This is a genomic window from Stenotrophomonas sp. NLF4-10, assembly GCF_022359915.1.
GTDB classification, from domain to species: Bacteria; Pseudomonadota; Gammaproteobacteria; order Xanthomonadales; family Xanthomonadaceae; genus Stenotrophomonas; species Stenotrophomonas daejeonensis.
In genome coordinates this window covers 2,812,557-2,868,295 of record NZ_JAKSEE010000003.1, presented here as the reverse complement: position 1 = coordinate 2,868,295, position 55,739 = coordinate 2,812,557, and the positions used below count along the sequence as shown (strand labels likewise).

At 67.9% G+C, this 55,739-nt stretch carries 51 protein-coding genes (2 of these 51 cut by a window edge); 23 read left to right on the top strand and 28 right to left on the bottom strand.

Going from position 1 to position 55,739, the window contains the following annotated elements; genetic code table 11:
* The 13 genes from MIC98_RS13520 to MIC98_RS13460 all read right to left on the bottom strand — a co-directional run.
* A protein-coding gene (locus tag MIC98_RS13520; protein WP_239737480.1) for a TonB-dependent receptor crosses the window boundary here: on the bottom strand, positions 1-1,506 show its 5' portion. 900 nt of this gene lie to the left of the window's left edge; only the first 1,506 of its 2,406 coding nucleotides appear in the window; the start codon lies at positions 1,504-1,506; its stop codon lies beyond the left edge, outside the window.
* Between the two features lie 136 nt (positions 1,507-1,642).
* The gene (locus MIC98_RS13515) at positions 1,643-2,056 is read right to left on the bottom strand and encodes a hypothetical protein (RefSeq protein WP_239737479.1); all 414 of its coding nucleotides are present in this window, start codon (positions 2,054-2,056) and stop codon (positions 1,643-1,645) included.
* A gap of 153 nt (positions 2,057-2,209) precedes the next feature.
* On the bottom strand, positions 2,210-2,887 hold the full coding sequence (locus MIC98_RS13510) for a Fe2+-dependent dioxygenase (protein WP_057639872.1): 678 nt from the start codon (positions 2,885-2,887) through the stop codon (positions 2,210-2,212).
* Between the two features lie 75 nt (positions 2,888-2,962).
* Positions 2,963-5,278 (bottom strand): catecholate siderophore receptor Fiu, encoded by a 2,316-nt coding sequence (locus MIC98_RS13505; RefSeq protein ID WP_239737478.1) that lies wholly within the window; start codon positions 5,276-5,278, stop codon positions 2,963-2,965.
* A 158-nt stretch (positions 5,279-5,436) separates the two neighbouring features.
* Positions 5,437-5,847, bottom strand: coding sequence for a hypothetical protein (locus MIC98_RS13500; protein ID WP_239737477.1), 411 nt, complete (start codon positions 5,845-5,847; stop codon positions 5,437-5,439).
* Between the two features lie 114 nt (positions 5,848-5,961).
* Positions 5,962-6,294, bottom strand: a complete 333-nt coding sequence (locus MIC98_RS13495; protein ID WP_239737476.1) for a non-heme iron oxygenase ferredoxin subunit — start codon at positions 6,292-6,294, stop codon at positions 5,962-5,964.
* Complete coding sequence (locus tag MIC98_RS13490) at positions 6,291-6,827, bottom strand: GNAT family N-acetyltransferase (protein WP_239737475.1); 537 nt, start codon at positions 6,825-6,827, stop codon at positions 6,291-6,293. The genes MIC98_RS13495 and MIC98_RS13490 overlap by 4 nt, the downstream gene beginning before the upstream one ends.
* Positions 6,828-6,928: 101 nt before the next feature.
* Entirely contained in the window at positions 6,929-8,185 is a 1,257-nt protein-coding gene (locus MIC98_RS13485) for a cysteine desulfurase (protein WP_239737474.1), read from the bottom strand.
* Positions 8,182-9,441, bottom strand: coding sequence for a Fe-S cluster assembly protein SufD (sufD, locus tag MIC98_RS13480; protein WP_239737473.1), 1,260 nt, complete (start codon positions 9,439-9,441; stop codon positions 8,182-8,184). Before sufD ends, MIC98_RS13485 begins: the two co-directional genes overlap by 4 nt.
* Complete coding sequence (gene sufC / locus MIC98_RS13475) at positions 9,441-10,205, bottom strand: Fe-S cluster assembly ATPase SufC (RefSeq protein ID WP_057639949.1); 765 nt, start codon at positions 10,203-10,205, stop codon at positions 9,441-9,443. Before sufC ends, sufD begins: the two co-directional genes overlap by 1 nt.
* A 40-nt stretch (positions 10,206-10,245) precedes the next feature.
* Positions 10,246-10,653, bottom strand: a complete 408-nt coding sequence (locus MIC98_RS13470; protein ID WP_239737472.1) for a lysozyme inhibitor LprI family protein — start codon at positions 10,651-10,653, stop codon at positions 10,246-10,248.
* Complete coding sequence (gene sufB / locus MIC98_RS13465) at positions 10,650-12,125, bottom strand: Fe-S cluster assembly protein SufB (protein ID WP_057639865.1); 1,476 nt, start codon at positions 12,123-12,125, stop codon at positions 10,650-10,652. Before sufB ends, MIC98_RS13470 begins: the two co-directional genes overlap by 4 nt.
* A 23-nt stretch (positions 12,126-12,148) precedes the next feature.
* On the bottom strand, positions 12,149-12,595 hold the full coding sequence (locus MIC98_RS13460; protein WP_057639864.1) for an SUF system Fe-S cluster assembly regulator: 447 nt from the start codon (positions 12,593-12,595) through the stop codon (positions 12,149-12,151).
* A gap of 176 nt (positions 12,596-12,771) precedes the next feature.
* On the opposite strand from MIC98_RS13460, the gene MIC98_RS13455 reads away from it, so the two are divergent.
* Positions 12,772-13,239 (top strand): SET domain-containing protein-lysine N-methyltransferase, encoded by a 468-nt coding sequence (locus MIC98_RS13455; protein ID WP_057639863.1) that lies wholly within the window; start codon positions 12,772-12,774, stop codon positions 13,237-13,239.
* Positions 13,240-13,343: 104 nt separating this feature from the next.
* On the opposite strand, the gene MIC98_RS13450 is transcribed toward MIC98_RS13455, so the two are convergent.
* The 3 genes from MIC98_RS13450 to MIC98_RS13440 all read right to left on the bottom strand — a co-directional run bounded on the left by MIC98_RS13450 (position 13,344) and on the right by MIC98_RS13440 (position 14,931).
* The gene (locus tag MIC98_RS13450) at positions 13,344-13,931 is read right to left on the bottom strand and encodes a DUF1439 domain-containing protein (protein WP_239737471.1); all 588 of its coding nucleotides are present in this window, start codon (positions 13,929-13,931) and stop codon (positions 13,344-13,346) included.
* A gap of 84 nt (positions 13,932-14,015) precedes the next feature.
* Positions 14,016-14,315: a DUF3861 family protein gene (locus MIC98_RS13445; protein WP_057639861.1), complete on the bottom strand. Its 300-nt coding sequence runs from the start codon at positions 14,313-14,315 to the stop codon at positions 14,016-14,018.
* 217 nt (positions 14,316-14,532) lie between these two features.
* Positions 14,533-14,931, bottom strand: a complete 399-nt coding sequence (locus MIC98_RS13440) for an HU family DNA-binding protein (protein WP_057639948.1) — start codon at positions 14,929-14,931, stop codon at positions 14,533-14,535.
* Positions 14,932-15,293: 362 nt separating this feature from the next.
* On the opposite strand from MIC98_RS13440, the gene MIC98_RS13435 reads away from it, so the two are divergent.
* A complete protein-coding gene (locus MIC98_RS13435) occupies positions 15,294-16,979 on the top strand; it encodes an amidohydrolase (RefSeq protein ID WP_239737470.1) in 1,686 nt (561 codons plus the stop codon).
* Positions 16,980-17,143: 164 nt separating this feature from the next.
* Here the strand turns inward: MIC98_RS13435 and MIC98_RS13430 are convergent, their stop codons facing one another.
* On the bottom strand, positions 17,144-18,034 hold the full coding sequence (locus tag MIC98_RS13430; protein WP_239737469.1) for an energy transducer TonB: 891 nt from the start codon (positions 18,032-18,034) through the stop codon (positions 17,144-17,146).
* The gene (gene gshB, locus MIC98_RS13425; RefSeq protein ID WP_239737468.1) at positions 18,031-18,978 is read right to left on the bottom strand and encodes a glutathione synthase; all 948 of its coding nucleotides are present in this window, start codon (positions 18,976-18,978) and stop codon (positions 18,031-18,033) included. Before gshB ends, MIC98_RS13430 begins: the two co-directional genes overlap by 4 nt.
* Positions 18,979-19,231: 253 nt before the next feature.
* On the opposite strand from gshB, the gene pilG reads away from it, so the two are divergent.
* The 7 genes from pilG to MIC98_RS13390 all read left to right on the top strand — a co-directional run bounded on the left by pilG (position 19,232) and on the right by MIC98_RS13390 (position 30,776).
* Complete coding sequence (gene pilG, locus MIC98_RS13420; RefSeq protein ID WP_057639857.1) at positions 19,232-19,633, top strand: twitching motility response regulator PilG; 402 nt, start codon at positions 19,232-19,234, stop codon at positions 19,631-19,633.
* A gap of 19 nt (positions 19,634-19,652) precedes the next feature.
* Positions 19,653-20,015 carry a response regulator gene (locus tag MIC98_RS13415; RefSeq protein WP_057639856.1) on the top strand — a complete coding sequence of 121 codons (363 nt, stop codon included), beginning with the start codon at positions 19,653-19,655 and terminating at the stop codon, positions 20,013-20,015.
* Positions 20,015-20,545 (top strand): chemotaxis protein CheW, encoded by a 531-nt coding sequence (locus tag MIC98_RS13410; protein ID WP_057639855.1) that lies wholly within the window; start codon positions 20,015-20,017, stop codon positions 20,543-20,545. The genes MIC98_RS13415 and MIC98_RS13410 overlap by 1 nt, the downstream gene beginning before the upstream one ends.
* Positions 20,546-20,583: 38 nt before the next feature.
* Positions 20,584-22,620 (top strand): methyl-accepting chemotaxis protein, encoded by a 2,037-nt coding sequence (locus MIC98_RS13405; protein ID WP_239737467.1) that lies wholly within the window; start codon positions 20,584-20,586, stop codon positions 22,618-22,620.
* A 111-nt stretch (positions 22,621-22,731) separates the two neighbouring features.
* Positions 22,732-28,935: an Hpt domain-containing protein gene (locus MIC98_RS13400; RefSeq protein ID WP_239737466.1), complete on the top strand. Its 6,204-nt coding sequence runs from the start codon at positions 22,732-22,734 to the stop codon at positions 28,933-28,935.
* Positions 28,922-30,274, top strand: coding sequence for a chemotaxis protein CheB (locus MIC98_RS13395; RefSeq protein ID WP_239737465.1), 1,353 nt, complete (start codon positions 28,922-28,924; stop codon positions 30,272-30,274). The genes MIC98_RS13400 and MIC98_RS13395 overlap by 14 nt, the downstream gene beginning before the upstream one ends.
* 28 nt (positions 30,275-30,302) lie before the next feature.
* On the top strand, positions 30,303-30,776 hold the full coding sequence (locus tag MIC98_RS13390) for a chemotaxis protein CheW (RefSeq protein WP_057642089.1): 474 nt from the start codon (positions 30,303-30,305) through the stop codon (positions 30,774-30,776).
* Between the two features lie 86 nt (positions 30,777-30,862).
* Here MIC98_RS13390 and MIC98_RS13385 read toward each other — a convergent pair whose 3' ends face one another.
* Positions 30,863-31,597: a 16S rRNA (uracil(1498)-N(3))-methyltransferase gene (locus tag MIC98_RS13385; RefSeq protein WP_239737464.1), complete on the bottom strand. Its 735-nt coding sequence runs from the start codon at positions 31,595-31,597 to the stop codon at positions 30,863-30,865.
* Positions 31,598-31,715: 118 nt separating this feature from the next.
* On the opposite strand from MIC98_RS13385, the gene nudE reads away from it, so the two are divergent.
* The 8 genes from nudE to gcvH all read left to right on the top strand — a co-directional run bounded on the left by nudE (position 31,716) and on the right by gcvH (position 37,512).
* Positions 31,716-32,264: an ADP compounds hydrolase NudE gene (gene nudE / locus MIC98_RS13380; protein ID WP_239737463.1), complete on the top strand. Its 549-nt coding sequence runs from the start codon at positions 31,716-31,718 to the stop codon at positions 32,262-32,264.
* Positions 32,261-33,067, top strand: coding sequence for a 3'(2'),5'-bisphosphate nucleotidase CysQ (gene cysQ / locus MIC98_RS13375; protein ID WP_239737462.1), 807 nt, complete (start codon positions 32,261-32,263; stop codon positions 33,065-33,067). The genes nudE and cysQ overlap by 4 nt, the downstream gene beginning before the upstream one ends.
* Positions 33,068-33,072: 5 nt before the next feature.
* Positions 33,073-33,882 carry a nucleoside triphosphate pyrophosphohydrolase gene (gene mazG, locus MIC98_RS13370; RefSeq protein WP_239738181.1) on the top strand — a complete coding sequence of 270 codons (810 nt, stop codon included), beginning with the start codon at positions 33,073-33,075 and terminating at the stop codon, positions 33,880-33,882.
* Positions 33,879-34,205, top strand: a complete 327-nt coding sequence (locus tag MIC98_RS13365; RefSeq protein WP_057642094.1) for a YnfA family protein — start codon at positions 33,879-33,881, stop codon at positions 34,203-34,205. Before mazG ends, MIC98_RS13365 begins: the two co-directional genes overlap by 4 nt.
* 216 nt (positions 34,206-34,421) lie before the next feature.
* On the top strand, positions 34,422-35,393 hold the full coding sequence (locus tag MIC98_RS13360) for an SPFH domain-containing protein (RefSeq protein WP_057642095.1): 972 nt from the start codon (positions 34,422-34,424) through the stop codon (positions 35,391-35,393).
* A gap of 2 nt (positions 35,394-35,395) precedes the next feature.
* On the top strand, positions 35,396-35,827 hold the full coding sequence (locus tag MIC98_RS13355) for an NfeD family protein (RefSeq protein ID WP_239737461.1): 432 nt from the start codon (positions 35,396-35,398) through the stop codon (positions 35,825-35,827).
* Positions 35,828-35,911: 84 nt separating this feature from the next.
* Positions 35,912-37,033, top strand: coding sequence for a glycine cleavage system aminomethyltransferase GcvT (gene gcvT, locus MIC98_RS13350; RefSeq protein WP_239737460.1), 1,122 nt, complete (start codon positions 35,912-35,914; stop codon positions 37,031-37,033).
* 83 nt (positions 37,034-37,116) lie between these two features.
* Positions 37,117-37,512 carry a glycine cleavage system protein GcvH gene (gene gcvH / locus MIC98_RS13345; protein ID WP_057642098.1) on the top strand — a complete coding sequence of 132 codons (396 nt, stop codon included), beginning with the start codon at positions 37,117-37,119 and terminating at the stop codon, positions 37,510-37,512.
* A 9-nt stretch (positions 37,513-37,521) separates the two neighbouring features.
* On the opposite strand, the gene MIC98_RS13340 is transcribed toward gcvH, so the two are convergent.
* Entirely contained in the window at positions 37,522-37,719 is a 198-nt protein-coding gene (locus MIC98_RS13340; protein WP_152979651.1) for a hypothetical protein, read from the bottom strand.
* Positions 37,720-38,320: 601 nt separating this feature from the next.
* Here MIC98_RS13340 and MIC98_RS13335 point away from each other — a divergent pair.
* On the top strand, positions 38,321-38,818 hold the full coding sequence (locus MIC98_RS13335) for a hypothetical protein (protein WP_239737459.1): 498 nt from the start codon (positions 38,321-38,323) through the stop codon (positions 38,816-38,818).
* Positions 38,819-39,057: 239 nt separating this feature from the next.
* Here MIC98_RS13335 and MIC98_RS13330 read toward each other — a convergent pair whose 3' ends face one another.
* Together MIC98_RS13330 and MIC98_RS13325 are read right to left on the bottom strand one after the other, a co-directional pair.
* Positions 39,058-40,473 carry a serine hydrolase domain-containing protein gene (locus tag MIC98_RS13330; protein ID WP_239737458.1) on the bottom strand — a complete coding sequence of 472 codons (1,416 nt, stop codon included), beginning with the start codon at positions 40,471-40,473 and terminating at the stop codon, positions 39,058-39,060.
* Positions 40,474-40,706: 233 nt separating this feature from the next.
* Positions 40,707-42,293 carry a choline dehydrogenase gene (locus tag MIC98_RS13325; protein ID WP_239737457.1) on the bottom strand — a complete coding sequence of 529 codons (1,587 nt, stop codon included), beginning with the start codon at positions 42,291-42,293 and terminating at the stop codon, positions 40,707-40,709.
* A gap of 110 nt (positions 42,294-42,403) precedes the next feature.
* Between MIC98_RS13325 and MIC98_RS13320 the strand changes: the two genes are divergently transcribed.
* Positions 42,404-43,711: an MFS transporter gene (locus MIC98_RS13320; protein ID WP_239737456.1), complete on the top strand. Its 1,308-nt coding sequence runs from the start codon at positions 42,404-42,406 to the stop codon at positions 43,709-43,711.
* A gap of 46 nt (positions 43,712-43,757) precedes the next feature.
* Here the strand turns inward: MIC98_RS13320 and MIC98_RS13315 are convergent, their stop codons facing one another.
* The 3 genes from MIC98_RS13315 to MIC98_RS13305 all read right to left on the bottom strand — a co-directional run bounded on the left by MIC98_RS13315 (position 43,758) and on the right by MIC98_RS13305 (position 47,661).
* Positions 43,758-44,237: a hotdog fold domain-containing protein gene (locus MIC98_RS13315; RefSeq protein WP_057640284.1), complete on the bottom strand. Its 480-nt coding sequence runs from the start codon at positions 44,235-44,237 to the stop codon at positions 43,758-43,760.
* Between the two features lie 68 nt (positions 44,238-44,305).
* Positions 44,306-46,777 carry an acyl-CoA dehydrogenase gene (locus MIC98_RS13310; RefSeq protein WP_239737455.1) on the bottom strand — a complete coding sequence of 824 codons (2,472 nt, stop codon included), beginning with the start codon at positions 46,775-46,777 and terminating at the stop codon, positions 44,306-44,308.
* Positions 46,774-47,661, bottom strand: coding sequence for an alpha/beta hydrolase (locus MIC98_RS13305; protein ID WP_239737454.1), 888 nt, complete (start codon positions 47,659-47,661; stop codon positions 46,774-46,776). The genes MIC98_RS13310 and MIC98_RS13305 overlap by 4 nt, the downstream gene beginning before the upstream one ends.
* A 189-nt stretch (positions 47,662-47,850) precedes the next feature.
* On the opposite strand from MIC98_RS13305, the gene MIC98_RS13300 reads away from it, so the two are divergent.
* Together MIC98_RS13300 and MIC98_RS13295 are read left to right on the top strand one after the other, a co-directional pair.
* Positions 47,851-48,450 carry a TetR/AcrR family transcriptional regulator gene (locus tag MIC98_RS13300; protein ID WP_239737453.1) on the top strand — a complete coding sequence of 200 codons (600 nt, stop codon included), beginning with the start codon at positions 47,851-47,853 and terminating at the stop codon, positions 48,448-48,450.
* A gap of 27 nt (positions 48,451-48,477) precedes the next feature.
* Entirely contained in the window at positions 48,478-50,241 is a 1,764-nt protein-coding gene (locus tag MIC98_RS13295) for a tetratricopeptide repeat-containing sulfotransferase family protein (protein ID WP_239737452.1), read from the top strand.
* A 72-nt stretch (positions 50,242-50,313) separates the two neighbouring features.
* Here MIC98_RS13295 and MIC98_RS13290 read toward each other — a convergent pair whose 3' ends face one another.
* Positions 50,314-53,112 carry a TonB-dependent receptor gene (locus MIC98_RS13290; RefSeq protein ID WP_239737451.1) on the bottom strand — a complete coding sequence of 933 codons (2,799 nt, stop codon included), beginning with the start codon at positions 53,110-53,112 and terminating at the stop codon, positions 50,314-50,316.
* 152 nt (positions 53,113-53,264) lie between these two features.
* Here MIC98_RS13290 and MIC98_RS13285 point away from each other — a divergent pair, with 152 nt between their 5' ends.
* Positions 53,265-53,453, top strand: a complete 189-nt coding sequence (locus MIC98_RS13285; RefSeq protein ID WP_239737450.1) for a hypothetical protein — start codon at positions 53,265-53,267, stop codon at positions 53,451-53,453.
* Between the two features lie 310 nt (positions 53,454-53,763).
* Here MIC98_RS13285 and MIC98_RS13280 read toward each other — a convergent pair whose 3' ends face one another.
* Positions 53,764-54,624, bottom strand: a complete 861-nt coding sequence (locus MIC98_RS13280; protein WP_239737449.1) for a hypothetical protein — start codon at positions 54,622-54,624, stop codon at positions 53,764-53,766.
* 122 nt (positions 54,625-54,746) lie between these two features.
* Positions 54,747-55,640: an Hsp33 family molecular chaperone HslO gene (locus MIC98_RS13275; RefSeq protein WP_239737448.1), complete on the bottom strand. Its 894-nt coding sequence runs from the start codon at positions 55,638-55,640 to the stop codon at positions 54,747-54,749.
* Positions 55,641-55,711: 71 nt separating this feature from the next.
* Between MIC98_RS13275 and mtgA the strand changes: the two genes are divergently transcribed.
* Positions 55,712-55,739 carry the start of a monofunctional biosynthetic peptidoglycan transglycosylase gene (gene mtgA, locus MIC98_RS13270; protein ID WP_239737447.1) on the top strand. It continues 704 nt past the right edge of the window, so 28 of the gene's 732 nt are visible here — the first part of the coding sequence; its start codon is at positions 55,712-55,714; the stop codon falls past the right edge of the window.

Genomic DNA, 55,739 nt, shown 5'->3' with positions numbered 1-55,739 from the left:
CAGCGGTTCGGTCACCTTCCAGTTGTCCTCGACGAACAGCGAGTACATGTTGTGGTCCTGCTTCAGCCCCGGGGTGCCGCTCTCGGTGCCGAACACGCCGTCGGTCAGTTCGCCGCGGATGACCTGGGTGCCGGCCACCAGGGTGTGCTCGCCAGCGGCGGTGAACGGGATGTCGAGCTTGGCGTCCAGCGTGTACTGCGCGCTTTCCAGGACGCGCTTGGGGCGCGGCAGGAAGGTGGATTCGGCCAGTGCGCGGCGCTCGTCCAGGCTCATGCCGGCATAGGCGCCGGTGGCGTCGATCATCTGCAGCAGGTGCTCGCGCTCGGCCACGGTGAACGGCATGGTGCGGCCGTCGTTGTTGGTGGCCACGTGTGCCAGCGAGATGAAGCTGTTGCCGAAGTCCCATTGGCCTTCGTGGGTCAGCGCCCAGGCGTCGCGGGTGAACTCCTGCACCGGGCCATAGCCGGCGCGCGGGTTGGCACGACGGCCCCAGGTGCCGCCGTTGGTGGCGCAGGCAGTGGCATCGCTGCCGGTCGCACCGAGGCAGGCGTTGCCGGCCGACCAGATGCTGTTGATGTTGTCCACGGTGCCGACCGGATATTCCTCGTTGCCGGCATCGTTGATCTTGATGGCGTTGTCGTACTCCTGGCGTGATGCGTCGTAATCGAAGGTCACGGTCTGGTCATCGCTCGGCATCCAGGTCAGGGTGATGCCGCCGGCCTTGTTGGTGTTGTCCACGGTCTTGCCGCCGCTGCCGAAGCCCAGCGAACGGTTGTGTTGCTGGCCGGCCGGATCGGTGACGGAGGCATACACCGGGTTGGAGGCCTTGCGGTCGTACCAGCTGCCGCGCGCGCTGAGATTGAGCACGCCCGGTACCAGGGCACCGGTGACGAAGAAATCGGCGGTAGTGTCGTCACCGAAGGCATCGTTGGTTTCGAAAGTGCGGGCGATGCTGGCCGAACCATGCCAACTGTCGAGCGTGCGCTTGGTGATGATGTTGATTACCCCGCCCATCGCATCGGCGCCATAAAGCGTGGACATCGGCCCGCGGATCACCTCGATGCGCTCGATCGCATCCAGCGGCGGGATGTGGTTGAACTGGTTGCCGCCGAAGTTGTTCGGGTAGATGTCGCCGTGGTTGTTCTGGCGGCGGCCGTTGACCAGGATCAGGGTGTAGTCCGAGCCCATGCCGCGCATGGAGATGGTGCCCTGGCCGGTCTTGTCGCGGGTTTCGCCCACGTCCACGCCTTCCAGGTCGCGCACCGCGTCGAGCAGGGTGACGTAGGGGCGTTTGGCCAGTTCCTCGCGGGTGATGACCGAGATGCTGGCCGGCGCGTCGGTGATCTTCTGCTCGAAGCCGGCCGCGGTGACCACCACCTTGTCCAGCGTGGTCGGCTGGCCGGCGGGGGCGCCGGAGGCAAGGGCCGGGGAGGAGAGCGCGGCAAGCAGGGCGATGGACAGCGTGTTGCGCGAACGGCGGGCATGGAAGCGATGGCGCAGGGCCATGATGGAAACCTCGGAGTGGAAAAATGGGTGTGGCGAACCGGCGGCGCGCGCGGGCGCCGCGCGGTTGCGCGGAGAAGAACGGGAGACGCGGGGGCGCCGCCGCGGAGTCGCGGCAGGCACGGGCGGAACGGCGGGCTCAGGCCAGCGGAGGCGCCTGGCCGCGTTGCAGCCGCCAGCGCAGGGGCGTGGCGGGCGGGCAGGCCGATGGGACGGCCGGTACGGTGGACAGCACGACCGGCTCGGCGCCGGCCATGCGTGCCGGCGGCAGTGCCGGGGCCGGGTGGCTCGCCGCCGCGCGCGAGGCCTGCAGGGGCGCCGCGCGGCGCAGCTTGGCCGGGGCCTGTTCCTCGGCGAACTCGCGGGCCGGGGCTTCTTCGCCACCGGCGTACGTGCCGCCGGCCAGCGTGGCCGCGGCCGTGGGCAGCGCCAGACCCTGCCACTGCGGCAGCAGCATCGAGAACACCGCCAGCAGCACCAGCACGGACGCACGCAGGCCGCCACGCAGGCGCGTGGCGGCAGGCAGGCGGCGATGGAGGTGTGGCTGGCGCACGCGAATCCCAGAATGGTGCGGAGTGCGCCGGATCCGCAGATCCGGCGGGTGCGGAGTGTAGTTGGGACTCGTTATCGGATGCAAATAAGAATTTATCTTGTTTGCATCGGCTTGACGGAGGTCAGGCCGGAACGGGGAAACCTGCCTGCCGGCTCAGACCTCGGCCCACTGCCGCAGCAGGTTGTGATAGATGCCGGTCAGCTGCAGCACCGCGCCGGCGTCGGCATTGCCGCGGCGCAGGGTTTCGATGGCGCCGTCCATTTCGAACAGCGTGCGCCGGCGGGCGTCGTCGCGGATCATGCTCTGCACCCAGAAGAACGAGGCCAGCCGCGCGCCGCGGGTCACCGGCGTGACCTGGTGCAGGCTGCTGGAGGGGTACAGGATCAGGTCGCCGGCCGGCAGCTTCACTTCGTGCTCGCCGTAGGTGTCGCTGATGACCAGCTCGCCGCCGTCGTATTCGTCCGGGTCGTTGAGGAACAGCGTGCACGACACGTCCGAACGCAGCTGCTCGCCCTGGGCGAGGTTCATCACCGCGCCATCGACGTGGAAGCCGTAGGTGCCGCCGCCGGTGTAGCGGTTGAAGCGCGGCGGCAGGTATTTGAGCGGCAGCGCGGCGCCAAAGAACAACGGGCTGCGCTTTAGCGCGGCCAGCACCGCCCGGCCCAGCTCGGCCTTGAGCGGCGAGCCGTCGGGCAGCTGTTCGTTGCGCTTGACCTGCGCGCCCTGCGCACCGACCGTCTCGCGGCCGTCGGCCCAGTCGGCGCCGTCCAGCGCGCGGCGGAAATGCGCCACTTCGTCGGCGCCGAGGATGTTGGGGATGTGCAGCAGCATGCGAAGGCTCCATGCGGGGACGCCTTCCCTGCGGAAGGCGTCCCCGGTCACCACGGTTGGATCAGGAACGTCGGATCAGAAGCGGAAGTCCGCGCTGAACAGGAAGGTACGCGGGGTACCCGGGGTGTAGCGGTAGCCGCTCTTGTTGATCGCGGCCACGTACTGCTTGTCGAACAGGTTGTAGGCGTTCAGGCGCAGCACCAGGTGGTCGTTGACCGCGTACGAGGCCACTGCATCGTAGACGGTGTAGGACTTGGTGAACGCCGGGGTGCCCTTGGCACCATCGGTGCCGCGGTGCATCTCGCCGGAGTAGCGTACGCCACCGCCGATGGTCAGGCCGAACGGGAAGCTGTAGGTGGTCCAGCTGGTGAACGCGTCTTCCGGGGTATAGGTCAGGTTGTTGCTGCCGTCGGCGGTCAGCAGGCTGCCCTTGTCCACTTGGGTCTTCTGGTGGGTGTAGCCGGCCGAGACCGACCAGTTGTCGGTGATGCGGCCGACGGTGGAGATTTCCACGCCCTCCACGGTCTTCTGGCCGTTCTGGTAGTAGCCCTCGGCGGCGCTGCCGGTGATCTCGTTGGTCACCTCGGTGCGGAACAGGGCCACGTTCAGCGCCAGCGCGTCATCGAGGAAGCTCCACTTGCTGCCGACCTCGGCGGTGCGGGCTTCCTGCGGATCCATGTTGACGCCGTTGGCGCTGTTGGCCGCCTCGCTCAGCTGGAAATTGTTGCCGCCCGGGGGCTGCTGCGAGAGGGCGTAGTTGGCGTACAGGCTGACCGCCTCGCTGGGCTTGTAGACCGCGCCGAGCTTCCAGTTGACCAGGGTGTCCGAGTCCTCCAGCGTTGGGCTGGGGATGACGGTGCCGGCCGGGTTGCTGCCGCATTCCGGGCCGCCGCGGCCGCCGCATACCGCGGCATTGGCGTATTCGGTCTTGTAGTGGTCGGCGCGCAGGCCGGCGGTCAGCATGAAGCTCTCGCCGAACTTCAGCGTGTCGAACAGGTACAGCGACGAGGTGGTGGTCTTGCCGTCGCTGTGGGCGCCGGTGCGGCGGGTGCTCAGGCCGCTGGCGTTCCAGTCCGGGCGGTACAGGTTGGCGGGCGTCCAGTTGCCGTCGACGGTGCCGGCCAGGCCCCAGGACTTCTGCTGCTCGCGGGTGAACTCCAGGCCGGTGCTCAGGTTGTGCTGCACGCTGCCGGTGGCGAAGTCGGCGCGCAGGTTGAGCTGGTCGGTGAGGATGGTGTTTTCCTGGTTCTTGTAGGTCAGGTTGCTGCGCTTGAGGGTGTAGCTGGACAGGTCATCGATGTCGGTCCACTTGATGTTGCCGGCCAGCGGATCGGCATCGTTGCCGCCGGTGGACATGAACGCGGTCAGCAGGTAGTCCTGCTCGGTCTTGCCCCAGCGCGCGATGTTGCTCAGCTTCAGCGTGTCGGAGAAGTCGTGCTCGAAGCGGAAGGTGGCCTGCTGCGCTGTCACGTCGTCGTGGTCGTAGCGGGTGCCGTAGAAGTTTTCCGGATCGACCGGGTGTCCGGCCAGCTGCTCCAGGCCCGGCTGCGGCTCCCAGCCCGGCAGGCCGATGGTCGGCACGAAGCCGTCGGGGATGTTGTCCTGCTTGAGGTAGAGCAGGTTCAGGTGGTAGCGGGTGTCGGTGCCGAGGCCGAAGCCCAGCGACGGCGCGATGCCCCAGCGGCTGTTGTTGACGTGGTCGCGGCCGGCGACGTCGCTGTCCTGCCACAACCCGTTCAGGCGCAGTGCCGAGGTTTCGCCCAGGGTCTGGTTCCAGTCGGCGGTGGCGCGCTGCTGGCCATCGACGCCGGCCGAGACGGTGCCGGAGACGGCATCGTGCAGGTGCGCCTGCTTGCTGACCATGTTGATCGCGCCGGTCGGCGCGCTGCGGCCGTTGTCGGTACCGGCCGGGCCCTTCACCACTTCCACCTGCTCGGTGTTGAACACGTCGCGCGAGATCGAGCCGAGGTCGCGCACGCCATCGACGAAGATGCTGCTGGAGGTGTCGAAGCCGCGCATGTACACGGTGTCGCCGGTGCTGGTGTTGCCGTTCTCGCCGGCATAGAAGGTGCCCACGCCGGCGCTGTTGCGTAGCGCTTCGGTCAGGGTGGTGGCGCCCTGCTGGTTGAACAGGTCGCCGGTGATGACCTGGACGGTCTGCGGGGTGTTCTGCAGGGTCTGGGTGAACTTGGGCGAGGCGGATTTCTCGCTCTTGTAGCCGCGGGTAGCGTGCACCTCGACCTGGTCCAGGGTGCGGGCATCGGGCGGCGCCTCGGCATGGGCAAGGCCCGGCAGCGCGGCCAGGCTCAGGCCGGTGACGAGGCCGGCGGTGGCCAGGTGGCCGACGGTACGGGCGGGGGAGGCGTGCTTGCGACTCTTGATGTGGCTCATGGCGTTGAGGGCCTTGGACGGAGGAGAAGGACACGGAAGCGACAACCGGGATGCCGGACACGGGGCCCGACACCGGCGGATGCGCGGTGGGATACAACGAGGGGAAAACGGGGAGGTGCAGCGCCGCGGATCGGCCGCGGGCAGGCCCGCGCGTGGGTTCAGCCGTGGCGGTGGGCCGGCGGGGCGTGCGCGGGTGGCGTGCGGTAAGGCTGGCCGAGGGTCGGGCTGGCGAAGACGGTGGGTACCCTCATCGCGGTGCCGTTGCGGGTAGTGCGTGCGGGCCACGGGGCCGGCGCGGTATCCGTCGGGCGCTGGCTGCGCCCGCTTTCGCCGTCGGCTTCGCTGATGCCGGGCGGGTGCAGCAAGGGCTGCAGCGGAGCCGGCGGACAACCGTCGAGTACGGAGGGGAGCGTGGCCGAAAGCCGCGGGGCGTCATCGGCACCGGCGCCATGCCCGCCGGCGGCAGCCAGCGCGGTCGCGGCGACGGTCAGCAGGAGCAGGACGACCAGCCACACGTGCAGGCCCGCCCGCAGCGGGCGGGCCTGCACGTTGCCGGAAGCGGACCGCAAGGCCGCCCGACGGCTGGTGTCATGTGGATACATGACGATAAATTAAACGATAATGATTCGCATGTCCATATCGTGACCGCGATCATCAATGCCGCCAAGGCGGCACCGGAAAGCTCAGTCGCGGTCGTCGCGCGCCCAGATGCCGCCGTTTTCGCGCTTGACCGGGAATTTCGGCGCCGCGGTATAGGCCGGGGCGCACAGCGCGCGGCCGTCGCGCACGTCGAAGCGGGCGCCGTGGAGGACGCATTCGACGCTGCCCTCGGCGGTGTCGAGGTGGCCGGAGGACAGCTCGAATTCTTCATGCGTGCACTGGTCTTCCAGCGCGTACAGCTCGCCGTCGAGGTTGAACACCACGATGGGCGCGCCGGTCACCTCGTCGAAGCCGGTCTTCATTTCACCCGGCAGCAGTTCGTCGCTGGCGCAGATGAAGGTCCAGGTCTCGCTCATGCGCGGGCATCCAGTGGCTTTTCCAGCACCTCGAAGCGCAGGTCGTCGCGCCTGGGGATGCCGAAGCGCTCGTCGCCGTAGGGAAACGGCTTCTTGATGCCGGTGCGGGCATAGCCGCGGCGCTCGTAGAAGGCGATCAGTTCGTCGCGGCAGTCGATCACCGTCATCTGCATGGCCGGCAGCTGCCACTGCTTGGCCACGTGGCGCTCGGCCTCCTGCATCACCCGCTTGCCGATGCCGCCGCCCTGTGCCGCCGGGCTGACCGCGAACATGCCGAAATAGCCGTGGCCGTCCTCGTCGGCGATGTGGCAGCAGGCCTGCATGCGGCCATCGCGCTCGGCGACCAGGATCACGCTGCGCGGGCGCTGCAGCTGGACCAGGATGCTTTCGGCATCGATGCGCTCGCCGTCGAGGATGTCGGCCTCGGTGGTCCAGCCCACGCGCGAGGCATCGCCGCGGTAGGCGGATGTGACCAGTTCGATCAGGGCCGGGATGTCGTCCGCCGTGGCGGCGCGGAAGGTGAGGTCGGTCATGCGCGACATTCTAGCGGTCCCGGTAGGAGCGCACGTTGGTGCGCGATGGGCTCCACCGGGAAAGCTTCTCGCGCACCAAGGTGCGCTCCTACCAGAGCGAGTCACCCCAGCAACGCGCGCACCTTCTTCAATGCCGCCATGAAGGCCTCGATTTCGGCGTGCGTGTTGTAGAACGCCAGCGAGGCGCGGCAGGTGGCGGCCACGCCGAAATACTGCAGCAGCGGGTGCGCGCAGTGCTGGCCGGAACGTACCGCCACGCCCTGCAGGTCGAGCAGGGTGGCCAGGTCGTGCGAATGCGCGCCCTCGACCTGGAACGACACCACCGCCGCCTTGTGCGCGGCGGTGCCGAAGATGCGCACGCCGTCGATGCGCAGCAGTTCCTCGGTGAAGTGCGCCAGCAGTTCCTGCTCGCGCGCGGCGATGTGTTCGCGGCCCAGCGCGTCGAGGTAGTCCACGGCCACGCCGAGGCCGACGAAGCCGGCGATGTTGGGCGTGCCGGCCTCGAACTTGTGCGGCGGGTCGTTGAACACGGTGCCGTCGAAGCTGACTTCCTTGATCATCTCGCCGCCGCCGAGGAACGGCGGCATCGCCTGCAGGTGCTCGCGCCGCGCCCACAGTGCGCCGGTGCCGGTGGGGCCGCACATCTTGTGGCCGGTGACGGCGTAGAAGTCGCAGCCGATGGCGGCCACGTCCAGCGGCAGGTGCGGCGCGGCCTGCGAGCCATCGACCACGGTGACGATGCCGCGCCGGCGCGCTTCGCGGCAGATCTCGCGCACCGGGTTGATGGTGCCCAGCACGTTGGACACGTGCGCCACCGCCAGCAGCTTCACATCGGGGGTCATCGCCGCGTGCAGCGCGTCCAGGTCCAGCGTGCCGTCGGGGGCGATCTCGGCCACGCGGATGCTCGCGCCGGTGCGCTGGGCCACCAGTTGCCACGGCACGATGTTGGCGTGGTGCTCCATGCGCGAGACCAGGATCACGTCGCCGGCCTTCAGCCGCGGCAGCGCCCACGAATAGGCGACCAGGTTGATGGCGAAGGTGGTGCCGCTGCACAGCACCAGTTCGTCGGCGCGGACGTTGAGGAAACGGGCCAGCTTGCCGCGCGTGCCTTCGTAGGCGTCGGTGGCCTCGGTGCCGAGCGCGTGCACGGCGCGGCTGACGTTGGCGTTGTGGCGGCGGTAGAACGCGCTGGTGGCCTCGATCACCGGCAGCGGCTTCTGCGCGGTGTTGGCGTTGTCGAAATACACCAGCGGCTTGCCATGCACTTCGCGCATCAGCAGCGGGAAGTCGACGCGCACGCGGGCCCAGTCGGGTGCGGCGTCCGTGGCCTGGAGTGGAAGCGGGGAGGAAAGGTTCATGCCATGCCTGCCTGTTGCAGTGCGTGGTCGAGGTGGCGGGCCAGGGTGTCGCCGAGGGCGCCGGCCACGGCCAGCGGTTCGTGGCAGAACGCGGCGCTGAGCATCGCCCGCGCCTGTTCGGCCGGCAGGCCGCGGGAGCGCAGGTAGAACAGCGCGTTGGCGTCGAGCTGGCCGACGGTGGCGCCGTGCGCGGCCTTGACCTCGTCGGCGTCGATCACCAGCGTCGGCTGGGTGTCGATCTCGGCGTCGGCCGACAGCAGCAGGTTCTTGTTGGACAGGTTGGCGTCGGTGCCGTCGGCGCCCCCGTGGATGTGGATGCCGCCGTGGAACACCACGCGGCTGCGGCCGGCGGCCACGCCACGCCACAGCAGTTCGGCGGCGGTGTCGCGGGCGACGTGCTCGATGCCCAGCCGGGTATCGATGTGGCGGCGGCCGTTGCCGAGCAGCACGCCGTTGGCGGTGAGCCGGGCGTTGTCGCCTTGCAGCCGCACGTTCAGCTCGTGGCGGCTCAGCGCCGCGCCCAGTTCCAGGTCGACGCGGCTGTAGCGGGCATCGCGCTCCAGCACCGCGTCGGTGCGCAGCAGCGAGGTCGCGCGTGCGCCGTCGGCCTGCACGCGGGCATGGGCGAGCTGCGCACCCTGCGCGAGCTGCACGTGCACCAGCGTGTTGTCGAAGTTGGCGTTGTCGCTGCCCTGCAGGTGGTGTTCGACCAGCTTCAGCGACGCACCGGGCTGCAGGTCGAGCAGGTGGCGGTGGTGCCACGCGCGGTCGGTGCCGTCGCCGCAGCCCACGAACACCAGGTGCAGCGGCGTCGCGGCGATGGCAGCGGCGGCCACCTGCACCAGCACGCCTTCGTCGGCGAGCGCGGCGTTGAGCTGGGCGAAGACCTCCTCGGCGCGGTCGAAGCGGCGCTGTAGGAAACGCGTGGCCTCCGGCTCGTCGCGCTGCACCGCCGACAGCGTGCGCACGCGCACGCCGGCGTCCAGCCCGGACAGGTCGCTGTGCGCGTCGCTGGGGCGGCCGTTGACGAACACCAGCCGCGGCGCGGGGATGCCGGCCAGCAGCGCGGGGTCGATGGCCGGGGCCTGCAGCGGCGCCGGGCTGAAGCTGCGGCGTTCGAGCTGGCGCAGCGAGGTGTATTTCCACGCTTCGTTGCGCGCGGCGGGCAGGCCGGCATGCAGCGCGGCATCGAGCACCTCGCGGCGCTCGTCGCTGCCGCAGAAGGCGCTGGCCAGTGATTGCAGGAGCGCGCTCATTACTTGGCCGCCTCGCGCACCACGCGGTCCTTCAGGAAGTCGTAGCCGTGGGCCTCCAGTTCCAGCGCCAGCTCGGGGCCGCCGCTCTTGACGATGCGGCCGTCGGCCAGCACGTGCACCACGTCCGGCTTGATGTAGTCGAGCAGGCGCTGGTAGTGGGTGATGACGATGAACGAGCGCTCGGCGTTGCGCAGCGCGTTGACGCCGTCGGCTACGCTCTTGAGCGCGTCGATGTCCAGGCCCGAGTCGGTCTCATCGAGGATCGCCAGCTTCGGCTCCAGCACCGCTAGCTGGAAGATCTCGTTGCGCTTCTTCTCGCCGCCGGAGAACCCCTCGTTGACGCCACGGTGCAGCAGCTCGTCCTTCAGGTGCAGCACCGCCAGCTTCTGCCGCACCAGCTTGAGGAACTGCATCGAGTCCAGTTCCTCCTCGCCGCGGGTCTTGCGCTGGGCGTTGAGCGCGGCGCGCAGGAAGTAGGTGTTGTTGACGCCGGGGATTTCCACCGGGTACTGGAAGGCCAGGAACAGGCCGGCGGCGGCGCGCGCCTCCGGTTCCAGTTCCAGCAGGTCGGCCCCCTCGAACGCCACGCTGCCCTCGCTGACCTCGTAGCCCTCGCGGCCGGACAGCACGTTGCCGAGCGTGGACTTGCCGGCGCCGTTGGGGCCCATGATGGCGTGCACTTCGCCCGGCTTCACGTCCAGCGACAGGCCCTTGAGGATTTCCTTGCCGGCGATGCTGGCGTGGAGGTTTTCGATCTTCAGCATGTGGGTAATCGTCTTGTTCATATAGGGGCAGGCGTGCAGTTCAGCGGGAAACGTCCGCGAGGAAGTGCGCGCGCAGATAGGCGGTGCGCTGGCGGGTGAGCTCGGCCTGGGCGGTGGCGTACTCCAGCAGGTAGATCGAGCCGTATTCGACCTGCGCGCTCTGGCCCTCGGCCAGCGGGAACTGCGCCGCCAGGTCCGCGTCGCGCAACTGCACCCACAGCCGTTGCGCAGCCTTGAGACGCTCCGCGGCGACGGGCTGGCCCTTCATGGAGCCCAGGATCTGCTTGTAGGCGGTGTTCAATTCGGCATCGGCCCTGCCCAGGTCTTCGAATGCGCACTGGTTCATTTCCAGTTGCGAGCCATCGACGTTGCAGGCTGGCTGCTGTGCCAGCGATGGCAATGCCAGTCCCAGCAGGAGTGGAGCCGACAGGAGCACGAAGCGACTCATCCGACCGAGCCTTCCAGGCTGACTTCCAGCAGTTTCTTGGCCTCGACCGCGAACTCCATCGGCAGTTCGCGGAACACCTGCTTGCAGAAGCCGTCGACGATCATCGACACCGCGTTCTCCTGGTCGATGCCGCGCGAGCGGCAGTAGAACATCTGGTCGTCGGAGATCTTGGAGGTGGTGGCCTCGTGCTCGACCGTGGCGCCGGGGTTCTTCACCTCGATGTAGGGGAAAGTGTGGGCGCCGCACTTCTTGCCGATCAGCAGCGAGTCGCACTGGGTGTAGTTGCGCGCACCATCGGCGCCGGCGGCGACCTTGACCAGCCCGCGGTAGGTGTTCTGGCCGTGGCCGGCGCTGATGCCCTTGCTGACGATCTTGCTCTTGGTGCGCTTGCCGACGTGGATCATCTTGGTGCCGGTGTCGGCCTGCTGGCGGTGGTGGGTGAGCGCCACCGAGTGGAACTCGCCCACCGAGTCGTCGCCCAGCAGCACGCAGGACGGGTATTTCCAGGTGATGGCGCTGCCGGTTTCCACCTGCGTCCAGGTCACCTTGGCGCGCGCGCCGCGGCATTCGGCGCGCTTGGTGACGAAGTTGTAGATGCCGCCGACGCCGTTCTCGTCGCCGGGGTACCAGTTCTGCACGGTGGAGTACTTGATCTCGGCGTCTTCCAGCGCGACCAGTTCGACCACCGCCGCGTGCAGCTGGTTCTCGTCGCGCATCGGCGCGGTGCAGCCTTCCAGATACGAGACGTAGGCCTTGTCCTCGCAGATGATCAGGGTGCGCTCGAACTGGCCGGTGTGGCCGGCGTTGATGCGGAAGTAGGTGCTCAGCTCCATCGGGCAGCGCACCCCGGCCGGGATGAACACGAAGCTGCCGTCGGAGAACACCGCCGAGTTCAGCGCGGCGAAGTAGTTGTCGCCCACCGGCACCACGGTGCCCAGGTACTGCTTGACCAGCTCGGGGTGTTCCTTGATGGCCTCGGACATGGAGCAGAAGACGATGCCCTTCTCGGCCAGTTCCTTGCGGAAGGTGGTGCCGACGGACACCGAGTCGAACACCGCGTCCACCGCCACGCCGGCCAGCTTGGCACGCTCGTGCAGCGGCACGCCCAGCCGGTCGTAGGTGTCGAGCAGCTCCTTGGGAACCTCGTCCAGCGACTTGTACTTCGGCCCCTTCGGCGCGGAGTAGTAGCTCAGCGCCTGCAGGTCGATCGCGCCGATCTTCAGCTTGGCCCAGTCCGGCTGGCGCATGGTCAGGAAGTGGCGGTAGGCGTCCAGGCGCCATTGCGTCATCCACTCCGGCTCCTCCTTGCGCGCGGAGAGCGCACGGATGGTGTCCTCGTCCAGGCCCGGCGGCAGCGAGTCCGACTCGATGTCGGTGACGAAGCCGGCGTCGTACTTGCGGCCGAGCTGCTCGTGGATCTCGCGGTTGGCGCTGTCGGCGGTGGCGGGGGTTTCGATGGTTTCGGTGGCCATGTGGGGGGGCTGCCTACGGTGATTCAGGAAACGACGGCGACGGTGATCCGTCGTCGGTCGGCAATGGGCAAGGGGTGCAGCATCTGCGCCAGGGTGACGCCGCGCAGCGCTTCGGCCAGCACGTCGTTGATCAGGCGCCAGTTCGAGCGCACGCCGCACTGGTCGGCGATGCCGCACTGGCTGTGGTCGTGGCTGCATTCGGTGATCGCCAGCGGGCCTTCCATCGCCTCGACGATCTCAATCAGGCTGATGTCGGTGGCGGGGCGGGCCAGGCGGTAGCCGCCGCGCACGCCGCGCAGGCCTTCCACCAGCCCGGCCTGTGCCAGCGGCTTGAGCAGCTTGCTGACGGTGGGCGGCTCCAGCCCGGCGGCCTCGGCCAGTTCGGTCGCGCTCAGCACTTCGCCCGGCCGTGCGGCGAGCACGGTCAGCACGACGGTGGCGTAATCGGTGAGCTTGGTGACGCGGAGCATCGCTGGGCGGGGGAATTCAATGTGGACCGAAATTGTACTCTTTTGCCGCCGGCGCCTCAAACCCGGGCAATGCCGGCCGGTTGACCCAGGTCAAGGCGGCCTCGGATGGCGCCGGGCTTGGGATGCGGCGCGTTCCTGCGCGAGAATCGCCGTTCCCATCGTTCACGGTCGTCCCCATGCCCAAGAAGATCCAGGCGCGCAAATCCACCATCCACGGCAACGGCGTGTTTGCGCTGGCTCCCCTGCGCAAGGGCGAGCGGGTGATCGAGTACAGGGGCCTGCGCCGCACCCATGCCGAGGTGGATGCCGACGACGCCGGCGACGTGGAGAGCGGCCACACCTTCCTGTTCACCTTGAACGACGACTACGTCATCGACGCCAACCACAAGGGCAATGATGCGCGCTGGATCAACCACAGCTGCGCGCCGAACTGCGAGGCGGTGATCGCCGAGGCCGAGGGCGACGACCGCACCGCCGACAAGGTGTTCATCGAGGCGATCCGCGACATCAAGCCGGGCGAGGAGCTGACCTACAACTACGGCATCACCCTGGCCGAGCGGCACACCCCGCGGCTGAAAAAGATCTGGGAATGCCGTTGCGGCTCGCGCAAGTGCACCGGGACGATGCTGCAGCCGAAGCGCTAGGGTCCGTAGGTCGGGGTTACATCCCCGACGCACGGGATACGGGACTGCCTGCGTCGGGGATGTAACCCCGACCTACAGGCGCCGGATTTGCCCGGCATGGATCCTCAGTTGCCCAGCAGCCCTTGCGGCAACAGGTTGCCGAGGTTCCGGTTGAAATCCACCGCGATGCGGCCGTTCTCGATGCCCACCGACTGCACCTGCAGGGTGTCCATGATCCGGGCGATGGCCGGGTCGATGCGGTAGATCGGCTCGCGGCGCGCGTAGTCGGCCAGCCACGTGTTGAGCAGGCTGCGGGTGCCGGCGTCGAGCTCGCCGCCGGCCATCGCCGGCTTGAAGGTGTCGATGGTGGGCTGTTCGAGGTGGAAGCCGCGGGTGCCGGCGTCGTAGCGCAGGCCGCTGCTCAGGCCCACGCTGCCCACCGGCATCGATGCGCTGCCGGCGGCGGCCATCGCCAGGTCGAACTGCAGGTTCAGGCGGTTGCCGGCCGGCAAGGTGAGGTGGGGCTGGCTGACCGTCAGCGCGAGCAGGCCACCCAATGCCTTCTGCGAGCGCGGGAAGCTGCCGTCCAGGTACTGCTGCACGTCGACCGCATCCACGGTGAGCTGCCGGCCCTTGACCTGCGGCGCGGCGTGGGCGGTGGCGGCAAGGGCGAGGCAGGCCGCGGCGGGCAACAGCAGGGTGCGGAAGTTCATCGGTCGTGGACGGTGGTGGCGATGGCTCGCACGATAACCGCAAACGGTGAACGCCCGGTTAGCCGCGCGCCGCCGGCATGGCGTTCATTGCTGCACGTCGCGCAACGCCTGCAGCTTGGTGACCAGCCCGCCCAGTTCCGGTTGCAATGCCGCCAGCAGATGGGCGTCGTTGCGTGCCGACGCCGCCAGCGTTTCCAGCAGGCCGGCGGCAACCACCGCGCTGGCGGCCTCTGTGCAGGACAACTGGCGTTGCATGCCTTCCAGTTCGCGCATCCAGTTGCGCGGGCTGCGCTGCTCGAACTCGATGGTGCAGCGGCCGGTGCAGGGCAGGCCATCGGCCTCGATCGGGGTGACGGTGATGCGGTAGCGGTGCGGGTTGGACATGGTGATGCCGGGGGAGATTGCCTGAGGGCCACCATAGGCCGCCGGCATGGCCGCGGCGAGGTCCCGGCCATGACGCTGTGTTCCAGCGTGGAACGGGCCTCGCGCCTGGAACGGACCGGTCCGTTGCAGCGTCGTCACGCGGCCGTGGATGCCGGGACAAAAACAAACGGGACGGCAATGCCGTCCCGTCCGGTTCGCCTGAAAGGCGCGCGCGTTGTCAGAGCGCGGCGTCCTTGAGCTTCTTCAGCGGGCGGACCTTGATCTTGGTGGTGGCCGGCTTGGCGGCGAACACCTGCTCTTCCTTGGTGAACGGGTTGATGCCCTTGCGCTTCGGCTTGGCCGGCACGTGCACGGTGCTGATCTTCAGCAGGCCCGGCAGGGTGAAGCTGCCCGCGCCCTTCTTGTGGACCGATGCGGAAACGGCGCCTTCCAGCGCGGCCAGCACGGCACGGACGTCCTTGGCGGCGACGCTGGTCGCTTCGGCCAGGTGGGCGACCAGACCAGACTTGGTCAGGGCTTCCTTGATCGGCTTGGGAGCGGCCGGCTTGGCGGCAGCCTTCGGTGCAACTTTCTTCACTGCCTTCTTCGGGGCAGCCTTCTTAGCGGTCTTTGCCATGATTTCCTGTTCCGTGAACGGTTGGTTGTTGGTCGTGCCGACCCCGTCGGCTAGCGAAATGTAGGGCATGCGCCGGGCATCGCCAATAGGGAATCGCACAAAAAGCCCGTCAAAATCGCTTCCATCGGCCGTCATGCGGCATGTGAGCGCTCGTGGCATGCGGAAAAAGCCGGGTTTTCCCGCTTGTGCCCGCACTTCGCGGCGGTTGCGGACTGGCGCCGGCAGGCCGGCTTTCGCGCATGTCCGGGCGCTGCAATGCACAAGCTGCCGGCCGATGCTGCGCATCGTTCGTGCCGATCCGGTTTGTCACCTCCCGCTCGATGGCGGCATAGTCGCCGCACCTCAGTCCGGGAGTGCCCCGCATGCGCCGCATCGCCTGTCTTGCCCTGTTGCTTCCGTGCCTGCACGCATTGCCGGCCCATGCCGAAGTACGCGTGCTGGTCGCCGACAGCATCCGCACCGGCGATCCGCAGCAGCCGCTGGCCACCGCACTGGCATGGGACACGGAAGATGGCCGCCTGTTGGCGGTGGGGCAGCGCGAGGCGTTGTTGCGGCAGTATCCGCAGGCTCCGCGCATCGATGCCGGCGCCGCCACCGTGGTACCCGGGTTGATCGACGCGCATGCGCACCTGGTCTACCTGGGCAACGCGCTGGCGCAAGCGGACCTGATCGGTACGCGCAGCCGCACCGAAGTGGTGCAGCGCCTGCGTGCATTCGAGCAGACGCTGGCGCCGGGCGAATGGCTGCTCGGCGCTGGCTGGGACCAGAACCATTGGGAGGACGGCACCGGCTTTCCCACCGCCGCGGATCTGGATGCGGCCTTCCCGGAGCGCCCGGTGTACCTGGATCGCATCGACGGACACGCCGGCTGGGTCAACAGTGCGGCGCTGCGCATCGCCGAGCAGGCGGCCGGCAAGCCGCTGGCCGGCGACTGGCAGCCGCAGGGCGGGCGCATCGTGCGCGATGCCGCCGGCAACGCGACCGGCGTGCTGGTGGATAACGCCGCCGGACTGGTGAGCGCCCACATTCCGTCGCCGGATGCGGCCGCGCGCGAGAAGCGCCTGCTGGCCGCATTGCACGAAGCGGTGCGCAATGGCCTCACCGGCGTGCACGACATGGGCGTGTCGCGCGAAGACCTGGCGCTGATGAAGCAGCTGGCCGACCAGGGCAAGCTGCCGCTGCGCATCGATGCCTATGCCGATGGCAGCCGCGCCGCGCTGGACGACCTGTGCGCGGATGGCCCGTACCGGCATCCGGGCGGGCGCCTGCAGATGCGCGGGGTCAAGCTGTTCATGGATGGCGCGCTGGGCAGCCGCGGCGCGGCGATGCTGGCCGACTACAGCGACGACCCGCACAACCGCGGCCTGCTGGTCACCTCGCCGCAGGACTACGAAGTGGCCGTGCGCAAGGCCGCCGGCTGCAAGCTGCAGGTGGCGACCCATGCCATTGGCGACCGCGGCAACCGCATCGTGCTCGATACCTATGAACGGGTGCTGGGCGCGGACAAGGGCAGTGACCACCGTTGGCGGGTGGAGCATGCGCAGGTGGTGGCGCTGGAGGACATCCCGCGCTTCGCCGGGCTGGGTGTCGTCGCCTCGATGCAGCCGACCCACGCTACCTCGGACATGGGCTGGGCCGAACTGCGCGTCGGCCCGGAACGGATCAAGGGCGCCTACGCGTGGCAGCGCTACCTGCACAGTGGCGCGCATCTGGCGCTGGGATCGGATTTCCCGGTCGAGCGGGTCGATCCGCGCCTGGGCCTGTACGCGGCGGTGACGCGGCAGGACCGCGACGGCCGGCCGCCGGGCGGTTGGCAGCCGGAACAGCGGCTGAGCGCGGCCGAGGCGCTGCGCGGCTTCACCAGCGATGCGGCGTGGGCCGGCCACGACGAGGCCGAGGTCGGCCGCCTGCAACCCGGCCTGCATGCCGATTTCGTCGTATTCGACCGCGACCCGCTGGACGGTGACGTGCGTCTGGACGAATTGAAGGTGCTGTCAACGTGGGTCGATGGCGAGGCGGTGTACGAGGCTGATTTGCACGCCGATTGAGTGTGGGGCGCACTTCGGGTGCGATGCGGCCATCGGCAACTGCCGAATGCACTTGTAGGTGTGGGGCTTGCCCCACACGGCGCTTTCCCGGTGAAGCCACATGCGGGGCAAGCCCCGCATCTACGGGAAACGTCGCAGGTCGGGGCTACGTCCCCGACCTGCCATCAGCGGTCGTCGCGCAGGCTGCCGCCGGGCAGGAACACCCAGGTGCGGGTGACCTGTAGGATGTCGATGTCGTCGTTGGTCCGCGGCAACGGCGGAAACGGCTGCGCCAGCTCCACCACCCGCAGCGCGGCGGCGTCGAGCAGCGGGGTGCCGCTGCTGCGCAGGATGCGGCTGCTTTCCACGCTGCCGTCGCGGCGCACGCCGACGGTAATGACCACCTGCCCGCCGAGCCGGCGCTGGCGCGCTTCGTCCGGGTAGTTGAGGTTGCCGACGCGCTCGGCGCGGTCCACCCACGCGCGCAGGTAATTGGCGTAGACGTATTCGCGGGTACTGGCCGAGACGAACTTGCGGTTCGGGCGCTTGGCGTATTGCTCCGAGCGCAGGTGCACCTCGGCGGCCAGCCGCGCCATCTCGGCGTCGCGCTGCTCACGCGCGGTCATCGGTGCGTTGGCGTCGGGCAGCTCGGGCAGCGGCCGGGGCTGCGCGTCGGGCACCACGTCTTCGCCGCGCTGGCTGCTGACCACGCGCGCCTGCGGCGGTGGTTGCATGGCGGCAGCTTGGCGTTGCTGCGGTACCGGCGCCAGCCCGGCGCGCGGTTGCGGCACGATGCCGCCCTGGGTGTCGCGCGGCCGCTGCGGCGTGTCGTGGTCGCCGCCACCCTGCTGGTTGGCCTGGGCGAGGAAGTCGGCCTGCTTCGGTGTCAGCGGCGTGCTGGTCTGGCTGAAGATCACGTCCAGGGTCGGCACCAGCGGCGCGTTGTCGCTGACCGCGAAGCCCACGCCGAGGATCAGCAGCCCATGCACCAGCGCCGACAGCACCAGCGTGGCGCCCAGGCGCTGCTGCTCGGTGGCCTGCGGCGGCGCGGGCAGGGTGCCGGAGGGGGCGTTCATCGGGCGGGGCCGGCCTCGATCGCGTCGAACAACTGCCCGGCGATGTTCAGCCCGAACTGCGCGTCCAGCTCGCGCACGCAGGTGGGGCTGGTGACGTTGACCTCGGTGAGGTAGTCGCCGATCACGTCCAGGCCGACGAAGCGCATGCCGCGGCGCTTCATCTCCGGGCCGACCTGCGCGGCGATCCAGCGGTCGCGCTCGCTCAGCGGTCGGCCTTCGCCGCGGCCGCCGGCGGCGAGGTTGCCGCGGAATTCGTCGCCCTGCGGGATGCGCGCCAGGCAGTAGTCCACCGGTTCGCCGTCGATCAGCAGGATGCGCTTGTCGCCGGCGCTGATGTCGGGGATGAAGCGCTGCGCCAGCGCCAGCCGGCGGCCGCCGTCGGTCAGGGTTTCCAGGATCACGTTGAGGTTCGGGTCGCCGTCGCCGCTTCGGAAGATCGAGCGCCCGCCCATGCCGTCCAGCGGCTTGAGCACCACCTGCCCGTGCTCCAGCGCAAACGCCTTCAGGTCGCGGGCGTCGCGGCTGACCAGGGTGGGCGGGCAGCACTGCGGGAACAGCAGGGCGGCCAGCTTCTCGTTGAAGTCGCGCAGCCCCTGCGGGTCGTTGACCACCTGCGCACCGGCCTGCTGGGCGACGCCGAGGACGTGGGTGTCGTACAGGTACTCGCCGTCGAACGGCGGGTCCTTGCGCATCAGCACCACCTGGCCGGGGCCGAATGCCAGCGGTGCGAACTCGCCCAGCGTGAACCAGCCGGCCTTGTCGTCGCGCACCTGCAGCGGCGCCGCCTCGGCCACCGCCGCGCCGCCGCGCAGCGCCAGCCCGCCGGGGCGCACATAGTGCAGGCGGTGGCCGCGGCGCTGGGCTTCCAGCAGCATGGCGAAGGTGGTGTCCTTGGCGATCTTGATCTGGGCGATGGGGTCCATCACCACGATGACGTCCAGCATGGTCCGCAGCCTTTCGGGTCAAGGGGGCGATGGTAGCGTCCGCGCATGGCGGGCGCCCAGCGCCGCGCGTGGCCCGGTGCGTTGCGCGGCTGAATGGCCCCGCGCACGCGACTGCGATGGGGTTCACATCCGGGCTCCCGGCGGCCGCGCCGCAACGCCCGCCCTTGACAGTTCGCGGCGGTATTGGGATATAGATCGCCTTCGCAGCAACGCCGTGTCCAAATGGAGCGTTGCGCGCGCCGGGGAATTGCCAATGGTTGAAAACATGGCTGCGGGTGGGGAACTCGCAGGATTGAAGGTGATGGTCATCGATGATTCGAAGACCATCCGACGCACTGCCGAAACGCTGCTCAAGCGCGAAGGCTGCGAGGTCGTGACCGCGAGCGACGGCTTCGAGGCACTGGCCAAGATCGCCGACCAGCAGCCGCAGATCATCTTCGTGGACATCATGATGCCGCGCCTGGATGGCTACCAGACCTGCGCGCTGATCAAGGGCAACCAGCTGTTCAAGGCCACGCCGGTGATCATGCTGTCCTCCAAGGACGGCCTGTTCGACAAGGCGCGCGGCCGCATCGTCGGCTCGGAGCAGTACCTCACCAAGCCGTTCACGCGCGACGAACTGTTGGGTGCCATCCGCACATACGTCAACGCCTGAACCAGGGGGTAAGGCAACAATGGCTCGAATCCTGTTGATCGAGGACTCACCGACCGACCGGGCGGTGTTCACGCAATGGCTCGAAAAGGCCGGGCACGAGGTGCTGGCCACCGACAATGCCGAGGAAGGCCTGCAGATCGCCCGCAGCCAGTCGCCGCAGCTGGTGCTGATGGACGTGGTGCTGCCGGGCATGAGCGGTTTCCAGGCCACCCGCGCGCTGTCGCGCGACGAGGCCACGCGCAACATCCCGGTGCTGATCGTCAGCACCAAGAGCATGGAAACCGACATGGCCTGGGGCATGCGCCAGGGCGCCACCGACTACATCGTCAAGCCGCCGCGCGAAGATGCGTTGATCGCGCGCATCAACCAGTTGGTGGGCTGATGCGCTCGCCATTCGACATCCTCGAAGCCTACGAACGCCGCAGCCTGGCGCACGCGGTGCAGTTGCCCGAGCGGCAGTTCGCGCAGGACGTGTGGCGCGGCGTCGGCTACCGCGTCGGCAACCAGCGGCTGGTGTCCGACTTCCGCGAAGTGGTGGAAATCGTGCCGATGCCGCCGGTCACCCCGGTGCCGGGCGCGCAGCCGTGGCTGCTGGGCGTGGGCAACCTGCGCGGCAACCTGTTCCCGGTGGTGGACCTGAAGTATTTCCTGGAAGGTCAGCGCACCGTCCAGCAGGAAGGCCACCGCGTGCTGATCATGCGCCAGACCGGCGGCGACGTCGCGCTGAGCATCGACGAGCTGTACGGCCAGCGCAGCTTCGAAGCCTCGCAGCAGGTGGACGCCGGCGCCATCGCCCGCGGCCGCTATGCCCATTTCGTCGAGCGTGCGTTCAACGACGGCAGCCACGACTGGGGCGTGTTCTCGCTCTCGCTGCTGTCCCGCACCCCTGAATTCCGGCAGGCCGCCGCCTGAGCGCGGGCCCGCCCTTCCGTATTGGATAGAGGTTGAACATGAGTACTGCTGCAGATGCCGCCAAGGCGGGCAAGACCGGCAACGTGGGAACCAATTTCTGGCTGGGCCTGCTGGTGTTGTCGATGATCGTGTTCGGCGCCAACACCGGCGTGGCGACGTGGCAGGGCAGCCGCCTGGCCGGCGCCAGCACCGGCGTGGCCGACCTGCAGGTGCTGTCGCAGCAGCTGGCCAACCAGGGCCGCGAGGCCGTGGCCGGCAACCGCGACGCCTACGCCGCGTTCAAGGACACCCGCACCAAGGTGGAGAGCACGGTGGCCGCGCTGGACGGGCGCTTCGGCCAGGAGCCGGGCGTGGCCGCGCCGCTGCGCACGCTGGTCGATACCTGGCAGCCGCTGTCCAAGAACGCCGAGCAGATCGTGGCCAGCGAGCCGGCGGTGCTGGCGCTGGCCGGCAATGCCGACAACTTCGTCGGTGCGGTGCCGCAGCTGCAGGCGCAGCTGAACGAGGTGGTGCGCGCGATGACCGCCAGCGGCGCCCAGGCCTCGCAGATCTACAGTGGCCTGCAGCAGGTGGTGGTCGTCGGCACGATGGCACGCCGGGTCACGGAAATCCGCGCCGGCGGCCCCGGCGCGAGCAGCGCCGGCGACGCGCTGGCGCGCGACATGACCGTGTTCGGCCAGGTGCTGGAAGGCCTGCGCAACGGCAACGAGGAACTGGGCATCACCGCGGTGCGCAACGCCAACGTGCAGGTCGCGCTGGAGCAGTCGGCCAACCAGTGGGCGAAGATGAAGAAGGACGCCGACACCATCCTGGCCAGCTCGCGCAACCTGTTCGCCGCGCAGTCCTCGGCGGCGGCGCTGGCGGCCGGCTCGGACAAGATGCTGGCCGATAGCAAGAAGCTGTTCGACGCCTTCTCCGCGTTCGGTTCCACCCGCGACACCCGCATCTTCCCGAACTTCTGGTGGAGCGTGGTGTTCGGCGCGCTGTCGCTGCTGTCGATCATTGCCTTCGTCTGGAGCTCGGTGCGCAGCCGCTCGCGCGAGCAGGAACTGCGCTACCAGACCCAGGTGGAGTTCAACAGCCGCAACCAGCAGGCGATCATGCGGCTGCTGGACGAAATCAGCTCGCTGGGTGAAGGCGACCTGACGGTGAAGGCCTCGGTGACCGAGGACATGACCGGCGCCATCGCCGACGCAATCAACTACGCCGTGGACGAACTGCGCCACCTGGTGACCACCATCAACGACACCTCCAGCAAGGTGGCGGTGTCGGCGCAGGAAACCCAGGCCACCGCCATCCAGCTGGCCGAAGCGGCCGGCCACCAGGCCGACGAGATCACCAGCGCCTCGGACCGCATCGGCGAAATCGCCTCGTCCATCGAACAGGTGTCGCGCAACTCCAACGAGTCGGCCGAAGTGGCGCAGCGCTCGGTGGTCATCGCCACCGAAGGCGCCGGCGTGGTGCGCCAGACCATCCAGGGCATGGACCAGATCCGCGACCAGATCCAGGAAACCTCCAAGCGCATCAAGCGGCTGGGCGAGTCCTCGCAGGAGATCGGTTCGATCGTGGAACTGATCAACGACATTTCCGAGCAGACCAACATCCTGGCGTTGAACGCGGCGGTGCAGGCGGCCTCGGCCGGCGAGGCCGGCCGCGGTTTCGCGGTGGTGGCCGACGAAGTGCAGCGACTGGCAGAACGCACCTCCGGCGCGACCCGCCGGATCGAAGGCCTGGTGCAGGCGATTCAGGCCGATACCAACGAAGCGGTGACCTCGATGGAGCAGACCACCGCCGAAGTGGTGTCCGGCGCGCGCCTGGCCGAGGACGCCGGTACCGCACTGACCGAGATCGAGCGCGTGTCCAACGCGCTGAACACCCTCATTCGAAACATCTCCATCGCCGCCCACCAGCAGTCCGCCGCCGCTACCGACATCACCCAGACGATGGGCGTGATCCGGCAGATCACCGGCCAGACCTCGCAGGGTGCCGGGCAGACCGCCGAGTCGCTGGGCCAGCTGAACCAGCTGGCAGCCGAGCTGCGCCGCTCGGTGGCCGACTTCAAGCTGCCGGCCTGAAGCGTCTGAACGGGGGGCGGGGATGCAAAGGAACCAGCTGATGAAGTGTCGTCACAACGCAAAGCAGGGCCGCCCGGACGGCATGCGATCGATGCTGTACGGGGGAGTGCGATGAATACCTTGCGCGATGCGATGAGCCACGCGGCGCTGGGCTGGGTCAAGCCGGAACTGGACGAAACCCTGCGCCAGGCCCGCAATGAAATCGAGTATTTCGTCGAGGACCCCGCTGACGGCAGCCGCATGCGTTTCTGCGCCGGCTACCTGCACCAGGTGCAGGGCACGCTGCGCATGGTCGAGCTGTACGCCCCGGCGATGGTTGCCGAGGAGCTGGAGCAGCTGGCCGACGCCGTGCGCGACGGCGGCGTGCCCGACCGCGACGAAGCCTGCGCCACGCTGATGCGCGGCACCGTGCTGCTGCCCGACTACCTGGAACGCCTGCAGAACGGCCACCGCGACATCCCGATCGTGCTGCTGCCGCTGCTCAACGAGATCCGCGCCGCACGCGGCGCCGAAGGCATCAACGAAAGCGTGCTGTTCGCCTTCAACCCGGAGGCCGGCGACGCCAGCGAAGCCGAGCTGGAACACGCGCGCGGCAGCCTGGCCGGGCGCAACCGCGAGCTGCTGGACACGGTTGGCGGCGCGGTCAAGGAGGAACTGCTGCGCATCAAGGACGCGCTGGACCTGCACGTACGCATGGGCGGCACACCGTCCGAACTGCAGCCGCAGGTCGACGAGCTCAACGCCGTGGCCGACACGCTCGGGGTGATGGGGCTGGGCGTGGCGCGCGGCGTGGTGACGCAGCAGCGCGACGCGCTGCGCGAAGTGGTGGCCGGTACCCGGCCGATCGACGACAACCTGCTGCTGGACATCGCCGGTGCACTGCTCTACGTCGATGCCTCGCTGGACGACCAGGTTGCCTACCTGGGCGCCAACATCGATGGCGACGAAGACCCGGCCTCGGTGGAAACCCGGCGCACGGTCGAGGTGCTGGCACACGAGGCCATCGCCAATTTCGCCGCCGCGCGCGAAGCCTTCATCGCCTTCATCGAGACCAACTGGGACCATGCCCGCCTGCAGGACGTGCCGCGCCTTCTCGACGAGGTCGCCGGCGCGCTGCGCATGCTCGACCTGCCGACTCCCGCCGATTACCTGGGCGGCGTGCGCCAGTACATCGGCGTCGAGCTGATCGGCCGCAAGCGCGTCCCCGGTGGTCGCCAGCTCGACACGCTGGCCGATGCGATGGCCAGCCTGGAGTACTACCTCGAAGCCTTGCGCGAGCGCCGTCCGGGCCGCGACGAAATCCTCGACATCACCCGCAGCAGCCTGGAAGCGCTGCACTACTGGCCGGTGCCGCCGGAGCGGCAGGAAATCGAGGCGCCGATTCCCACGGTTGCCGTGGCGACTCCTGCCGTGGTGCCGCCGCCGGTCAGCGAAGAAATCGCCGCTCCCGTTGCCAGCGCCCCGGCGCCGGTGGTGGAAGCTTCGGCTGCGCCGCCGCGGCCGCTGCTGTTTGCCGAGGCCATCCACGCCAAGCCGACTCCGCCGGAGTCGCCAGCGGCAGTGCCGCCGCCCGAACTGCCGATCCCGGCTGCCGATCCGGCGCCTGCCGACATTGCACCGGTGGTCACCGCGGCCGATGGCATGACGTTCACTGCGCTGGATGCCGACGATGGCGCCGCGCCGGTGCCGGTCGAGCTGCCGGAACTTCCGCATTCCTTCGGCACCGAGCCGGTGACGACGCATGAAGCCGCCGGGGAGGCCAAGCCGGCCAGCGATGGTTTCCTCGCCTTCGACCCGGTGTCCGCCGAGGACTGGAATCTGGCCGATGCCCCCGCCGACACCGGCGATGGCAGCGCCACGCCCTTCGATTTCGAGGCCGAAGTCCAGCAGCCTGTGGCCGAAGCCGGGCATGATGCGGGCCCCGCACCGGGGATGCCGCTTACCACGCCCGCCGAGGTCGAAGCCGAGGACGCATCGACGCAGCCGGCCGACGCGCCAGCGATCGAAGTGGACCCCGAAATCGCCGCCTTCATGGCCGAGTTGAACATGGCCGCGGCTGCGTTCGACCCGCTCGCCGCGGAATCCACCGCACCGGCGGAAACGGCGGTACCCGCTCCGTCGGTGCCGATAGCGGCTTCCGCCGCGGCCAGCGTGCCGCGCGTGGAAGGCGGTTTCGACGACAGCGCCGAGCAGATCGACCAGGACATCCGCGAGGTGTTCATCGAGGAATTCGACGAGGAACTGGAAAACCTCGGCCGCCTGCTGCCGATCTGGCGCGCCGCGCCGGACAACCTGGAACGCCTGCGCCCGGTGCGGCGCGTGTTCCACACGCTGAAGGGCAGTGGCCGGCTGGTGGGCGCACGCACGCTGGGTGAGTTCAGCTGGAAGATCGAGAGCATGCTCAACCGCGTGCTCGACGGCAGCCGCCCGGCCAGCCCGGCGGTGGTGGCGATGGTCAACCAGGCCTACGAGGTGCTGCCGCAGTTCAATGCCGCGCTGCGCGGCAGCGGTCACATCCATTCCGACGTGCTCGGCATGCAGGACGTGGCCGACCGCATCGCCGCCGGCGAGGAAGCCTTCCACGTCGCCGGCGAAGTGGCGGCGCCCGCCGCCGCGCCGGTCGCGCAGCAACCGCAGCCCGTTGCGGAACCGGTGCCGGCCGGTACGCCGGCGTCGGTGGACAGCGTGCTGCGCGAAATCCTCGAAGCCGAAGTCGGCCAGCACCTGGCCACGGTCAAGGAGTGGCTGGCGCGCTCGCGTCCGCAGCCGCAGCCGGTGACCGACGAATTGCTGCGCGCGGTGCACACGATGAGTGGCGCCTTCGCGATGACCGATGTGCCGGAAATCACCGCGGTGACCGCGCCGGTCGAGTCCTTCGTCAAGCGTTCGCTGGCCAACGCGGTCACCCCGGACCCGCAGGGGGTCGAAGCGATGGCCGAGGCCGCCACCGCGGTGGCGGCGACGATCACTGCATTGCAGGCGCCTTCGCCGCTGATTCCGTCGTTCGCGCCGCTGGCCGCGCGCCTGCAGGTGCTGGTCGATGCATTGCCCGAGGCGCAGTGGCCGCCGCTGGTCGACGACCTTGCCGATGACGATGCGGACGACGCTGACGCCGCACCCGAAACCCCGGTCGCCGAGGTGCAGGAACTGGCGGGCATCGAGGATCTTTCCGCTTATTTCGACCCGTCGCTGCTGGACCTGCCGTCTGGCGACAGTGGAGCCGCGCAGGCGGTCACCGGTGGAGACGAAATCCGTCTGGACGACGTGGCTGCGGAACTGCCTGTCGCGTTCGTGGACGACGTGCCGGCAACTTTCGACGCCGGCATCCCGCTCGAACCGGCCGTCGAGACTGCCAATGCGCAGGAAGACGTGCCTGCTCCCACGCTGTCGATGGAAGGGTTCGATCCGGGCATCGCCGCTGGTACTGACGACCACGCCGATCCAGCGCCGGTCGTCCTGCCGCCCGGATTGCCGGCCGGATTGCCGGCCGAAAGCGCCGAGGTCGAGGCGCCGCAGGCGGGCATGGAAGAACCCGTTGTCGATCACGAGGCGACCGAAGCCGTCGTCGAAACGATCGCGATCGATGAAATCGACGCGCCCGCCGAGGTTGCACCGGCAGTGCCGGAGGCCGAGGCGGAAGCACCGCTCGCGGCGCTTGACGAACACGCCGCTGGCCTGACGCTGGAAGCCGAAGCCGAAGCCGAAGCCGAAGCCGAAGCCGAAGCCGAAGCCGAAGCCGAAGCCGTCGAGCTGGCGCCGTTGACCGCGCCGGTCGAAGAGGAAATCCCCGCACCCGCGATGGCCGTGGCCAGCGCCGACAAGGCTGGGCTCGATGCCGGCCCGCTCGACTTCGACGAACTCGACCGCGAACTGGTCGACATCTTCGTCGAGGAAGGCAAGGACCTGCTCGATCATTGCGATGGTGTCATCAGCCAGCTGCGTTCGGCGCCGGAAGACCGCGAACTGCTGGCCGAGTTGCAGCGCGACCTGCACACGCTCAAGGGCGGCGCGCGCATGGCCGGCATCAACGCCATCGGCGACCTCGGCCACGGCATCGAATCGCTGCTGGAAGCGGTGGCGGCCAACCGCACCGAGATCGGCCGCAGCGACGTGCAACTGCTCGAACGCGGTTTCGACCGCCTGCACCAGCTGCTGCTGCACACCGGCGCCCACCGCGCGGTGCAGATGCCCGGCGACCTAGTCGAAGCCTTCGAGGCCCGCACCGCCGGTCGCAGCCCGGTGCAGGAAGCCGCGCCGGCCGCCGACCTCGCGCCGCAGCCGCAAGCTCCGGTCGAGGTGACGCTGCCCACGTTCGATGCTGTATCGCCGGAAGCGACGCCTGAAAGCGAACCGGCAGCCGAAGAAATTCCTGCGCCGGTGACTGTCGAAACCGCGGTGCCGGTCGCCGAGGCCGTCGTCGCCCCGGTCGCCGCCATTGCCACCGCGCCGCTGTCGGCGCCAGTGGTGGAAGCGCAGGCCAGCGACGAGGAGGGCGCCCCGCGCACGCAGGAACAGGTCCGCGTCCGCGCCGACCTGCTCGACAACCTGGTCAACCACGCCGGCGAAGTGGCGATCTACCGCTCGCGCCTGGAACAGCAGCTGGGTGCGTTCCGCAACGCGATGGCCGAGCTGGACCGCACCAACGCCCGTCTGCGCGACCAGTTGCGCCGCCTGGACCTGGAAACCGAGGCGCAGATCGTCGCCCGTTACCAGCGCGAGCAGGACCAGGCCGAGCAGGCGTTCGATCCGTTGGAGCTGGACCGCTTCTCCACGCTGCAACAGCTCAGCCGCGCGCTGAACGAGTCGGCGGCCGACCTGGGTGGCCTGCAGGGCGTGCTCGACGACCTGTCGCGCAACTACGACACGCTGCTGCAGCAGCAGTCGCGGGTCAGCTCGGAACTGCAGGACGGCCTGATGCGCGCGCGCATGGTGCCGTTCGACGGCCTCGTGCCGCGCCTGCGCCGCGTGGTCCGCCAGGCCGCGCAGGAAACCGGCAAGCAGGTGCACCTGCTGCTGGACGGTACCCATGGCGAACTGGACCGCAACGTGCTCGACCGCATGGTCGCGCCGCTGGAACACATGCTGCGCAACTCCGTCGCGCATGGCCTGGAAACGCCGGCCGCGCGCCAGGCCGCCGGCAAGCCGGAAGAGGGCAACATCACCCTGCGCCTGCGCCGCGAAGGTTCGGAAATCGTGCTGGAAGTGGCCGACGACGGTGCCGGCCTCGACCGCGAGGCGATCCGCCGCCGCGCCGAGCAGCGCGGCCTGATCGAAGCCGGGGCGCAGCTCGACGACGCGCAGCTGGACAACCTGATCTTCGCCTCCGGCTTCAGCACCAGCGAGCAGGTCAGCCAGCTCGCCGGCCGCGGCGTGGGCATGGACGTGGTGCGCAACGAAGTGCGCCAGCTCGGTGGCTCGGTGGACATCCACTCCGTGCGCGGGCAGGGCGTCACCTTCACCCTGCGCCTGCCGCAGACGCTGGCGGTCACCCAGGCGGTGTTCGTGCGCATCGGCGAAACCACCTTCGCCGTGCCGGTGGCCTCGGTCAGCGGCATCGGCCGCATCGCCCGCGAACGCTTCGAATCCGGGCAGGGCGGCTACCACTACAACGGCGAGGACTACTCGCTGCACGACCTGGGTACGCTGGTCGGCCAGGCCGCGGCCAAGGCCGAGGGCCAGCCGCAGGTGCCGCTGCTGCTGGTGCGCGCCGGCGAACTGCGCGCCGCGGTGGCGATCGACCAGGTGCTGGGCAACCGCGAAATCGTGGTCAAGCCGGTGGGCCTGCAGATCGCCTCGGTGCAGGGCATCTACGGCGCCACCATCACCGGCGAAGGCAACGTGGTGGTGATCCTGGACGTCGCCCCGCTGGTGCGCCGCCACCTGTCGCAGCCCCAGGCGCCGGTACAGGCCGAGGCGGCCACCGGCCAGCACGAGGTGCCGCTGGTGATGGTGGTGGACGACTCGCTGACCATGCGCAAGGTCACCGGCCGCGTGCTGGAACGCCACAACTTCGAGGTGGTGGTCGCGCGCGACGGCGTGGAAGCGCTGGAGCGGCTGGAAGAGCGCGTGCCCGACCTGATGCTGCTGGACATCGAGATGCCGCGCATGGACGGCTACGAGCTGGCCACCGCGATGCGTGCCGACGCGCGCTACAAGGCGGTGCCGATCGTGATGATCACCTCGCGCAGCGGCGACAAGCACCGCCAGCGCGCCTTCGAGATCGGCGTGCAGCGCTACCTCGGCAAGCCGTACCAGGAGCTGGATCTGATGCGCAACGTCTACGACCTGCTGGGGATTGCCCGTGCTCGCGAATGACCGCCCCACCGACAAGCCGGTGGCCCTGCTGGCCCGGCCGGGCGCCGCACGCGAGCGCCTGAAGGAAGCCCTGCAGGCCGCCGGTGGCCGCCTGGTGCTGGAAGACGACCCGAACACGCTCGACGCGGCGGCCTTGCAGGCCTCCAGCGCCAGCGTGGTGCTGGTGGCGCTGGAGCCGGCGGTCGAGGACGCGCTGGAGCGCCTCGAAACCGTGCTGCAGGCGCCGCACCTGAGCCTGGTGTTCGACGAGGCGGAGCTGGCCGGGCGCCGTGAAGGCTGGGAAGCGCAGCGCTGGGTCCGCCACCTGGCGGCCAAGCTGCACGGCCATGACAACGTGCTGCCGCCGGGACAGGAACAGGACGTCGCGCCGTTGCCGGAGCCAGGCATGCCCGAGCGCCCGGCCGAACGCCACGCCGACGCGCCGCTGCAGTTCCACCTCGACGAAGCCGTCGAGCATGCCGACGAAGTGCCGGCCGATGCCCTGTACGTGCCGCCGGCCGAACCGGAAGCGGGCGTGCTCAGCTTCGAGGAACTGATGGCGATGGCGCCGCGCGCGCCGTTGGACGAAACGCCGGCCGCGCCCGCGTTGCCGCCGCCGTTGCCGGCCATTGACGCGCAAGCGAGCGTGCCGCCGGCTGCATCGCCGTTGCCGGCGGTGGAGCCGGGCAGTTTCGCCAACTGGTCGCTGGTGGACGACGACGCCTATGTCGCCCCGGTGGCGGACGCCGCCGCGGCTGCCGAGCCGACGCCGGCTCTCCTTTCCGATTCGATGCTGGAACTGGAACCGGTGGTGGAAGCCGGGGTAGGGACGGAGAACCCGGTGCAGGGCGCGGTGCTGCTGCTGGCCGGCATCGGCGGGCCGGACGCCGTGCGCCGCCTGCTGGGCGGGTTGCCGCAGGATTTCCCGTACCCGGTGCTGGTGCAGATGCGCCTGGACGGCGGGCGCTACGCCAACCTGGTCAAGCAGATGGCGCGGGTGTCCGCGTTGCCGGTGCTGCTGGCCGACGCCGGCCATGCCGCCGAGGCCGGCACCGTGCACATCCTGCCCGACGACATGGGGCTGGAGGCCGCCGATGGCGCGCTGCGTTTTGCCGGTGAGGGCGCGGCGCTGCTGCCGCTGCTGCCGTTGCCGCACAGCGCCGTGGTCATGCTCAGCGGCGCCGACCCGGCGCTGGTGCCGGCGGTGCTCGACTTCGCCACGCAGGGTGGCTGGGTGGCCGGCCAGCACGGCGAGGGCTGCTACGACCCGGTCGCGGCCAGCCAGCTGATCACCGCCGGCATGGCCGCCGGCACGCCGGAACAGCTGGCGTCCGAACTGGTACAGCGCAGCGCCGCGTGAACGGCCGCTGCCGATCGAGGAACCGACCATGAGTTATGCAAGCAACGACGAAGTCCGCGGCGTCCTGATCCAGGCAGGCAACGAGCGCGTGCTGCTGCCCAACGCCACCGTCGCCGAAATGATGGCGCGCGTGCAGGTGGAGCCGATCGAAGGCGCGCCGTCGTGGCTGGCCGGCTACATCCACTGGCAGGGCTGGGAAGTGCCGCTGCTGTCCTACGCCCGCTTCAGCAGCCTGGGTGACGAACCGGTCGGCGGCAACAACAAGGTGGTGGTGCTCAAGGCGCTGGGCGGCAACCCCGACATGCCGTATTTCGCCCTGCTGACCCAGTCCTTCCCGCAGTTGATCGCGGTGCCGCGCGACGGCCTGCTTGCCGACGCGGCCGAGGAAAGCCTGCCGCAGGGCGTGCACATGCGCGTGCTGCTGGGCGAGCAGAGCGCGCTGCTGCCCGACCTGGACGCGATCGAGGCGGCGGTGACCGCCGCGCTGGCGGTAGCCGCCTGATGCGTGGATGCGGGGCTTGCCCCGCATGTGGCGTCATGCGCCGGTGATGCTCCGTGCCGGGCAAGCCCGGCACCTACGGGATCCTTCTACAAATCCCCCAGCCGTGCCTGCAGTGCCGCGATCGCGGCCAGCCCCGCCGTTTCGGTACGCAGGATGCGTGGCCCCAACTGCAAGCCCTGAAAGCCGGCATCGGCCAGCTGCCGGCGATCGCGCGGCGACCAGCCGCCCTCCGGGCCGATGGCGACGACCACGCCGTTGGCCGGCGCTTCGGCCAACGTGGCCAAGCGCTGCCCGCCCTGCGGGTCCAGGGTCAGGCGCAGGGTTTGCTCCGGCAATGACGCCACCGCCGCGGCCAGGTTCAGCGGCGGTGCGATGGCCGGAATGCGCGCGCGGCCGGACTGGCCACAGGCCGAGCCGACCACGCTGCGCCAATGCGCCATGCGCTTCTCCGTGCGCGCGGCATCGAGCTTGACCTCGGTGCGCTCGGCGTTCACCGGGACGATGGCGGTCACGCCCAGTTCGGTGGCCTTTTGCAGGATCAAATCCATCTTCTCGCCGCGCGCGATGCCTTGCAGCAGGGTGATGGCCAGCGGCGATTCGTTGTCCAGCGGTTGTGCGTCGTCGATGCGCACCTGCGCGTCGCGCTTGCCCGCCGCGACCAGCGTGGCGGCATAGTCGCGGCCGTCGCCGTTGAACAATACGCAGGCATCGCCCTCGCGCAGCCGCAGCACCCGCAACAGGTGGTTGGCGGCCTCTTCGGGCAGGGGCACGGTCTGGCCGACGGCCAGCGGCAGTTCGACCGGGCAGCGGGTCAGGCGCATGCGCAATGCTCCGGCAGCGGGGCCGCTGCCGCGGTGGTGGGGTCTGCTAGCATTTCGGGCTCATGAAAACGTATCCGACAACGCGCATTCTATCGGTCCGCCAACGCCGGGGCCGCGCATGAGCCGCCGCCTGCCGGTCATCCACGGCGTGGAGGAGGAGCGCATCGGCCCGTTCCGCCAGGAGCAGCTGGACCTGGAGTTCTCCAACGGCGAGCGCCGCCGCTTCCAGCGGCTGGTCAGCGGCGGCCACGGCGCGGTGGTGGTGGTGCCGATGCTCGACGACGACACGGTGCTGCTGGTGCGCGAGTACGCCGCCGGCCTGCACCGCTACGAACTGGGGCTGGTGAAGGGCCGCATCGACGCCGGCGAGACGCCGGTGCAGGCCGCCGACCGCGAACTCAAGGAAGAAGCCGGCTACGGCGCGCGCCGGCTCGACGTGCTGCGTGCAATGACCCTGGCGCCCACCTACATGAGCCATCAGTCGTGGCTGGTGCTGGCGCGCGATCTCTACCCCGAACGCCTTGCCGGCGACGAACCCGAGGAGCTGGAAGTGGTGCCGTGGAAATTGACTGAACTGGACCAACTGATGCTGCGCGAGGATTTTTCCGAAGGTCGTTCGCTGGCGGCGCTGTTCATCGCCCGCGAATGGCTGGGGCAGGCGCGATGAACGCGCTGGACGCCGCCCTGCGCGAAGGTGTCATCGCCATCGCCCACGACGCCGGCGCGGCGATCATGCGGGTCTATGCCGACGGCTTCGACGTCGAGCGCAAGGCCGACGACAGCCCGGTCACCACCGCCGACCTCGCCGCGCACACGCTGATCGTGCAGGGGCTGTCGCGGCTGACCCCGGAGCTGCCGGTGCTGTCGGAGGAATCGGCGCAGCTGCCGTGGGAGGCGCGCCGGCCGTGGCGCGAATACTGGCTGGTCGATCCGCTGGATGGCACCCGCGAATTCATCAAGCGCAATGGCGAGTTCAGCGTCAACATCGCGCTGATCCGCGATGGCGTGGCGGTATTCGGCGTGGTGCAGGCGCCGGTGACCGGCACGGCATGGCATGCCGTGCGCGGCGAAGGTGCACGGCGGCGCGTGGGCGAATGCGACGAAGTGGTCCGCACCCGCCGCGCACCGGCCGCGCCGCTGCGCGTGGCCGCCAGCCGCTCGCACCGCGATGCCCGCACCGAGGCGCTGCTGGCGCGCATGGGCGAGATCGAGCTGGTCGCGCAGGGGTCGTCGCTGAAGTTCTGCCGTATCGCCGAAGGCTCGCTGGACGTGTATCCGCGGCTGGGGCCGACCAGCGAATGGGACACCGCCGCCGGGCAATGCGTGCTGGAGGCGGCCGGTGGCGTACTGCTGGCCGCCGACAGCGGCGAGCCGTTCCGCTACAACCAGCGCCCGCGCCTGCTCAATGGCGATTTCGTCGCGCTCGGCGATGCCGCGCTGCCGTGGCGCGACTGGGTGGACGGGCCGTGAGCGGGATGGGCGAGCCGGGCGACATCGCCACGCTGCTGCGGATCATGGCGCGGCTGCGCGACCCGGACGGCGGCTGCCCGTGGGACCTGGAGCAGGATTTCTCCAGCATCGCCCCGTACACCATCGAGGAAGCCTACGAAGTCGCCGACGCGATCGACCGCGGCGACCTCGCCGACCTGAAGGACGAACTCGGCGACCTGCTGCTGCAGGTGGTGTTCCATGCGCAGATGGCCAGCGAGCGGGGCGCGTTCGATTTTGCCGACGTGGTCGCGGCGATCAGCGGCAAGATGCTGCGCCGGCACCCGCACGTGTTCGGTGATGCGCAGGCCGACAGCGCCGGGCAGGTGTTGGCGAACTGGGAGCAGATCAAGCAACGCGAACGCGCCGATGCCGGCAATGCCGACACCTCGGCGCTGGCCGGCATCGCCCGCGGCCTGCCGGAATGGCAGCGCGCGCTGAAGCTGCAGAAGCGCGCCGCCCGCACCGGTTTCGAGTGGCCGGATACCGCGCCGGTGCTGGACAAGCTGCGCGAGGAAATCGACGAGGTGCAGGCCGAACTGGATGCCGGCGGCGATCCGGCACGGCTGGAAGACGAACTCGGCGACGTGCTGTTCGTCTGCGCCAACCTTGCCCGCCATGCCGGGGTGGACGTCGGCAGCGCGCTGCGCCGGGCCAACCACAAGTTCGAGCGCCGTTTCCGCGCGATGGAGACGCTGGCCGCCACGCGCGGGCAGACGATGTCCGGCCTGACGCTGGCGCAGCAGGAAGCGCTGTGGCAGGCGGTCAAGCGGGACGAGCGGGACGCCGCGCGATGAAGACGCTGGCGCTGTTCCTGTTGACCGCGCTGGCCGAGATCGTCGGCTGCTACCTGCCGTGGCTGTGGCTGCGCCAGAATGGCAGCGCATGGCTGCTGCTGCCGGCCGCGGCCAGCCTGGCACTGTTCGCATGGCTGCTGACCCTGCACCCGACCGCCAGCGGCCGCGTCTATGCCGCCTATGGCGGCGTCTATGTCTGCGTCGCGCTGCTATGGCTGTGGCGCGTGGATGGGGTCACGCCGACCCGCTGGGACCTGCTCGGCGCCGGCCTGTGCCTGCTGGGCATGGCGGTGATCATGTTCGGCCCGCGCGCCGCCGCCTGAAGGTAGTGCCGGCCGCTGGCCGGCAACCTTGCATTTGCAACATTCATGCAGTTGCCGGCCAGCGGCCGGCACTACCGAAATCGGGATGCCGGTGGGTGCCGACCGTTGGTCGGCACGGTCGGCCCATCTGCACCGCACCCAGTATCGCGGCCGCCCGACCAACGGTCGGGCACTACCCCTATACTCGGAACATCAAATCAGACAAGGAGCGTAACGATGGGCAGCGGTGCCGGTTTTCTTGCGTTGGTGGTGCTGGTGGCGGGTGCCATCGTGCTGTTCAAGACGGTGCGCATGGTGCCGCAGGGCTTCGAGTGGACGGTGGAGCGCTTCGGCCGTTACACCCACACCATGTCGCCGGGCCTGCATTTCCTGATCCCCGTCGTCTACGGCGTCGGCCGCAAGGTCAACGTGATGGAGCAGGTACTGGACGTGCCCAGCCAGGACGTCATCACCAAGGACAACGCGGTGGTAAAGGTCGATGGCGTGGTGTTCTTCCAAGTGCTGGATGCAGCCAAGGCCGCCTACGAGGTCGCCAACCTGGAGATCGCCACCATCGCCTTGGTGCAGACCAACATCCGTACCGTAATCGGCTCGATGGATCTGGACGAGTCACTGAGCCAGCGCGAAACCATCAATGCGCAACTGCTGAGCGTGGTCGACCATGCCACCAATCCCTGGGGGATCAAGGTCAACCGCATCGAAATCCGTGACATCCAGCCGCCGCGCGACCTGGTCGATTCGATGGCGCGGCAGATGAAGGCCGAGCGCGAGAAGCGCGCGCAGATCCTCGAGGCCGAGGGTTCGCGCCAGTCCGAGATCCTGCGCGCCGACGGCGAGAAGCAGGCCGCGGTACTGGAAGCCGAGGGCCGCAAGGAAGCCGCGTTCCGCGACGCCGAGGCACGCGAGCGTCTGGCCGAGGCGGAGGCCAAGGCCACGGCGATGGTGTCCGAGGCCATCGCCCAGGGCGACGTGCAGGCGATCAACTACTTCGTCGCGCAGAAATACGTGGAAGCCTTCAAGGAGCTTGCGACTTCTCCGAACCAGAAGCTGGTGCTGATGCCGATGGAGGCCAGCGGCGTGATCGGCTCCATCGCCGGTGTCGCCGAACTGGCGAAGGAAGCGTTCGCCAAACAGGAAGAGCGCAAGGCCTCCGCATCGCGCGGCAACCCGCCGCCGCTGGGGCGCTGACCATGCGCTGGGAAGTGGTGGCATGGGCGACGCTGGCGGTGGTCCTGTTCGCCGCCGAGGCGCTGGCGCCGGGTGCCTTCATGCTGTGGATGGGCTTCGCCGCCGCGGCGGTGTTCCTCGCGGTGTGGGCGTTCGACGGGTTCAGCGTGTTGATGCAGGTGGTGCTGTTCGTCGTGCTCAGCTTCGTCTCGATCCAGATCTACCGTACCTGGTTCCGCCAGCGCGGGCGGCAGAGCGACCAGCCGCTGCTCAACCGCCGCGCCGAGCAACTGGTCGGCCGCGTGGTGCTGCTCGACCAGCCGATCGTCAACGGCAGCGGCCGCGCCAAGGTGGACGATGCGTTCTGGGTGGTGGCCGGCCCCGACCTGCCGGCCGGCAGCCCGGTCCGGGTGGTCGCCGTGGACGGCATGACGCTGAAGGTGCAGGAAGCCTGATCGGGCGGCGGTGCGGTTGCCGCCCGCCGCGGTTTTGGATGCAACCATCTGGGATAATGGCCGCTTTCCCCACATGGACCGGCCATGACCCTGAAGACCCTGCTCAACGAAACCCACCGCTCGCTCGGTGCCAAGATGGTCGACTTCGGCGGCTGGGACATGCCGATCCATTACGGCTCGCAGATCGACGAACACCACCTGGTGCGCCGCGCCGCCGGCATGTTCGACGTCAGCCACATGACCGTGGTCGACCTGAAGGGCGAACGCACCCGCGAATTCCTGCGCCGGCTGCTGGCCAACTCCATCGACAAGCTCAAGGTGCAGGGCAAGGCGCTGTACTCGTGCATGCTCAACCCGCAGGGCGGGGTGATCGACGACCTGATCGTCTACTTCCTCGGCGAGGACTTCTTCCGCATGGTGGTCAACGCCTCCACCCGCGAGAAGGACCTGGCGTGGATGCGCGAGCAGGCCGCCGCCTTCGGCGTGGACGTGGTCGAGCGCGAAGACCTGGCGATCGTCGCCGTGCAGGGCCCGCAGGCGCGCGCGCTGGTCGCCGGCCTCGTGAGCGAAGCCGACCGCGCCGCGCTGGACAAGCTCGGCCGCTTCGCCGCGCTGGAAGTCGCCTCGGCCACCGGCGTGCCGCTGTTCGTCGCCCGTACCGGCTATACCGGCGAGGACGGCTACGAGGTGCTGCTGCCGCAGGCGGCGGTGGTCGCGTTCTGGAACGCGCTGCTGGAAGCGGGGGTGAAGCCGGCCGGGCTCGGCGCACGCGACACGCTGCGGCTGGAGGCGGGCATGAACCTCTACGGCCAAGACATGGACGAAACCGTCAGCCCGTGGGAAGCCGCGCTCGGCTGGACGGTCACCCTCGACGACCAGCCTGATGGAACGCCGCGTGCCTTCATCGGCCGCGACGTGCTGGAGGCGCAGAAGGCCGCCGGCGACGCGCGCCAGATGATCGGCCTGGTGATGGACGAGAAGGGCGTGCTGCGCCACGGCCAGAAGGTGCTCACCGCCAACGGCGAGGGCGAGATCCTGTCCGGCACCTTCTCGCCGACGCTGGGCAAGGCGATTGCCTTTGCGCGCGTGCCGGCCGGCGCGCCGGGCGAGGTGCGCGTGGACATCCGCGGCAAGGAAGTGCCGGTGCGCGTGGTCAAGTTCCCATTCGTGCGCGACGGCCAGGCGCAGGCCGGCATCAACCCCTGATTCATCCCTCCCGGCGCGGCCACTCCGCGCCGGGTTCGCTAAACTAGCCCCCGTTCCCGACCACCCTTTTTCGGAGCAGTTCCATGAGCGAGATCCCCGGCGACCTCAAATTCCTCAAGTCCCACGAATGGGCCCGTGCCGAAGGCAATGGCCGCGTCACCATCGGCATTTCCGACCACGCCCAGGGCCTGCTCGGCGACCTGGTCTACGTCGAGCTGCCCGGCGTCGGCGACACCGTGCAGGCCGGCAATGCCGCGGCGGTGGTCGAGTCGGTGAAGGCCGCTTCCGACGTCTACAGCCCGGTGTCCGGCACCGTGGTCGAAGTCAACGAAGCGCTGGCCGACAAGCCGGAAACCATCAACGAAGACGCCTACGGCGAAGGCTGGCTGTTCGTCGTCGAACTGTCCGAGCCGGAGCAGTTGAACGACCTGCTCGGCCCGGACGATTACGCCGAACTGCTGGAGAACGACGACCACTGATTCCGGTCGTCAGCCAGACAACGGAAACGGCCGCCATGCGCGGCCGTTTTCGTGTCCGCGGTTCGTGTGCATGGCCGGTGTCGGGAAGCCGCCGTCGGCAGGTGCCATCGTCGGTCGCGTGCCGGTCACGAGCGGACGATGAAGCGGCGGCATCGCCGCCGTCGAGTCGTTGGAAAGTGTCGCGACGATGGCATCGTGTTTGCGCAAAACGCTTTCCGCGTTGCCGGAAAAGGCGGTTGCAACGATGCACGTTGCAGGTCGGTCATCAGTTTTTTTTCCACCGTGACGATGGCGTCACGAAGCAGGTGCATGCACGGAAGGTGCCGTGCATGCATTCGCCGGGAAAAACGAATAGTGCTTTTTTCAAGTGGTTTTCCGCATGTGCCTGCGATCGCGTTGCGATGCGCGGGGCGTTGCCAGGGGCGCATGGCGTGGCGATGCGGGGCGATGGCAGGGGATCGGGTGCGGTGCTTCGCGAAAAAATTTGCGTGCGGGTAGTTGACAGTAAAAAAAACCGTGATTAGGTTTCGCCCAGCAGACCTTTCCTGCGGAAGCGAGTGAGCCGGATCAACATTCAGACGCGAAGCACAACCTGGACGTCCGCCACGATTGCATTGATGGTGGAGCAGGATTCGCTTCCTTCCGCGAAACACCCCATTACGACACGACACCCGCGACGCGAATCCGTTGCGGGTGTTTCCGTATCCGTCACGGCGCATGCCACGCGCCGTCGGTACTCCGCGATGCAACGCGGGTTTGCTTCAGCTGGGCATTTCGATTCCATAGATCACTGACGAGGAGCCATCCAATGGCCACGAAGAAAGCTGCGAAGAAACCGGCCGCCAAGAAGGCGGTGAAGAAGGTCGCCAAGAAAGCCACGGCGAAGAAGGCGGTGAAGAAGGTCGCCAAGAAGGCCACCGCGAAGAAGGCGGTGAAGAAGGTCGCCAAGAAGGCCACCGCGAAGAAGGCGGTGAAGAAGGTCGCCAAGAAGGCCACCGCGAAGAAGGCGGTGAAGAAGGTCGCCAAGAAGGCCACCGCGAAGAAGGCGGTGAAGAAGGTCGCCAAGAAGGCCACCGCGAAGAAGGCGGTGAAGAAGGTCGCCAAGAAGGCCGCCGCGAAGAAGGCGGTGAAGAAGGTCGCCAAGAAGGCCACCGCGAAGAAGGCGGTGAAGAAGGCCACCAAGAAGGCCGCCCCGAAGAAGGCGGTGAAGAAGGTCGCGAAGAAGGCCGCCGCCAAGAAGCCGGCCGCCCGCAAGAAGAAGGCCGCTCCGGTCGCGCTTCCGGCAACCCCGGCGCCGCTGATCTGATCCGGCACTGACGCTGCACCTGGAACTCCTTCCCCGACTGCCCAGCGGGGAGGGAGTTTTTTTATGCGCGGGATGCTTTCACAGGTTCCACCGCCACCCGCAGGAGCGACGCAAGTCGCGACCCGTAACGTAACCGGAAGACCTGGCCTCGCCTTGCTCCCGCGACAGCGGCGTGCTTCCTCCGGAATGAAGAAGGCGGCCACGCGGGCCGCCCTTGGTTCTTCCCGTGTGCCCCCGCCTCAGCGTGGCGAAGCGGTGGCGCGGTTGGAAACGACGCCCTTCTTGCCCTGCGGCGCGTTGTCCTGGGTGCCTTCGACCATCAGGTTGTCGCTGCCGAAGTCGACGTCCACGTCCAGCCAGCGCTGCGCCGGCAGGCCGATGGCGTGGTCGAGGATGGTCGGCATCAATCCGCTCGGCACGCTGCTTTCGCCGTTCCACAGGATGGCGATGCCCAGGTCGCGCTCGGGCAGCAGGGCGACCAGGCCGCGGTAGCCCTGCACCGCGCCGGCATGGAACACCACCGGGTGGCCGGAGTAGTCGAACACGCGCCAGCCCAGCGCGTAGCCGGCCGAATCCAGCCGCTGGTGGCGCCAGCCCGAGCGCATCTCGCCGGGGGTAGTGATCAATGGTGCGTGCAGCGTCGCCAGCAACGGCGCCGGCAGCACGTCGGGGCGGTGCCCGGTATGGGCCAGCAGCCATTGCGCCATGTCGCTGGCGCTGGCGTTGACGCCCGCGGCCGGGGCGACGCGGTAGTAGGTGGGCTTGGGCATCAGCGATACCCAGCCGTTGCGGCTGCGCACGTGCGGGCGCGCCCAGTGCGGGCTGGCCTGGATGCCGGCCAGGCCCATGCTGGCATCGTTCATGCCCAGCGGCTTGAACAGGCGCCGCTCGACGGCCTGCTCGTAGAAGCTGCCGGAGGCGGCGTAGACCACGTCGCCGATCAGGCTGAAGGCGACGTTCTGGTAGGCATAGCACTCGCCGGGATCGCACTTGAGCGGTGCGCTGGCCAGCTTTCGGGTCAGCGTGTAGTAGTCGGCGTTGGCCTCGACGTCGCGGTCGTAGGCGTTGTACGGCAGGCCGACGCGGTGGCTGAGCACGTCGGCCACGGTCAGCTTGCCGGTGGCCTCGGGCGTGGCGAGGCGGAAGCCGGGCACGTAGTCGGTGACCTTGCTGTCCCAGCGCAGCGTGCCGTCGTTGACCAGCAGCCCGGCCATCGTGCCGGCGAAGGCCTTGGACAGCGACGCGAGGCGGAACACGGTGTGCGCATCCACCGGTTGCGGGTTGCCGATGTCGGTGACGCCGTAGCCTCGCGCGGAAAGAATGCGGCCGTTCTGCACGATCGCCATCGCGATGCCGGGCACGCGGTTGCCGTAGGTGAGCTGCTCGGCCATCGACTCGATGGCGGCGACGTTGAACCCGGCCGGCAGCGGTTGCACCTGGTCCGGGCGCAGCGATACGCGCCAGGGCATCGGCTGGGTCGGCGACGGCGCGGGAGCGTTTTCCAGATTGACCGGCAGGGCCGCGGGCGCCTGCGATACCGAGGCCAGCGAGGCCGGTGGGGTCTGCGCAGTGGACGACAGTGCGAAGGGCATCAACACACCGAGCAATCCCGATGCCACCGGGCGGAAACGCCGGCGCCTGTTGTTCTCTTTCATCGTGATCGATGCCTGTAAGCCAAGGCTGTCGGCGATTCTAGCGCCGCTTTTCGCCATTGCACAAACAAGAGGAAGATGAATGGGCATGATATTGATATTTCTTGTTTTTCCTTGAACTCCAACTGTGACGGTCGGTACTTTCCAGACCCTTGCAGATGGTCCGCAATCCCATAGCGCGCATCCTGGAGCGCCGGAGGTTTCCCGGTGAAGTCACCAGCGCATCAGGGTGCGCTCTACGTTGTCCGGATCAGCGCCGCCGCGCGCTCGGCGATCATGATCGTCGGCGCGTTGGTGTTGCCGCTGACCAATGTGGGCATCACCGAGGCATCGACCACGCGCAGGCCGTCGATGCCGCGCAGCCGCAGCTGCGGATCGACCACCGCGGTGGCGTCGCTGCCCATGCGGCAGGTGCCGACCGGGTGGTAGATGGTTTCGGCCTTGGCGCGGATGAACGCTTCCAGCCCGGCGTCGTCCAGGTCTTCGCGCTCGGGGAAGATCGGTGCCCGGCGCCAGCGGTCGAAGGCCGGTTGGCGCAATATGTCGCGGCTCAGGTGCGCAGCTTCGACCATCATTTTCAGGTCGAAGCCTTCGGCATCGCTCAGGTAATTGGCGTGGATGCGCGGCGGCGCGGCCGGGTCGGCGCTGGCCAGCGCGATGTGGCCGCGGCTGCGCGGATGCAGGTAGCAGGCGTGCAGGGTGTAGCCGTCGCCGGGCAGGCGGTGGCGGCCGTGGTCGTCGAGCATCGCCGGCACGAAGTGGAACTGGATGTCGGCGCGCTCGTCGGACGCGAAGCGCGAGCGCGCGAAACCGCCGGCCTCGGCGACGTTGCTGCAACCGGCGCCGCGGTGGCCGCGCAGGAACCAGTCGAAGCCGATCTTCAGTTCGCTGGCGCGGTCGTAGCTGACGCCGGGCACGGTGCCGTACAGGGTGCAGATGTCCAGGTGGTCCTGCAGGTTGGCGCCGACCTGCGGCTGGTCGAGTTGCACCGCGATGCCCTGCGCGCGCAGCGCGTCGGCCGGGCCGATGCCGGAGAGCATCAGCAGTTGCGGCGAGTTGACCGCGCCGGCACTGAGCAGTACTTCGCGCCGCGCATGCAGTTGTTCGTGTTGCCGACCACGGCGCAGGGCGATGCCGTGCGCGTGGCCGGCGTCGATCAGGATGCGCTCGACCAGCGCGCCGGTCAGCACCTGCAGGTTGCGGCGCTGCCTTGCCGGCGCCAGGTAGGCGGCGGCCGACGAACAACGCGCGCCGTCCTTCTGCGTGACCTGGTACAGGCCGACGCCGGCATGCATGGGGCCGTTGAAATCGTGGTTATGGGCATGCCCGGCCTGCATGCCGGCTTCGATGAAGGCATGGCTGAGTGGATTGACGTGGCGCAGGTCACTCACGTGCAGCGGACCGGCGTCGCCATGCAGCGCATCGCCGCCGCGCGTGTTGCATTCGCTGTTGCGGAACCACGGCAGCACGCTCGCCCAGTCCCAGCCCTCGGCACCGGCGGCGGCCCAGCGGTCGTAGTCGCCGGGCACGCCGCGCACGTAGCACATGGCGTTGATCGAACTGGAACCGCCCAGCACCTTGCCACGTGGCCACCACAGCCGGCGGTCCTGCAGCTGCGGCTCCGGCGCGGTGTCGTAGCTCCAGTTCAGGCGGCGGTTGTCGACCAGCCGCGCCAGTCCGGCGGGCATGTGGATGAACGGGTGGCGGTCGCGTGGGCCTGCCTCGACCAGCAGCACCTGCACCTGCGGGTCGGCGCTGAGCCGGTTGGCCAGTACGCAGCCGGCTGAGCCGGCGCCGACGATGATGTAGTCGTATTCCTGCATCGCGCTCCCCCTTGGACGTGCCGCCAGCATAGCCGGCGCAGACCGTCGCACTGGCGATGTTGCAGTGCATCGGATACCTTGCGCGCTTCATCGCGTGGAACGCGCAAGGCATGCAGTCCAGTCGGGGCAGGGTACACAGCGGGGAATGGCCGGCCGTCGCGCTGTCCTTCGCCTACTTTTTTTGCGTGCTGGCCGCGTACTACGTGATCCGGCCGCTGCGCGAGCAACTGGCCGCGGCGGTCGGCTCGACCCAGTTGCCGTGGTTCTACGGCGCGACCTTCGTCGGCACCCTGCTGCTGACGCCGTTGTTCGGTGCGCTGGTCACGCGCTGGCCGCGGCGGGTGGTGATGCCGCTGGTCTACGTGTTCTTCATCGCCTGCCTGATCGGCTTCGTGCCGCTGTTCGCGTGGCCGGAGCTGCTGACGCCGCGCACCCTGGGCATCCTGTTCTTCGTCTGGGTCAGTGTGTTCAACCTGTTCGTGGTGTCGGTGTTCTGGAGCTTCATGTCCGACATCTGGAGCACCGAGCAGGCACGGCGGCTGTTCCCGGTGGTCGCGGTGGCGGGCACGCTGGGTGCGGTGGCCGGGCCGACGCTGACGCGCTCGCTGGTCGGCGTGATCGGCGTGGCGCCGCTGCTGGTGGTGTCGGCGGTGCTGCTGTGCGCGGCGCTGGGCTGCGTGGTCGCGCTCGGGCGCTGGGCGCGGGTGCATGGTGCGCGGCGGCACGAGCCGGGCCACGAGGCGGCGGTGGGCGGTGGCATGTTCGACGGGCTGAAGCAGGTGTTCGCCGACCCGTTCATCCGCAGCATGTCGATCCTGCTGCTGTTGGCCGATGGCATCGGCACGGTGAACTACGCGCTGGTGGCCGACTACTCCGGCGCCACCTTCGCCGATGCGGTGGCGCGCACGCGCTTCGCCGCCAATGTCGATCTGGCTGGCAACGTGTTGACCGCGATCACCCAGCTCACGCTCACCCGCTGGCTGCTGCCGCGCAAGGGGCCGGGCATCGTCATCATGCTGTGGGCGCTGGCCAGCATCGCGGTGCTGCTGCTGGTGCTGTTCGCGCCGGACCCGCGTGCGCCGCTGTTGTTCGGCATGCCGGCGGTGGCGATCGCGCTGATCGTCAGCCGCGGCCTGGCCTATGGCATGGCCGAGCCGGCGCGGCACAGCCTCTACACCCGTGTGCCGCGCAACGTGCGCTACAAGGGCCAGAACGCGGTGGACACGGCGGTGTGGCGCTTCGGTGACCTGTCCATCGCGCTGGGCATGAACGGGCTGCGCCTGCTCGGCATCGGCACCGCCGGTTTCGCCGGCATCAGCGCAACCGCGGCGGTGATCGCCGCCGGCATCGGCTGGCGGCTGTCGCGCCGCACCGAGGGTGCGGTGGTGCCGCCGACCGGGACGCCGGCTTCCCCCTGAGTGCCGGTGATGGTGGCCGGCCACGCACGCCGCAGGTGCCGTCGATTCAGGCCTTGCTGTCGCGCACCGGCGACAGCCACATGTCGATGCGCGCCTGGAACACCTCGCTGCCGGCACGGTCGCGGATGCTGACCACGACCGGCAACGCATGGGCCTCGGTGGCGGCAACGATGGCTTGCGCCGGCAGCGCGATGGCATGGAGGCGGCCACGGGCCTTGGCCAGGTACTGCACTTCCATGCCCTTGGGAATCCAGCGCATGCCGGCCGGCAGCGATGCGTCCACCATCAACCCCGCGGTCAGTTCGGCCAGGTTGCACAGCGCGATCGCATGCACCGTGCCGATGTGGTTGCGCACCTTGCGGCGGTCGGACAGCGTGCCTTCGCAGCGGCCGGGTTCGAGCACGGTGATGCGCGGGGAAATGCTGGCGAAGTAGGGTGCCTTGAAGCATATGGCACGTGCGAACAGCCAGTGTCCGCCGGGCCAGCGGGTGATGCGGCGGTAGAGCGACAACAGGGGCGTGGTCATGTCTTCTCCCGAAAAGGAAACGGCGGGCAGTGCCCGCCGTTTCCGGTTTTGCCGATGGCTGCCGGTGCTCAGGCAACCTGCGCGGGGCGCTGGCCCTCGCGGTCGTAGTACGAGGCCGCACGCAGTTCGTGCGGCTCGAAGTCGTCCACGGTGATCGTGTCCAGGGTGATCGCGCGCAGCTCTTCCAGCAGAGTGCGCTCGTCCTGGGTGATGACGCCTTCGGCCACCGCCTCGTCCAGTTGCGTGGCGAAGGTCAGCGCCTCGATGCCCTTGGTCTTGAGTGCCTTGAGGAACTTGCGCTCCACCGGCTCGGCCATCACCGCCTTGCTCAGGTAGCTGTTGATGCGGCCGCCGGGGTTGTTCTCGCACGGGGTCAGGAACACGCCACGGGCGAGGCTGTCGCGGGCTTCGTTCGGCGACATCAGCAGCGCGGCGACGCGGCGGCTCAGGCGGTCGCCCGGGGCCTCGGCGCGGCGACCGAACGGGAAGATCAGCGCCCACATCAACCAGCCGATCGGGCGGATCGGGAAGTTGCGCAACGCGGCCGACAGCGACTCCTCGATGCGGTGCACGCTGTCGTGGAACGCCCATGCCAGCAGCGGCTGCTCGGCGCTCGGCGCGCCTTCGTCGTGGTAGCGCTTGAGCATCGCGCTGGTCATGTAGATGTGGCTGAGCACGTCGCCGAGGCGGCCGGACAGCGATTCCTTGAACTTCAGCTTGCCGCCCAGCGTCATCATCGAGATGTCGGCCATCAGCGCCAGGTTGGCCGAATAGCGGTCGAGCTTGCGGAAATAGCGGCGGGTATAGGCGTCGCCCGGCGCCGAGCCGAAGCGCGCGCCGGTCAGGCCGAACCAGAACGAACGCACCGCGTTGGAGATGCCGTAGCGGACGTGGCCGAACAGCGCCTTGTCGAACTCGCGCAGGCCGGCCTTGCGGTCCTCGTCCTGCGCTGCCTTCATTTCCTTCAGCACCCACGGATGGCACAGGATCGCGCCCTGGCCGAAGATCAGCAGGCTGCGGGTCATGATGTTCGCGCCTTCGACCGTGATCGCGATTGGTGCGGCCTGCCAGCTGCGGCCGGCGAAGTTGCGCGGGCCGAGGATGATGCCCTTGCCGCCGATCACGTCCATCATGTCGCCGATGCACTCGCGGCTCATGTTGGTGCAGTGGTACTTGGCGATCGCCGACGGCACCGACGGCACGTCGCCGCGGTCCACCGCAGCGGCCGTGGCCTGCGACAGCGCGCTGATCTTGTAGGCCTTGCCGCCGATACGGGCCAGCGCTTCCTCCACGCCCTCGAAGCGGCCGACCGACAGGCCGAACTGCTTGCGGATGCGCGCATAGGCGCCGGTGATGACCGCGCCGGCCTTGGCGCCGCCCGAGGCGGTGGAGGGCAGGGTGATCGAACGGCCCACGGCGAGGCACTCGTTGAGCATGTTCCAGCCCAGGCCACGTTTTTCCGGGCCGCCGATGATCTGGCTCAGCGGGATGAACACGTCCTTGCCGCGCACCGGGCCGTTCTGGAACGGCGAGTTCAGCGGGAAGTGGCGGCGGCCGACCTCGACACCGGCGGTGTCGCGCGGCAGCAGCGCCAGGGTGATGCCGATGTCCCTGGTGTCGCCGAGCAGGCCGTCCGGGTCGTACATGCGGAACGCCAGGCCGATCAGCGTGGCCACCGGCGCCAGCGTGATGTAGCGCTTGTCGAAGGTCAGCTTCAGGCCCAGCACTTCCTCGCCGTTCCACGTGCCCTTGCAGACGATGCCGAAGTCGGGGATGGAGGTGGCGTCGGAGCCGGCGAACGGGCCGGTCAGGCCGAAGCACGGTACCTCGATGCCCTCGGCCAGGCGCGGCAGGTAATAGTCCTTCTGTTCCTTGGTGCCGTAGTGGTTGAGCAGTTCACCCGGGCCGAGCGAGTTCGGCACGCCGACGGTGGAGCTGACCACGCTGGAGATGGACGCCAGCTTCTGGATCACCTTGTGGTGCGCCAGCGCACTGAACCCCAGGCCGCCGTATTCCTTCGGGATGATCATGCCGAAGAACCTGTTCTTCTTGATGAAGGCCCACAGCTCCGGCGGCAGGTCGGCGTGGACGTGGGTGATTTCCCAGTCGTTGACCATCCTGCACAGTTCTTCGACCGGGCCGTCGAGGAAGGCCTGTTCCTCGTCGGTGAGCTGCGGCTTGGGATGGTTGAGCAGGATGTTCCAGTCCGGGTCGCCGGTGAACAGTTCGCCCTCGAACCCGACCGAGCCGGTTTCCAGCGCGATGCGTTCGGTCTTGGACAGCGGCGGCAGCACCTTGCGGAACACGCCGATGAACGGCGAGGTGATCAGCGGCTTGCGCAGGAACGGCAGCAGCACCAGCGCGCTGACGAAGGCGGCGATCGCGGCCGCGACGATCACCGCGGTCTGGTTGATGCCGCCGAACCAGCAGGCGGCCAGCAGCACCGCGCTGATCGCGGTCCAGACGACCAGCCGCATGCGGTGGTAGGCGACGAAGGCGCCTGCGAGCAGCAGGGCCAGGAAGGGTAGGACGATGTTCATGGACGTGCTCCGGTAACGTGCTCGGTTCGGGCGGACGCCGCGGCGGCAGGTGCCGGGGGCAGGGCGTCCAGATAGTTCAATACGGCGGTGGTGAATGCGTCGTTGTCGTCACCGGCCACCATATGCGTGGCGTCGGGCAGATGCACGTGTTGCGCGTGCGGCGCCAGTGACAGGAATTCTTCCACGGTCTGCGGCGTGACCAGATCGCTGCGGCCACCGCTGACCAGCAGCAGCGGGCATTGCACGCGGCGCGCCGCTTCGGCGATGGCGCTCTGGTGCTGCTCGCTGTCGCGCGCCAGTTCGGCGACCAGCCGCGGGTCCCAATGCCAGTTCCAGCGGCCCTCGGCGGTGGGGCGCAGCAGGGTGCGCAGGCCGTCGCCGCTCTTGCGCGGGCGGTGCGGCAGGTAGGCGGCGATGCTGTCGGCGGCCGCTTCCAGCGATTCGAAGCCCTCCGGGTGCGCGCTCATGAAGGCAAGGATGCGCTCCACGCCGCGGGTCTCCCAGCGCGGGGTGATGTCCACCAGCACCATTGCCGCGAACAGGCCGGGCCAGCGTGCCTCGGCCATCAGCCCGAACAGCCCGCCCATCGACGCGCCCACCAGCACCGGCGGGCGCGGCAGTTCGCCGGCCACCACGATCAGGTCATCGGTGAACTGGTCGCCGTGGTAGGGCAGTTCCGCCGCGTTCCAGTCCGAACCGCCGTGGCCGCGCGCGTCATAGGCCAGCGTTGCGTGGCCTGCTGCCGAGAGCGCGGCCATCGTTGCCGTCCACGCACCGCGCGTCTGGCCGAAGCCATGTGCGAACAGGACCGGCGGCTTGTCGCCGGGGATTCGGCTGGCGGCCAGAGCGATGCCGTGGGCACCTTCCAGTGGGATGTCCTGCATGTGCATGCGCGACCAATGCGAGTAACCGTACTCGATGGTATGGATATGCCATATACCCTGTCAATACTGCTGGGTATGGAGTGGAGGCCCCGTTGGCGTTGGGCTTCACCGGGGTACGGGCACGGGTCCATCACGATCCGTGGCCTGCACATACTGCAACCAGTCCCCGGCGTATGGTTAAATCGGCACATGAACGAGTCTCCAGTTTCGCCGGCGGAATCCCGCGGTACGCGCAACAGCCGCCTCAGTGCGGACGACTGGGCCCAGGCAGCCCTCGACCTGATCGCCGAACAGGGCGTCGGCGCGGTGGCGGTGGAACCGCTGGCCCGCCGCCTGGGGGTCACCAAGGGCAGCTTCTACTGGCATTTCCCCTCGCGCGACGCATTGCTGCAGGCGGCATTGGAACGCTGGGAACTGGTCGAGCAGCAACAGGTGTTCGGCAGTCTGGAAGAAGTACCGGACCCCCGGACCCGCCTGCGCGCGCTGTTCCAGCTGGTCGCCCACGAAGTGACGCCGCACATCATCTACAGCGAACTGCTCAAGGCGCTGGACAACCCGCTGGTGCGCCCGGTGATCGACCGCGTCTCGCAGCGCCGCCTGGAATACCTGATGGCCTCGTTCCGCCAGGCCGGCCTCAGCTCCACCGATGCCCGCCACCGCGCGCGCCTGGCCTATGCGGCCTATGTCGGCTTCCTGCAGCTGTCGTTGCAGCTGCAGCAGCCCAAGCAGGCCCGCGAGGAATTCGAGGCCTATGTCGAGCATGTGATCGAGACGTTGATCCCGATTTGACGTTGCCGATTGAAGCGAAGAGATGTCATGGAATCGAACGTCTTGTTGGAGCGCGCTCGCCAAGCGATTGCTCAGGGACATGGAAGAGCAGCTGCTGATTTGCTGCGGATGCTGGAGACCCAACAGCCGCATGATCCTCATGTGCAGGAGCTGCTGGCAATACATCGACTGAAGGCCGGGGATGCCGCTGGCTCACTGAATCATCTGCAGCTTGCTGTGGAATTCGCTCATCCCGATCCCGCATTTCTGTGCGGCTTGGCGCGTCTTGCGCACGCGTTGGGTAATCTTGAACTGGCTCAAGAATTGTTCCAACGTGCAGTCAATATTGACGACACCCACGTCGATGGCTGGTGGCTATGTGCCCATGTGCAGGCAGCGCGAGGACTTTGGTTGCAGGCGCTCGCATCCTTGCGCCGTGCATATGAGCTGTGCCGAGGGGACAGGAAAATCCTCGAAAAATTGGTGGATCTGGAGCTGGATCATGGTTTGCCCGATGACGGCGTACAAGTCGTGCAGCAGTGGGCGCAACTCAATCCATTCCAGGTTGACGCACAACTGAAGCTCGGAGTGGTGCTGGGACGCCTTTTCCGACACGATGATGCCGTCGTCCATTATCGTCAGGCATTGAAGAAGCTGCCGGACGCGCCGGATCTGTGGATGGCTCTGGGGCAATCTCTGGAATATGTGGGAGATGCCCAAGCGTGCGTGGAGGCTTATCGGAGAGCCTTGGAGCTCCGACCAGGCTGGGCATTGCCGATCGCAGGGCTGCTTGACCTGACTCGGAAGGTGTCGAGTGAGGGAATACTTGCCAAAGCATATGAGGCGCTGGCCGATCAAGGCCTGAGCAATGCTGATCGTGCTGTCCTCGGGTATGCGGTGGGCAAGCATGAGGATGCATTGGGGCATCCGGCCGCTGCCATGTCGGCATGGAAGATGGCCAATGCCGCGCGTCAACGCCAGATAGGCGCATTCGATACCGAGCGACTATTGGGCCTGTTGGAGCGAACGGAAGCCGCATTTCCGGATCATGCAGGCACGATGAACGAAGAGGGCTGCCCCCCTTCTGGAATGGTGCTGATCGTGGGGATGCCGCGCAGTGGAACCACTTTGGTCGAACAGATCATTCACGCGCATACACAGGCGCATGGCGCCGGTGAATTGCTCGATCTGACGCTGCTGGCAAATCGACTGGATGCAGGAGGAAAGGAGTGGCCAGAGGCGAGCCACGATCTGTCCGTTACGCAATGCGCACTCATGGCGAGGGAGTATCTGCGTTCAGCGCGTGCCCGCGCGGACCCGGAGGCAATTCGCATCGTCGACAAAGCTCCTTTGAATTTCTTCTTCCTGGGCTTGGCTGCAAAACTCTTCCCCGATCTCAGGGTGATTTGGTGTCGGCGTGATCCACGGGATGTCGCGTTGTCGATTTATGCGGAGAATTTCTCTCTGGATGCTCCGTTTTCCACATGCTGGGATGGAATTGCACATTATCAATCAGCGGAATCCAGGCTGATGGCCCTGTGGAAAAAAGTGCTGCGGGTGCCCATGCTCGAGTTGTCCTATGAGGAAATGGTTGCCAAGCCAGAAGAACAGGCGCGGCGTCTGATCGATTTTATTGATTTGGAATGGCAGGAAGGATGCTTGCGGTTCCATGCAGGCCAGTCCGTCGTACAGACGCCCAGCCGATGGCAGGTCCGTGAGGCGGTGCACACGCGTTCGGTAGCGCGTTGGCGGTCATATCAGGAGGACATGGAACCTTTCATGTCACACGCCAGAGCACTTGGAATCCTTTGATTGCAGGCGATCTGGAATAAAAAAGCGGCCCTGAACATTCAGGGCCGCTTTCCATTTGCAGGAATCAAACGATCAGAAACGCTGGGTGTACTGCAGGTAGCTGTAGCGCCCCGGGATCATGTATTGCGGATCGAACGAGTTGGCAAAAGCGCCCATGATGACCGGCGGGTCCCTGTCCAGCACGTTGTTGGCACCGACACGGATGGTGGCGTTCCACGGCAGGTTGTAGGCGATCTGCAGATCGTTGAAGACCGTGGAATCAACATGGTTGTAGTTGCCCTGGCCATCATCTCCCCACTGGTAGTCCTTCAGGCTGGAGTAGTAACGGGCAGTCCAGCTGGCGGAGAAGTCACCAAAGCTCCAATCGATGGTGGCGGAACCGCGAACACGCCAATTGGGATCGAACTCCCAGTAGATGCCATTGTTGGATTCCCATGGAGTATCCGCGTCCACCTTGTTCTCACGTACCGAGACATAGGTCGAATCCAACGAGAAGTTGAACTGGCCGATGCTGGTTTCGGGCATGCGGTACTTGACCGAGAAGTCATAACCTTCCAGGCGCTCTTGGCCGAAGTTCATCGGCTGCAGGGTCATCTGGGTAATCAGGCCACTGGCTTCGCGGGTGAACAGGTCACAGTACGCGGTCACACCCTTCTCATAGCACTGCTCGAGGATGTAGTTGGCACTGGGCGAGCTGATGGAGTCCTTCAGCTCGATCTTCCACCAGTCCAGCGAGATGTCCAACCCCTGCACGTAGGATGGGCTGTAAACGAAGCCCAGCGTGTAGTTCTTCGCGGTTTCCGGCTGAAGATCGGCGTTGGCCGTGCGGGTGAACGGGAAGATGGTCTGGCCCGAGTTACCGGTTGCGCTGTTGTACGAAGCGACGAAGTTGGCGGGGACGCCGGCAGCCTGACATGCGGCAGCAACGTTTGCGTAGTTCACGTCGTTGCTGGAGCACGGGTCGGAGTAGTTGGCGAAGTCGTCGGAAGCTCCCAGGTACAGGTTGTTGATCGACGGTGCGCGGAACCCGGTTGCATAGCTGGCGCGAACCAGCAGGTCTTCCACCGGCTTCCACTTCAGGCCGAACTTGGAATTGGTGGTCGTGCCGAAGGTGCTGTAATCGGAGAAACGGCCTGCGACGCTCAGTTCCAGCAGGTTGGCGCCCGGCAGGTCCTTCAACAGCGGAACCAGCAGTTCCAGATAGTAGTCGTCGAGCGAGTAGCCGCCATTGGTCGGGGTGAATGCATTACCCGAAGTATTGCCGCTGGCGATCAGCGCGTCCGGGGACGAGAAGCCGCTTTCCTTGCGGTGCTCGTAACCAGCAGCGAAGCCCATCCAGCCTGCCGGCAGTTCGACCACGTCACCGGAAATGTTCGCGGTCACGCTTTCGTTGCGGTACTGGTAGGTGTTGTGCGCGGTGAACAGGATGTAGTCCAGCTGCTCCTTGGGAATCGCGCCAGCCGGAGACAACGGGTTGAAGGGGACGCAGCCGTCGATCACGTCGCCCGAGCCATCCACGCAGCGAACTACGCCGTTGACCAGGGCAGACGGGCCGAGAGAATTGGCCAGGGTGATCAGGTTCGCATCGCCAAACTGGGTTTCGGTCTGGTCGGTCTTGTTGAACGAATAGCCGGCATCCCAGCTGAACTGGCGATCGGACAGTTCGAACACGCCTTCAAGGCCGGCATAGACATGCTGGGTCTTGTCGTTCTGTTCGTACAGGCGGGCCATTTCGGTCAAGCGATGGCTCCAGCCCACTTCCCGGCCATCACCGCCGTAAAGCGTGTTGTACGGGTTGTAGTAGCTCTCACCACTCATCATGATGCCGGTGCTGATGTGGGCCAGCGGATAGCCAGCCAACTGCTGCGCGGAACGGCGCTCGTTGAAGAGGGCGTCAACCTTGAAGCGGACGTTGTCGGTCAGGTCATAGGCACCCTGCGCATACAGCGAGCTGCGCTTCTGCGGGGTGATCAGGTAGTTGTCCTTGGCATAGTTGTAGCCATACTCGTCGGTCGTGTACGGAACGTACTGGTTCAGGCCGTAGTAGGGATCGTTGGCATTGCCGCTTCCCTGGGCTGAATTCGGCAATACGCCCCAGCCAACCGCACAGCCGGACGCAGTCGGCTGCGAGCACATGCGACCGGAAGCCGAGTAGGAGCTGAAGGTGGAAGAGCCATAGCCGTAGTAAGGAACGGCGGAGATGGCACGGGCACCGGCCATGACGGCATCTTCCTTGACACGGGACAGGCCGAGGACCAGATTGCCGCGCTCACCGCTGACGCCGACGGTGGCGTCGAATGACGTGCGCTGGCCGTCACCCTGACCGTATTGACCGACATAGGCGTTGACTTCGGCGCCCTCGAAGTCGGTGCGGGTGATGATGTTCACCACGCCAGCGACAGCATCCGAACCGTAGATGGACGAAGCGCCATCCTTCAGGATCTCGATGCGCTCGATCACTGCGGCCGGGATCGTGTTCAGGTCGACCGAGCCGGTGAGGCCGGACACCCAACGGCGGCCATTGACCAATACCAGCGTGCGGGCCGCACCCAGATTGCGCAGGCTGACGGTGGCCGAGCCATCGCCACCGTTGTTGAAGGTCGTGTTGCTGCCGGCACCATTGGCGGAGATGCGGGTCAGTACATCGGCGACGGAGGTGACGCCCTGCTTCTGGATGTCTTCGCGCTTCAGGACGAGGATCGGCTGCGACGTTTCGACGTCGACGGAACGAATGCGCGAACCGGTGACCTCGATGCGGTCAAGGGTGGTGGCGCCGCTGTTGTCCTGGGCAAAGGCTGCACCAGTGGTGCCGGCGCTTGCGACCAGGGCCAGCACCACTGCATCACGCAGCTTGTTGGACTTGCAATTCATGGGCTCTCTCTCCAAGTGATCTTGGTAGTTACAAGTGGAAGCGCCTTCGCCGGTGGTACCGAAAAGATGCGATACCAAATCCGCGAGGCTGACCCGATAGTACTTCCGTCTCTTCTGAAATTAAAGCTTTGTTAAGAGATGGCGTGGGTTTGGTGAAATTCCGCAAAGTTCATGCTGCATCTGCAGCAAGATTGGGGTTCTGCCAAGCAAGTGAGCATGGGTACGGAATGGGGCTTGCAACAAGACTTTGCGCGAATGAAATGGCCCTGTCATTGCTGTTCGATTTCAAGCTGGCCGAGGTCCGGAATGGGGCAGGCATCCACGCCATGCATTTGCAGTGATGACGGTAGCTCGGGGCATACTCGGCATTGATCAACTGCGGGTAGAGCGAACGACCACCCTTACCAAGTGAGGACAGGGACAAGTGAGGACAGGGAATGGCGACGGGCAGTCAGGCGCATGGAGTACCCGGTGGGCGCGTGTGCTGGCTGAGGGGCGAGCTACATCGCTGTAGCGAGCCTCCTCAATGTGAAGTGGTCAACGCCATGTGCTGGCCAGCGCACGACGAAAGATCGTTACCCTTGGGGATGGGGGTGGCTGGCCTTGGCTTGAATCCCGTCGCTTCTGCTCGGGCAAAGGGAGCAGCGGGGATCAAAGATCCTGCTCGTAACGCACGTACGGGATCGCGCCGTCGTCGTTGTTCTCGCTGCGGGGCGAGAAGGGGTTCTTGCCGCGGGTGATGACGTTTTCGGCGCCCACGGTGAGCTGGCCGCTCCACGGGGTGCGCCAGGTCAGGCCGAGGCCCAGGCCTTCCCACTTGCCGGGTTGGTTGGGGGAGTCGATGACGCGGCCGATGATGTTGGCGCTGAAGGCGCCGTAGCCGCCGCCCAGGTTCAGGCTCTTGCTGTCCCACTGGTCGACGATGGCCGGCGAGGCGTCGCTGAGCGGGATCAGGCGGGCCTTGGCGTAGGTGCCGCCGATGGAGACGAAGCCTTCGCGGCCGATGTTCTTCTGGCCGAAGACGGTCAGGTCGTTCTGCTCCATGCGCGCGGCCGGTGCTTTCGCGGTGCCGGACAGCCAAGCCGGCAGGGTGTCGCGGCCGGTGCCGGCGCTCAGGCCGAAGCGGCCGCCGGGACGATTGAACGCGGTGGTCGCCGAGAGGTGGCGGCCGTTGTCGTCATCGTCGTCGCCGAGGCTGGCGAGCATGCAGTGGCTGGCCAGTCCGCTGATGCTGCCGCCGCGGCTGCTGTTGCACAGCAGGCCGAGCGAGTCGCCGGAGGAAAGGCCAAAGGCGGCGTCAAGCGAGTTGCGGCCGAAATGCCAGCGGGCGCCGGCCGCCTGCTCGCCGGTGGGTTCGAGATAGAGCAGCGCTTCAACCTTGCCGCTGCCCTTGTTCCAGACCGGCAGGACGGTGCCGTCGGAACCGGTTTGCGGCTTGTTCTGCGCATGCACGCCGGCCGTCGCCCCGAGGGCGATCAGCAAGGCTAGCGGCAGGCGCAGGAAGGCGTTCATGGACTCGATATGACCAGTGGACCCCCGGGAAGTTCCCGGTTCGTGAGGCAATGAATCCTAAATTGTTCATGTTTTTTTAACAAGATGCCCCGATCCAAGGGGCAACTTGCCGGCATCCCATGTCACTGCAGCCGCTCGGGCGCGGGTTGGGATGCAGGCCCCATGCTGAACAATACGCCGAATTCGGCCAGAGGGAAGCGATATTCCTGCCCGCAGAATTCGCAGCGTACCTCCACCTGCCCGGTGGGCTCGGCGGCAGCGCGGGCTTCTTCCTCGCCCAGCGACTGCAACATGCCGGCCACGCGCTCGCGCGAGCAGGAGCAGCCGAAGCGCAGGGGCTTTTCGCCCACCAGTTGCGGATGCTCCTGATGGAACAGGCGATGCAGCAGGGCGGGGCCGTCGGTGGCCAGCAGTTCGTCGTGCGCCAGCGTGTCGAACAGCGCCCCGGCGCGGACCCAGCCGTCGCCGTCGCCCTCGTCGCCGGGCAGCTTCTGCAGCAGCAGGCCGGCGGCGTGCTGGCCGTCGGCGGCCAGCAGCAGGCGCGTCGGCAGCTGTTCGGAATGCCGGAAATAGTTCTCGAATGCCTCGTCCAGGCCATTGCCCTGCAATGCCACCAAACTCTGGTAGCGCTGGGGCTCGCGGGGATCCAGACCGGGGTTCTCGATGGTGATGGCCAGCAGCGCGTCGTCGCCCAACTGGGCAAGGTCGCCGGGGGCATCCTCGCCGTCTTCGAGCTGGGCGATGCCGCGCAGGGTGCCGGCGGAAGTGCACTCGGCGAACAGGGTGCGCAGCGCGGAGTTGCTGCGCAGCTGCACCGACAAGCGCCCGTCGATCTTGATGTGGCCGGTGAACAGCGCCGAGGCGACGCAGGCTTCGCCGAGCAGGCGGGCGGCGGCCGGGCGGTAGTCGCCGTGCGACAGGATTTCGCGCCAGCTGCCGGAAAGGCGCACGTGGGCGCCACGCACGCCGGCTTCGGGCAGCAGGAAGCGGACAAGGAGGTCGGACGTTTCGGTCATGGGAATCTGCGCGTGAGGGGACGCCGGTGCCGGATAATGTGCCGGACGTCGGGATTCGGGGCAGGCAGACAATGGGGGCGGAGCAGGACGAGCGCAAGG

What these genes read in the sequence shown, in the direction of transcription:
- MIC98_RS13510 (WP_057639872.1), bottom strand. Translation starts at nt 2,887, where the DNA reads ATGCTGCTGCACATCCCCAACATCCTCGGCGCCGACGAAGTGGCGCAT.
- MIC98_RS13505 (WP_239737478.1), bottom strand. Translation starts at nt 5,278, where the DNA reads ATGAGCCACATCAAGAGTCGCAAGCACGCCTCCCCCGCCCGTACCGTC.
- MIC98_RS13495 (WP_239737476.1), bottom strand. Translation starts at nt 6,294, where the DNA reads ATGAGCGAGACCTGGACCTTCATCTGCGCCAGCGACGAACTGCTGCCG.
- MIC98_RS13490 (WP_239737475.1), bottom strand. Translation starts at nt 6,827, where the DNA reads ATGACCGACCTCACCTTCCGCGCCGCCACGGCGGACGACATCCCGGCC.
- MIC98_RS13485 (WP_239737474.1), bottom strand. Translation starts at nt 8,185, where the DNA reads ATGAACCTTTCCTCCCCGCTTCCACTCCAGGCCACGGACGCCGCACCC.
- sufD (WP_239737473.1), bottom strand. Translation starts at nt 9,441, where the DNA reads ATGAGCGCGCTCCTGCAATCACTGGCCAGCGCCTTCTGCGGCAGCGAC.
- sufC (WP_057639949.1), bottom strand. Translation starts at nt 10,205, where the DNA reads ATGCTGAAGATCGAAAACCTCCACGCCAGCATCGCCGGCAAGGAAATC.
- MIC98_RS13470 (WP_239737472.1), bottom strand. Translation starts at nt 10,653, where the DNA reads ATGAGTCGCTTCGTGCTCCTGTCGGCTCCACTCCTGCTGGGACTGGCA.
- sufB (WP_057639865.1), bottom strand. Translation starts at nt 12,125, where the DNA reads ATGGCCACCGAAACCATCGAAACCCCCGCCACCGCCGACAGCGCCAAC.
- MIC98_RS13460 (WP_057639864.1), bottom strand. Translation starts at nt 12,595, where the DNA reads ATGCTCCGCGTCACCAAGCTCACCGATTACGCCACCGTCGTGCTGACC.
- MIC98_RS13455 (WP_057639863.1), top strand. Translation starts at nt 12,772, where the DNA reads ATGCCCAAGAAGATCCAGGCGCGCAAATCCACCATCCACGGCAACGGC.
- MIC98_RS13450 (WP_239737471.1), bottom strand. Translation starts at nt 13,931, where the DNA reads ATGAACTTCCGCACCCTGCTGTTGCCCGCCGCGGCCTGCCTCGCCCTT.
- MIC98_RS13445 (WP_057639861.1), bottom strand. Translation starts at nt 14,315, where the DNA reads ATGTCCAACCCGCACCGCTACCGCATCACCGTCACCCCGATCGAGGCC.
- MIC98_RS13440 (WP_057639948.1), bottom strand. Translation starts at nt 14,931, where the DNA reads ATGGCAAAGACCGCTAAGAAGGCTGCCCCGAAGAAGGCAGTGAAGAAA.
- MIC98_RS13435 (WP_239737470.1), top strand. Translation starts at nt 15,294, where the DNA reads ATGCGCCGCATCGCCTGTCTTGCCCTGTTGCTTCCGTGCCTGCACGCA.
- MIC98_RS13430 (WP_239737469.1), bottom strand. Translation starts at nt 18,034, where the DNA reads ATGAACGCCCCCTCCGGCACCCTGCCCGCGCCGCCGCAGGCCACCGAG.
- gshB (WP_239737468.1), bottom strand. Translation starts at nt 18,978, where the DNA reads ATGCTGGACGTCATCGTGGTGATGGACCCCATCGCCCAGATCAAGATC.
- pilG (WP_057639857.1), top strand. Translation starts at nt 19,232, where the DNA reads ATGGTTGAAAACATGGCTGCGGGTGGGGAACTCGCAGGATTGAAGGTG.
- MIC98_RS13415 (WP_057639856.1), top strand. Translation starts at nt 19,653, where the DNA reads ATGGCTCGAATCCTGTTGATCGAGGACTCACCGACCGACCGGGCGGTG.
- MIC98_RS13410 (WP_057639855.1), top strand. Translation starts at nt 20,015, where the DNA reads ATGCGCTCGCCATTCGACATCCTCGAAGCCTACGAACGCCGCAGCCTG.
- MIC98_RS13405 (WP_239737467.1), top strand. Translation starts at nt 20,584, where the DNA reads ATGAGTACTGCTGCAGATGCCGCCAAGGCGGGCAAGACCGGCAACGTG.
- MIC98_RS13400 (WP_239737466.1), top strand. Translation starts at nt 22,732, where the DNA reads ATGAATACCTTGCGCGATGCGATGAGCCACGCGGCGCTGGGCTGGGTC.
- MIC98_RS13390 (WP_057642089.1), top strand. Translation starts at nt 30,303, where the DNA reads ATGAGTTATGCAAGCAACGACGAAGTCCGCGGCGTCCTGATCCAGGCA.
- MIC98_RS13385 (WP_239737464.1), bottom strand. Translation starts at nt 31,597, where the DNA reads ATGCGCCTGACCCGCTGCCCGGTCGAACTGCCGCTGGCCGTCGGCCAG.
- nudE (WP_239737463.1), top strand. Translation starts at nt 31,716, where the DNA reads ATGAGCCGCCGCCTGCCGGTCATCCACGGCGTGGAGGAGGAGCGCATC.
- cysQ (WP_239737462.1), top strand. Translation starts at nt 32,261, where the DNA reads ATGAACGCGCTGGACGCCGCCCTGCGCGAAGGTGTCATCGCCATCGCC.
- mazG (WP_239738181.1), top strand. Translation starts at nt 33,073, where the DNA reads ATGGGCGAGCCGGGCGACATCGCCACGCTGCTGCGGATCATGGCGCGG.
- MIC98_RS13365 (WP_057642094.1), top strand. Translation starts at nt 33,879, where the DNA reads ATGAAGACGCTGGCGCTGTTCCTGTTGACCGCGCTGGCCGAGATCGTC.
- MIC98_RS13360 (WP_057642095.1), top strand. Translation starts at nt 34,422, where the DNA reads ATGGGCAGCGGTGCCGGTTTTCTTGCGTTGGTGGTGCTGGTGGCGGGT.
- MIC98_RS13355 (WP_239737461.1), top strand. Translation starts at nt 35,396, where the DNA reads ATGCGCTGGGAAGTGGTGGCATGGGCGACGCTGGCGGTGGTCCTGTTC.
- gcvT (WP_239737460.1), top strand. Translation starts at nt 35,912, where the DNA reads ATGACCCTGAAGACCCTGCTCAACGAAACCCACCGCTCGCTCGGTGCC.
- gcvH (WP_057642098.1), top strand. Translation starts at nt 37,117, where the DNA reads ATGAGCGAGATCCCCGGCGACCTCAAATTCCTCAAGTCCCACGAATGG.
- MIC98_RS13335 (WP_239737459.1), top strand. Translation starts at nt 38,321, where the DNA reads ATGGCCACGAAGAAAGCTGCGAAGAAACCGGCCGCCAAGAAGGCGGTG.
- MIC98_RS13330 (WP_239737458.1), bottom strand. Translation starts at nt 40,473, where the DNA reads ATGAAAGAGAACAACAGGCGCCGGCGTTTCCGCCCGGTGGCATCGGGA.
- MIC98_RS13325 (WP_239737457.1), bottom strand. Translation starts at nt 42,293, where the DNA reads ATGCAGGAATACGACTACATCATCGTCGGCGCCGGCTCAGCCGGCTGC.
- MIC98_RS13320 (WP_239737456.1), top strand. Translation starts at nt 42,404, where the DNA reads ATGCAGTCCAGTCGGGGCAGGGTACACAGCGGGGAATGGCCGGCCGTC.
- MIC98_RS13315 (WP_057640284.1), bottom strand. Translation starts at nt 44,237, where the DNA reads ATGACCACGCCCCTGTTGTCGCTCTACCGCCGCATCACCCGCTGGCCC.
- MIC98_RS13310 (WP_239737455.1), bottom strand. Translation starts at nt 46,777, where the DNA reads ATGAACATCGTCCTACCCTTCCTGGCCCTGCTGCTCGCAGGCGCCTTC.
- MIC98_RS13305 (WP_239737454.1), bottom strand. Translation starts at nt 47,661, where the DNA reads ATGCAGGACATCCCACTGGAAGGTGCCCACGGCATCGCTCTGGCCGCC.
- MIC98_RS13300 (WP_239737453.1), top strand. Translation starts at nt 47,851, where the DNA reads ATGAACGAGTCTCCAGTTTCGCCGGCGGAATCCCGCGGTACGCGCAAC.
- MIC98_RS13295 (WP_239737452.1), top strand. Translation starts at nt 48,478, where the DNA reads ATGGAATCGAACGTCTTGTTGGAGCGCGCTCGCCAAGCGATTGCTCAG.
- MIC98_RS13290 (WP_239737451.1), bottom strand. Translation starts at nt 53,112, where the DNA reads ATGAATTGCAAGTCCAACAAGCTGCGTGATGCAGTGGTGCTGGCCCTG.
- MIC98_RS13280 (WP_239737449.1), bottom strand. Translation starts at nt 54,624, where the DNA reads ATGAACGCCTTCCTGCGCCTGCCGCTAGCCTTGCTGATCGCCCTCGGG.
- MIC98_RS13275 (WP_239737448.1), bottom strand. Translation starts at nt 55,640, where the DNA reads ATGACCGAAACGTCCGACCTCCTTGTCCGCTTCCTGCTGCCCGAAGCC.